Raw genomic sequence first — 56,355 nt, 5'->3', positions numbered from 1 at the left:
CGCCGTGTGGGCGCCCAACGCGGTCGGCGTGCGGCTGGTCGGTGACTTCAACGGCTGGAACGGCTGCTGCTACCCGATGCGCTCGCTGGGCTCCTCCGGCGTCTGGGAGCTGTTCGTTCCGCAACTGGCCGAGGGCACCCGCTACAAGTACGAGATCCGCACCCGGGACGGCCGGCTGATCCAGAAGGCCGACCCGCTGGCCCGGTCCGCCGAGTGCCCGCCGGGCACCGCGTCGGTGGTGCACACCTCCGCGTACACCTGGCAGGACGGCGAGTGGATGGCGGCGCGGGCCGCCGAGCAGCCGCACCGGGAGCCGATGTCGGTGTACGAGGTGCACCTGCCGTCCTGGCGGCCGGGGCTCTCCTACCGGGAGCTGGCCGAGGTGCTGCCGGAGTACGTCACCGACCTGGGCTTCACCCATGTGGAGTTCCTGCCGGTGATGGAGCACCCCTTCGGCGGCTCCTGGGGCTACCAGGTGTCCGGCTACTTCGCGCCCACCGCCCGGATGGGCGGCCCGGACGACTTCAAGTACCTGGTGGACGCGCTGCACCGGGCCGGGGTCGGCGTGCTGGTCGACTGGGTGCCGGCCCACTTCCCCAAGGACGACTTCGCGCTGGCCCGCTTCGACGGCGAGCCGCTGTACGAGCCGGCCGACCCGCAGCGGGCCGAGCACCCCGACTGGGGCACCCTGGAGTTCGACTACGGCCGCACCGAGGTCCGCAACTTCCTGGTCGCCAACGCGGTGTTCTGGTGCGAGGAGTACCACGTGGACGGGCTGCGGGTGGACGCCGTGGCCTCGATGCTCTACCTGGACTACTCCCGGGAGTACGGCTCCTGGACGCCCAACGCGTACGGCGGCCGGGAGAACCTGGACGCGGTCGCCTTCCTCCAGGAGATGAACGCCACCCTCTACCGGCGCTGCCCCGGCGCGGTCACCATCGCCGAGGAGTCCACCGCCTGGGACGGCGTCACCCGCCCCACCCACCTGGACGGCCCCACCGGCATCGGCGGGCTGGGCTTCGGCCTGAAGTGGAACATGGGCTGGATGCACGACTCGCTGGTGTACATGGCCAAGGACCCGGTGCACCGCAAGTACCACCACAACGACATGACCTTCTCCATGGTGTACGCCTACTCGGAGAACTACGTGCTGCCGATCTCGCACGACGAGGTGGTGCACGGCAAGGGCTCGCTGGTCTCCAAGATGCCCGGCGACTGGTGGCAGCAGCGGGCCAACCTGCGGGCGTACCTGGCGTTCATGTGGTCGCACCCGGGCAAGCAGCTGCTCTTCATGGGCCAGGAGTTCGCCCAGGGCGCGGAGTTCGACCACGACACCGGGCCGCAGTGGTGGGTGCTGGAGCCGGACTGGCCGGCGGCGGGCGACCACCGGGGCGTACAGGACCTGGTACGCGAGCTCAACCGGACCTACCGGGCCACCCCGGCGCTCTGGGAGCTGGACACCGACCCGGCCGGCTTCTCCTGGCTGGACGGCGGCGCGGCCGAGGACAACGTCTTCTCCTTCGTCCGCTACGACACGGCCGGGCATCCGCTGGTGGTGGTGAGCAACTTCTCCCCCGTGGTCCGGGAGGGGTACCGGGTGGGGCTGCCGCACGCCCCGGCCGGGTCGCACGGGCTGTGGACGGAGGCGCTCAACACCGACGCGGTGGCGTACGGGGGCGGCGGGGTCGGCAACCCGGACCCGATCAAGGCCGAGCCCGAGAGCCACCACGGCCGCGACCTCAGCGCCGAACTCGTCCTGCCGCCCCTCGCCACCCTCTGGCTCCGGCCGTCCTGACCCACCCCGTCCGGGGCGCTGGGGTCGGCCGTGCAGCGCGAGGGAGCCTACGGCGACCGGCCATGCAGCGGCTCCGGGGCGCGGGGTTGCTGGTTCGTTCCAGGGCTCGGGGGGTGCGGGGTTGTTCGCGCAGTTCCCCGCGCCCCTGGGGGGTGCCGGGTTGCTGGTCCGTTCCAGGGCTCGGGGGGTGCCGGGTCGTTCGCGCAGTTCCCCGCGCCCCTGGGGGGTGCCGGGCTGCTGGTCCGTTCCAGGGCTCGGGGGGGTGCCGGGCTGTTCGCGCAGTTCCCCGCGCCCCTGGGGGGTGCCGGGCTGCTGGTCCGTTCCAGGGCTCGGGGGGTGCCGGGCTGTTCGCGCAGTTCCCCGCGCCCCTGGGGGGTGCCGGGCTGCTGGTCCGTTCCAGGGCTCGGGGGGTGCCGGGTCGTTCGCGCAGTTCCCCGCGCCCCTGGGGAGGGGCCGGGCTGCTGGTCCGTTCCAGGGCTCGGGGAGTGCCGGGTCGTTCGCGCAGTTCCCCGCGCCCCTGGGGAGGGGCCGGGCTGTTCCTGGGGGGCTCGCGGGGGTGGGTTGGGGGCGCGGGTATGGTCGGGAGGTGTCCGGTGCCGCGCGAGCGAGGAGGCACGGCAGCCCACGGAACGGAGAAGAGCGCGTGGCGCGCAGTGTGTACGTGACCGGGATCGGCCGGGGGGACGGCCGGCAGGTGGTGGAGCTGGGGGTCATGGAGCTGCTGACCCGCCACGCCGACCGGGTCGGTGTCTTCCGTCCGCTGGTGCACGCGGCGACCCCCGGCGGCCCCGGCACCGACCATGTGGTGGAGCTGCTGCGCGGCCGCTACCGGCTCGACGTGCCGCCGGAGGACTGCTACGGCCTCACGTACGAGGAGGCCACCGCCCTCCAGGCGGAGCGCGGGGTGGACGAGCTGGTGTCGGTGCTGGTGGACCGCTTCCGCCGGGTGGAGCGCGACTGTCCGGCGATGCTGGTGCTCGGCACCGACTTCGCCGACACCAGCATCCCGGACGAGCTGGCGTTCAACGCCCGGCTGGCCAATGAGTTCGGCGCCTGGGTGCTGCCGGTGGTCGGCGGGCACCGGGAGGGCGCCGACGCGGTGGTGGCCGAGGTGCGCAACGCGTACCGGGCCTACAGCGACCTGGGCTGTGCCGTACTGGCAATGATCGCCAACCGGGTGGCCCCCTCCGACAAGCAGCAGATCGTACGGCGGCTGGCGGACCGCCCACCGGTGCCGGTGCACGTACTGCCGGAGGAACCGGCGCTGGCCGCGCCCACCGTGGCGCAGGTCGTCCAGGCCACCGACGCCGAGGTGCTGCTCGGGGACGCCACCGGCCTGGCCCGCGATGTGCGGGGGTTCGTCTTCGGCGGTGCCACGCTGCCGACCTTCCTGGCCGCGCTGACCGAGGGCGCCGTGGTGGTCACCCCCGGGGACCGCGCCGACCTGGTGATCGGCACCCTGGCCGCGCACGCCGCCGGCGCCCCGCCGGTGGCTGGCGTGCTGCTCACCCTGGGCATCCGCCCCGACCCCGATGTGCTGGCGCTGGCCGGGCGGCTGGCCCCGGGCACCCCGGTGGCGGTCGCCCCGGAGGGCAGCTGGCTCACCGCCGCCTCGCTCTCCGGCCTGGAGGGCCGGCTGACCGCCGCCAGCCCGCGCAAGGCCGAGACCGCGCTCGGACTCTTCGAGCTGCATGTGGACACCGCCGAGCTGATCGACCGGATAGAGCTGAGCCGCTCCGAGCGGGTCACCCCGATGATGTTCGAGCACGAGCTGCTGGAGCGGGCCCGCGCCGAGCGCCGCCATGTGGTGCTACCGGAGGGCACCGAGGAGCGGGTGCTGCGCGCCGCCGAAGTGCTGCTGCGCCGCAATGTCTGCGATCTGACGCTGCTCGGCGCCCCGGACGCGATCCGCCGCCGGGCCGCCGACCTCGGTGTCGACCTGGGCCTGGACCGGGAGCCCACCGGCGCCGCCGCCCGGATCGTCGACCCGGTCTCCTCCCCGCTGCGGGACGGCTTCGCGGAGCTGTACGCCAAGCTGCGCGCGCACCGGGGCGTCACCGTGGAGCAGGCGTATGACGTGGTCGGGGACGTCAGCTACTTCGGCACCCTGATGGTCCAGGAGGGCCTGGCCGACGGGATGGTCTCCGGTGCGGTGCACTCCACCGCCGCCACCATCCGGCCGGCCTTCGAGGTGATCAAGACCGCACCCGGGGCGGCCATCGTCTCGTCGGTCTTCTTCATGTGCCTGGCCGACCGGGTGCTGGTGTACGGCGACTGCGCGGTCAACCCGGACCCGGACGCCCGGCAGCTGGCCGACATCGCGATCCAGTCCGCCGACACGGCCGCCCAGTTCGGGGTGGAGCCCCGGGTCGCCATGCTCTCGTACTCCACCGGGACGTCCGGCTCCGGCGCGGACGTGGACAAGGTCCGCGAGGCCACCGCGCTGGTCCGCGAGCAGCGGCCGGACCTGCTGGTGGAGGGCCCGATCCAGTACGACGCGGCGGTGGACCCGGGGGTGGCGGCCACCAAGCTGCCCGGCTCCCGGGTGGCCGGCAACGCCACCGTACTGGTCTTCCCCGACCTGAACACCGGCAACAACACCTACAAGGCCGTGCAGCGCTCGGCCGGCGCCGTCGCGGTGGGCCCGGTGCTCCAGGGCCTGCGCAAGCCGGTGAACGACCTGTCGCGCGGCGCGCTGGTGCAGGACATCGTCAACACGGTCGCCATCACCGCGATCCAGGCCCAGGGCCGGAGCGGGCGGTGACCGCCGGCCGACCGGTGGCCGGGTCGTCGCAAGCCAAGGAGTCAGCCGCTGTGAGCGGAGCCACCCGGGTCCTCGTCCTCAACTCCGGCTCGTCGTCGGTGAAATACCAGCTGGTCGACATGGCCGACGGGCGGCGGCTGGCCGCCGGGCTGGTGGAGCGGATCGGTGAGCACTCCGGCCGCCTGGTGCACACCCCGGTCCGGGGGGAGCGGCGGGAGCGGAACACCGCCTTCCCCGACCACGCGGCCGCGCTGAAGGCGGTCAGCGAGGAGCTGGCGGCGGACGGCACCGGCCTGGACTCCCGGGAGCTGGCCGCCGTGGGCCACCGGGTGGTGCACGGCGGCACCCGGTTCACCGAGCCGACGCTGATCACCGACGAGGTACTGGACGAGGTCCGCGCGCTGGTCCCGCTGGCGCCACTGCACAACCCGGCCAATGTGACCGGCATCGAGGTCGCCCGGACGCTGCGGCCCGACCTGCCGCAGGTGGCCGTCTTCGACACCGCCTTCCACGCCACCCTGCCGGAGTACGCCGCCCGCTACGCGCTGGAGCGCACCACCGCCGACCGCTACGCGGTGCGCCGCTACGGCTTCCACGGCACCTCGCACCAGTACGTCTCACGGGCCACCGCCGCGCTGCTGTGCCGCAGACCGGCCGAGGTCAATGTCATCGTGCTGCACCTGGGCAACGGCGCCTCCGCGTCGGCGGTGGCCGGCGGGGTCTGCGTGGAGACGTCGATGGGCCTGACGCCGCTGGAGGGCCTGGTGATGGGCACCCGCACCGGTGATCTGGACCCGGCGGTGATCCTGCATCTGCACCGGGTGGGCGGCCTGTCCGTCGACGAGATCGACGACCTGCTCAACCGCCGCAGCGGAGTGCTGGGGCTGTGCGGGGACAACGACATGCGGGAGGTCGTCCGCCGCCGGGCCGGGGGCGACCCCGACGCCGTACTCGCCTTCGAGGTGTACATCCACCGGCTGCGCAAGTACCTGGGCGCGTACTGCGCCGTGCTCGGCCGGGTCGACGCCGTGGCCTTCACGGCCGGGGTCGGTGAGAACTCCGCCGCGGTGCGCGCCGCGGCGACCACGGGCCTGGAGGGGCTCGGCATCTCGGTCGACGCGGCGCTCAACGAGCTGCCGACGTCCGGTCCCCGGCTGATCTCCCCGGCGTACTCCCGGGTGGCGGTCGCCGTGGTGCCGACCGACGAGGAGCTGGAGATCGCCCGCCAGACCTTCGCCCTGGTGCGCAGGTCGGCGTGAACAGAATTGGCCGATCGTCCCACGGACTGTCCCGCATTCCGAGACTGTTCGCAGACGATCACAACCAGATCCGACCGGAATGCACCTATAACATGAACGGATAGAATGATCCATATGCGCCGAGCGAAAATTGTCTGCACCCTGGGTCCGGCGACGGACAGCTACGAACAGCTGAAGGCCGTCGTCGAGGCCGGGATGAACGTGGCCCGCCTCAACATGAGCCACGGCTCCCACGCCGAGCACGAGGGCCGGTACCGCCGGATCCGCCAGGTCTCCGAGGACACCGGCCGCGCCATCGGCGTGCTGGCCGACCTCCAGGGCCCCAAGATCCGCCTCGCCACCTTCGCCGAGGGCCCGGTCACCGTGGAGAGCGGCGACGAGTTCACCATCACCACCGAGGACGTCCCCGGCGACCAGCACGTCTGCGGGACCACCTACAAGGGCCTGCCCGGCGATGTCGCCAAGGGCGACCCCATCCTGATCAACGATGGCGCCGTCGCGCTGGAGGTCGTCAGCGTCGACGGCCCGCGTGTGAAGACCGTCGTGGTCGAGGGCGGCGTCCTGTCCAACAACAAGGGCATCAACCTCCCCGGGGCGGCCGTCAATGTGCCCGCCCTCTCGGAGAAGGACATCGAGGACCTGCGCTTCGCGCTGTCCCTCGGCGTCGACATGGTGGCCCTCTCCTTCGTCCGCAACGCCGCGGACATCGAGCGGGTGCACGCGGTGATGGACGAGGAGGGCCGCCGGGTCCCCGTCATCGCCAAGATCGAGAAGCCGCAGGCCGTCGAGGCGATGAAGGAGATCGTCCTCGCCTTCGACGCCGTCATGGTCGCCCGTGGCGACCTGGCCGTGGAGTACCCGCTGGAGAAGGTGCCGCTGGTCCAGAAGCAGCTGATCACCCTCTGCCGGCAGAACGCCAAGCCGGTCATCGTCGCCACCCAGATGATGGAGTCGATGATCCACGCCTCCCGGCCGACCCGCGCCGAGGCCTCCGACGTGGCCAACGCCATCCTGGACGGCACCGACGCGGTGATGCTCTCCGCCGAGAGCAGCGTCGGCAAGTACCCGATCGAGACGGTCCGGACCATGAGCCGGATCATCGAGGCGGCCGAGGAGGAATTGCTCTCCCGGGGCCTCCAGCCGCTCAACCCGGGCCGCAAGCCCCGCACCCAGGGCGGCTCCATCGCCCGCGCCGCCTGCGAGCTGGGCGACTTCCTCTCCGCCGAGGCGCTGGTGGCGTTCACCAAGTCCGGTGACACCGCCCGCCGACTCTCCCGCTACCGCTCCCCGATCCCGGTGATCGCGTACACCCCGGACGCCGGCACCCGCAACCAGCTGGCGCTCAGCTGGGGCGTGGAGACCTATGTCTCGGCGCAGGTGGAGACCACCGACGCGATGGTCGACCAGGTCGACGACTCGCTGCTGGCGCTGGGCCGCCTCAAGACCGGTGACACCGTGATCGTCACCGCCGGCTCGCCGCCCGGCATCCCCGGCACCACCAACATGGTGCGGGTGCACCACCTGGGCGAGACCACCGGCGCCTGACCGGTCGTCACCCGATGTGCGGCGCGGGGCGCCTCCCCCTGGCGGGGAGGCGCCCCGCGCCGTGTGCGCGGCCGGTCGGGGCCGCGCGGCTCAGCCGTCGTAGGGCTCGTCGTCGGTGTACAGGTGCATGCCGGGGATGGTCAGGGTGCCGCCGAACTGGCCCGCCTGGACGGCCTTGACGCCGGTCAGCTCCAGATCCAGCGGGACCGGCACCGAGCCGACCAGGTCGTATAGGAACTTCGGCAGGGTGTCCGGGGTCAGGGTGACCGGGCCGAGGTCGGGCAGCGGCAGCCCCACCGCCTTGGAGAGGTGGCCGGTCAGTGACTCGGTGTACATCACGATCGGGCCGTTCGTCATGGTGGACGTACTGCCGGGGCGGCTCTTGACGTGGGTGGTCTTCCCGTTGGCCTCGATGGTCGACATGTCCAGGTCGCCGATGTCGATGCTGCTGACGGTGAACTTCAGCACCCGCTTGCCGACGCCCGACCTGGTGGTGATCTCGACCACGCCACCGAAGACCGCGCCGTGCAGGGCCAGCCGGCTGGACTTCAGGGTCCAGGACTGGGCGGGGACGGTGCCCACGGCCGCCTCGGCGCGGGCGCGCAGGCCGGAGGCGTCGGTGGCGCAGAGGGCGTCCTGGCCGGTGGCGGCGGGGGCGGAGGCGGGGCTGCTGGGGGTGGCTGCCGGGGGGGCGGGGGTTTCGGGCGCGGTGGGGGTTTCGGGCGCGGTGGGGGTTTCGGGCGCGGTGGGGGTTTCGGGCGCGGTGGGGGTTTCGGGGGTCGAGGCGGCCTGGGGTGTGGGGGGCGCTGCGGGCTGGGGGTCGGTGTTGTGCTCGGCGCGGTGGCGGGCGGGCTTGTGGGGGGCGGGCCTGTGACTCGGCTTCCTTGTGCTGTGGTCGGTCCCGGCGGGTGCCGTGGGGATGGGGTCGACCGGGGTGGTGGCGGGCGACGGGGGTCCGGGCGGGACGGGGTTGGGCGGGACGGGGTCGGCGGGTACGGTGGCGGGCTGGCCGCCGCCCAGCAGGCCGGACACGCCGCCGAGCAGGTCACCGAGCGGCCCGTGGTGGGCCCGGCCGCCGCGCACCGGGGTGGCGGAGGCGGCGGCGGTCGTGGTGGCGGGCGCGGCCGGGGTGACGGCCACCCGGACGGACCGGGTGACGGTCCGCTCGGCCACCGGCGCCTCGGTGGTGGCGGCCACAGCGGGCGCGGCCGCCACCGGGGCGGTCGTGGCGGGGGCGGTGGTCACGGCGGGAGCGGTGGTCACGGCGGGGGCGGTGGTCACGGCGGGCTTCGGCGGCGGCGTGGTACGGCTCACCGGCTTCCCGCCGCCGTCCGCACCACCACCGGCCGCACCACCGCCGGCCGTACCACCACCGGCCTTCGCAACCGACGGCGTGGCCACGGCCGCCGGGACGTCCGCCGCCGTGGCGCAGGGCTGCACGGTGTCCCGGGCCGGGGAGTCGTCGGCCAGGGCCAGCGTCGGCGTGTACCCGGCGCCCATCAGCAGCGCCGTGGGCACCGCCGCCATCGCCAGCACCTTGCCCGCCGGGAACCTGCCGCGCCGCTGTCTGCGCGGCGCGGCGTGGCGCGGCCCGCGGCCGGGCGTCGCCGCCCCGTCGCCGCTGCTGCCGTCGTCCGTCATCGGCCCTCCTCGACGCCACCCGGCTCACCGGACTCGGCAGCCGTGCCCGCGATCCCGTCCGGCAGCGCGGGCGGCTCAGCGGTCGCAGGCCCGGACGGAACCGGAGCGGCCGGCAGCGCATCGGTCTCGCCGAGCGGTGCCCAGGCGACCATCAGCCCGCCGCCGACGAGGCCGGGGAGCAGGCCCATGCCGAAGCCGCCGAGGTTGGACACCGGGATGGAGACCAGCGCCAGCAGGATGGTCGCCACACCGGCGAAGACCCGGGAGGCCGGCTGGAACCAGGCACTGATGCCCAGCACCATCACCAGGATGCCGATGATCAGTGAACCGGCGCCGCCCGTGGTGGACATGGCCAGGGACAGGCCGCCAAAGCTGAGGTGCGCATAGGGGAAGTACAGGATGGGCAGTCCGGCGATGACCGCCAGCAGTCCGCCCCAGAAGGGTCGGCGGTGGCGCCAGTCCCGGAACCCGAGCCGGACTCGGGTGAAGGTGCCGGCGTCATCGGGCCGCACGTCGGCGGTCGCGCTGGTCACGATGCAGCTCCCTGGGGGTAGCAGATGCGGTGCGAGGAGCGGGGAGGGGCCTCAGCGGCCCCTCCCCGCCGCTGGACGTCGGGGCGGGACGGCCGCCCGGCTCAGTGGCGCAGCCGGGCACCGCTCGGACGCGGCTCGGTGGCTAGAGGTCCGGGCACGGGTTGCTGCCCTTGTTCACAGCCATGTGCAGCCCGTTGAGCGTGAAGGTGCCCGCCGTGGTGACCCAGGCGGTCTGGCTGACCCTGTCCAGCTCGGCGCGGTCCGCCTCCTGCGCGAAGGAGGTGGGCGCCCCCAGCCGGACCTGGTCCTCGACATTGCCCTTGCTCACCGATCCGGCGGCGACGCCGATGTTGATGCCGGTGAACTTGGCGTCCGCCTTGAGGTCGTCGAGGCCGATGACCAGGTTCTCGGCGGTGACCGGCTTCTTGTCGTTGTCACCGGCGTTGATGTTCAGCGTCACATCGCCGATGAACGGCGCCTTGATGACCACCGACTGGCACAGCTTGTTGATGGTGGCCGTCTTGAAGGTCGAGACCGCGACCGCGTGGGCCTTCTTCAGATTGCCCTCGCTGGTGTCACTCGGGCTGAAGCCCGTCTCGGTGACGACGGAGCCGTACTGGGCGAAGCCGTAGCCGTCCAGGTGCTTCGCGGTCACCTTGAACTGCTGACCGGAGACGCTGAACGACGCGGCGAGCGCACCCTGTGCGAGGCTGACGCCGATCGCGGCGGTGGCCGCGATGCTGGGCACCATAACGACGGCGAACCGCTTCCAGCGCGTTTTGCCGTGAGTCTGGGACATGCGTGTCCTCCTTCTCGGACGTACATCTCCGGCCTCGCCCCGCATGGGCCCTGGCCTGGGATGGGGAGAAGAGCTACGTCCTCGGGAGGGAGATCGCCGTCGGCTGGCGTCGGCGGCACGGTCGTCCGGGCGACGTCATCGGCGTTCACCCCCGAGCGACAACCTGCGGCCGCGCGGGGTGCACGGCCGGTGCGGGCAGGCTCCGCCGGGAACGGCGAAGACCCCCCTGTCCGCAAGGCGCCGGCCGGGGCCGGAACCTGCCCGGTGGGGACCCTCCGCTCGCCGCCCTTCCGGCCGGCTGCCGGGACGGGGGAGCGATGGACCGAGCGTGGCCGATCGTGGTCCAAAGCCCGGTCGAGCACAAGAGCCCCATTACTGACGAGTAATGCAACAGTGCCGACACCCGTTCGACCGTCGAGGACCTTGGATACGACCGGTCAGGATACGAAGGTTTCGGGCGGATTGATAGACCATCAAAGGCGGACAAAGAGCCCCGGGGTGATCACCATGCGTGACCGTCCCGGGGCTCCGTCAAGATTTGGTAAAGCTGTTTCAATGTCGCCAAATCACCGTGGCACCGCAAGTCGTCGCCGGTGCCTCACCGGACGGCTCAGAACAGCACCCTGGCCAGCGCCGTCCTGGCCTTGGCCACCCGGGGGTCCTCGGCACCGATCACCTCGAAGAGGGCCAGCAGGTGCAGCCGGGCCCGGTCGCGGTCCTCCCCCGCCGTACGGCCCACGGTGCTGACCAGTCGACCGAAGGCGTCCTCGACATGGCCGCCGACCAGGTCCAGGTCGGCCGCGTCCAACTGCGCCGGTACGTCCGCCGGGTCGGCGGCCGCCGCCGCACGCACCGCCTGCGGGTCCTTGCCCTGCACCCGCTGGAGCAGCTCGGCCTGGGCCAGGCCGAGCCTGGCCTCCTCGTTGCCCGGCTGGTCGGACAGGACGTTGCGGTACGCCTGGACCGCGCCGCCCAGGTCGCCCCGGTCCAGCGCGTCATGGGCGGCGGCCAGCGTCGGGTCCTCCGGCGCGGCGGGGGCCGCGGCCCCGGGCTCGCGCGCGGCGCCGCCCGCCCCGCCGACGATGCCGAACCGCTGCTCGGCCACCAGGATCAGCTGGTCCAGGTACTGCCGGGCCTGGGCCTCGTTCACCGCACCCTGGAAGAGCGGCACCAGCTGACCGGCCACCACCGCCATCACGGACGGGATGGATTGGATGCCGAACTGCCCCGCCAGCAGCTGGTTGGCGTCGACGTCGATCTTCACCAGGACGAACCGGCCGGCGTACTCGTCGGCCAGCCGCTCCAGGAGCGGGCTCAGCTGTTTGCACGGCCCGCACCACTCGGCCCAGAAGTCGACGACGACCGGGACCTCGGCCGAACGCTGGACGACCTCGGCTTCGAAGGTCTCCTCGGTGACGTCGACGACCAGCGCTGCCGGCGGAGCGCCGCCGGCACCGCCCTGGCGGGCCCGCTCGGCCCGCGCCTGCTCGGCTTTCTGGGCGGCGTCTCCGGCCGCCTTCACCGCGGCGAGGTCGACCACGCCGCGCATGGACATGTTCCGTGGCTGCATGGCTCTATCCTCCCCTGTCCGGAGGGGTGCGGACGCCATCCCCCGAAAGGATGCCGCACCCGGAGTGTCGTGGCCGGCCGAAAGCCCGGCCGCCGGAGCCCGCCGGCGGTCGCGCCGCACCGGGCCCGACCGGCCCCGCCGGCTGCGGGGGGCGGACCGCTGCGCACACCGTGGCGCCCGGTTCCCGGCCTGCCGGCCGGGTGATCGGCACGGGTCCCCACCCGCGCCATGGCTGTCGCTCTTTTCGCTACGAGCCGTAGCGTATCTGCCGGACACCCCGCCGGAACACACCACCCGGACCCCGAACCGCGTGAGACAGCTCACTCCCCGGACCGCCCCGCCCCGGGCACCGGGGTACCCTCGCCGCCACCCCCTCACCCAGGAGAGCCCTCGTGGCCGTACCCCCGGAAGCCCCCGCCCGGACCAGGGGCCGACCGCGCAACGCCGCGACCGACCGGGCCATCCTGGACGCCACCCGCGCGGCCCTGGCCGAACTCGGCTGGGGCGGCCTGGCCATGGGCGACGTCGCGGCCCGTGCCGGGATCGCCAAGACCACCCTCTACCGCCGCTGGCCGTCCCGGAACGAGCTGGCGGTGGACGCCGTCGCGGACCTCTTCGACGGCCTGGAGACGGCGGACCTCGGCAGCCTGCGGGCCGACATCGAGGCCGTGGTGCACCGGTTCGCCGCCCTGCTGTCCCGCCCGGAGACCCAGGCCGCGCTGCCGGCCCTCTTCGCGGAGGGCACCCGCGACCCGGCCCTGCGCCGCCGGATCAGGGCGGCCATCGTGGAGCCGCAGAAGCGGCTGGTCCACCAGGGCCGGGCCAACGCCCAGGCGCGCGGCGAGCTCCCGCCGGACGCGGACGCCGCCGCCGCGCAGGCCGAGGTGGACATCATCTTCGACACCATCGCGGGCACCGTGGAGCACCGCGTCCTGGTCAGCGGCGAGCCCGCCTCCCCGGAGTGGGTCAGCCGCTTCACCACCCTGCTGCTCGGCCCGCTGCTCGGCCTGCGGACCGGCTGAGCAGCTGACCGGCTGACCGGACGGCGGGGGCCACCCCTCCCGCCGCCCGGTCAGCCGGGGCTCAGAAGCCGGGCGGCTCGGTGTAGACGCCCCACTCCGCCCGCAGCGCGTCGCAGATCTCACCCAGCGTGGCCTCCGCCCGCACCGCGTCCAGCATCGGCGGCACCATGTTGGCGCCCGACCGCGCGGCGTCCAGCATGGCCGCGATGCCGGCCCGTACGGCGGCCTCGTCGCGGGCCGCGCGCCGCGCGCCCAGCAGCTTCACCTGCTCGGTCTCCACCTCGTGGCTGACCCGCAGGATCTCCAGGTCCGAGGTGACCGTGGAGGTGTGGCAGTTGACCCCGACGACCCGCTTCTCGCCCTTCTCCAGCGCCCGCTGGTAGCGGAACGCCGACTCCGCGATCTCGCCCACGAACCAGCCGTCCTCGATGCCGCGCAGGATGCCCGCCGTCATCGGACCGGCCGCCCGCTCGGCGCCGCCGGCCCGCTCGCCCATCTGCCGGATGCGCTCGAAGATCGCCTCGGCCTCGGCCTCGATCCGGTCGGTGAGGGCCTCCACGTACCAGGAGCCGCCCAGCGGGTCCGCGACATTGGCCACCCCGGTCTCCTCCATCAGCACCTGCTGGGTGCGCAGCGCGATCTCGGCCGCCTGCTCGGAGGGGAGCGCCAGGGTCTCGTCCAGGGCGTTGGTGTGCAGCGAGTTGGTGCCGCCGAGGACGGCGGAGAGCGCCTCCACGGCGGTGCGCACCACGTTGTTGTACGGCTGCTGCGCGGTGAGGGAGACCCCGGCGGTCTGGGTGTGGAAGCGCAGCCACTGCGCCTTGTCGGTCTTGGCGCCGTACACGTCGCGCATCCAGCGGGCCCAGATGCGGCGGGCGGCGCGGAACTTGGCTATCTCCTCGAAGAAGTCCAGGTGGGCGTCGAAGAAGAAGGAGAGGCCGGAGGCGAAGGCGTCCACGTCCAGGCCCCGGGAGAGGCCGAGCTCCACATAGCCGAAGCCGTCGGCCAGGGTGAAGGCCAGCTCCTGCGCGGCGGTGGAGCCGGCCTCGCGGATGTGGTAGCCGGAGACCGACAGCGGCTTGTAGGCAGGGATGCCAGCCGCGCAGTACTCCATCAGGTCACCGATCAGCCGCAAATGCGGCTCGGGGGCGAACAGCCACTCCTTCTGGGCGATGTACTCCTTGAAGATGTCGGTCTGCAGAGTGCCGTTGAGCAGCCCGGGGTCGACGCCCTGCCGCTCGGCGGCCACCAGGTACATGCAGAAGACCGGGACGGCCGGGCCCGAGATGGTCATCGAGGTGGTGACCTCACCGAGCGGGATGCCCTCGAAGAGGACGTCCATGTCGGCGGCCGAGTCGATGGCGACCCCGCAGTGGCCCACCTCGCCCAGCGAGCGCGGGTCGTCGGAGTCGCGGCCCATCAGGGTCGGCATGTCGAAGGCGACCGAGAGGCCGCCGCCGCCGGCCGCCAGGATCATGCGGTAGCGCTCATTGGTCTGTCGGGCGTTGCCGAAGCCGGCGAACTGCCGGATGGTCCAGGCCCGGCCCCGGTATCCGGTGGGGTGCAGCCCCCGGGTGAAGGGGTACTCGCCGGGCCAGCCGATCCGCTCGAAGCCCTCGTGGGGCTGACCGGGCGCGGGCCCGTAGACGGGGTCGACCGCGTCCCCGGAGAGGGTGGTGAAGTCCGCATCACGCCTGCGCGCGCCGTCGTACCGCTGCTGCCAGCGGCTCCGGCCCGCTTCGATCTCCTCGGCATCCATGCCGCGAACCCCGCTCCTGTGCGGCCACCGCGGCGGATCGCGCGCGCGGCGGCGGATTACTGGGTGTGGGAACCAATTTACTCGGACGTCCTAGTAATTGTCGACGGCAGCGGCCCCGGGCAGACGCGACGGGGCGGCCGCTCCCCATCGGGAGGGCCGCCCCGCAGGACCGCTCGGGCGTGCCGGTCAGGCGTTCACCGGCTCCGGGGCCGGCTGCTGCGGCGCGGCGTCGCGGACCACCCGGCGCTCCGCGAAGAACGAGCAGAGCGGGACGGTGCCGGCGATCAGCACCAGCACCAGCTTGCCGAGCGGCCACTTGAGCTTCATGCCCAGCGAGAAGGCCACCACGAAGTAGGCCATGTAGAGGTAGCCGTGCACCTGCGCCATCAGCAGGGTGGCGTCCTTGCCGCTGTCGAAGCCGTACTTGGCGACCATGAAGCCGCACAGCAGCAGCAGCGCGCAACCGGTCGCATACGCCAGCACCCGGTACCAGGCCAGCAGGGGGTTCGACTTCACCGCGTTCGCCTCACATTGCCAGGGGTCGGGGCGGTACGTCCGGACTCGGCACCGCCGCTCCGAGGGTAACCCCGTGCTCCGACCGCCCCGCGCACACCCCCGCCCGCCGCCCGCCGCCCGCCGGCCCCGGTGCGGCGGCCGCGTGCGCCGCGGGGCCGTCAATGCCAGGGAGGCTGCGGAGCTGCTACCCGCCGACCCGCTCGGGTCGGCCCCCGGATTCGGCGGCGGGCTGCTGCTCGGGCTCGGGCTCGGTGAAGTCGCCGGCGGCGATGCGCAGCGGGCGCAGCAGCTCGAAGACCTCCTGGCACTGCTCGGCGTCGTACGCCTCCAGGCCGAACTCCATGGCCACCAGGTCGCGGGTGGCGGACTCCACCACCCGGCGGCCCCGGTCGGTGATGGCGGCGAGCACGCCGCGGCCGTCGAGCGGGTTGGGGCGGCGGGAGACCAGGCCGGCCCGCTCCAGGCGGTCCACGGTGTTGGTGACGCTGGTCGGGTGCACCATCAGACGCTCACCGATCTTGGACAGCGACAGCTCCCCGGTGCGACTGAAGGTGAGCAGCACCAGCGCCTCATAGCGGGCGAAGGTCAGCCCGTACGGTTTGACGACCGCGTCGACCCGGCCGAGCAGGATCTGCTGGGCGCGCATGATCGAGGTGATCGCGGCCATCGAGGGGACCGCTCCCCAGCGTCGGGCCCAGAGGTCGTCGGCGCGGGCGATCGGGTCGAAGGTGAGGCTCAGGGGCTTGGACACGCCCTCCACCGTACCGGCGACCGAACGGGCGGCCGACGGGCGTCCACCGGGCGGGCGGTGGCGGGGCACCGCCGTCCCGGTGGACCGTTTCGGAACCCGGCGCCGGACGATCGGTCAGGGCCGGAGATTGTCCGGCGATCACCGTGATATGCCGAAGATTGACTGTTTGACAGGTCCCAGCCGCGCAATGAACGGCTGCCGATCACCCCATATACCCGGTTCGACCCCAGTCTGACCCTCCGGCTGGTGGCACGGGGGCGGCGCAGGCATGGCGAAACTCCGCCAATCAATGAACAGGACCTGTCATTTAAGCAACTGAATTGTCATGCTTCTGGCTAGCTCCCGCACGGCGACCGCGCCCACCCATCGCGTCCGCCGCGCCGCAGGGAGCCGCACCTCCGCGCCCGATTCCGCCCTCGCAGGCGTACACCCCGACGCCCCGGAACGACGCGCAACCGCGTACCCCGCGGTAGTACCGAAAGGGAACACAAGTGAAGCGAAAGCTGACCGCCGGCGCCCTCCTCGCGGCCTCGGCCATGCTCGTCGCGGGCATACAGGCGGGCACCGGTACGGCCGCCGCCCTCCCCTCGGCCCATCCGGCGGCCCTCACCGCCGCGCAGCGCGCCCAGCTGGTCGACCAGGCCGGCGCCCAGGCGGCCGGGCTGGCCAGGACGCTGTCCCTCGGCGGCCAGGAGAAGCTGGTCGTCAAGGACGTGGTGGTGGACGCGGACGGCACCCGCCACCTGCGCTACGACCGCACCTACGCCGGTCTGCCGGTGATCGGCGGCGACCTGGTGGTGCACGAGAGCGCGGCCGGTGCGGTGAAGTCCGTGGACCGCGCCACCGGCAAGCAGCTGGCACTGGCGAGCCTCACCCCCGCGCTGGCCCCCGCCAAGGCGGCGACCAAGGCGGCCTCCACCGTACGGGCCCTGGTCGGGGACGCCTCCGACCGGGACGAGTCGCCGCTGACGTCGGTCGGCGCCGCGGCCACCCCCGACCTGGTGGTCTGGGCCGCCTCGGGCACCCCCCGGCTGGCGTACCGGACCGTGGTGACCGGCACCCGGGCCGACGGCACGCCGAGCGAGCAGCAGGTGGTGACCGACGCCGCCACCGGCGCCGTGCTCTCCCGCCACGAGGCGATCCAGACCGCCTCGGCCGGCACCGGCAAGGGCGTCTTCGTGGGCTCCGTACCGCTGACCACCGAACTGTCCGGCAGCAGCTACCAGCTGAAGGACACCACCCGGGGCAGCCAGTACACCACCGACCTGGCCGGCAAGACCTCCGGCACCGGCACCCTCTACACCGACGCCGACAACGCCTGGGGCACCGGCGCCGCCTCCAACGGCCAGTCCGCCGCCGTGGACGCCCAGTACGGCGCCGCCGTCACCTGGGACTTCTACAAGAACACCTTCGGCCGCAACGGCATCGCCAACAACGGCAAGGGCGCATACAGCCGGGTTCACTACGGCAAGAACTACGTCAACGCCTTCTGGGACGACTCCTGCTTCTGCATGACGTACGGCGACGGCTCGGGCAACACCCACCCGCTGACCGAACTCGACGTCTCCGGCCATGAGATGAGCCACGGGGTGACCAGCCGCACCGCCGGGCTCAACTACTCCGGCGAGTCCGGCGGCATCAACGAGGCGACCTCGGACATCTTCGGCACCATGGTGGAGTTCTACGCCAACCTGCCCACCGACACCCCGGACTACCTGATCGGCGAGCTGATCAACATCAACGGGAACGGCACCCCGCTGCGCTACATGGACAAGCCGTCCAAGGACGGCGCCTCCGCCGACTACTGGTCCTCCAGCGTGAAAAACCTGGACGTGCACTACTCCTCGGGGGTGGCCAACCACTTCTTCTACCTGCTGGCCGAGGGCAGCGGCGCCAAGACCGTCAACGGCGTCAGCTACAACAGCCCCACCTACAGCGGCACCGCGGTCACCGGCATCGGCCGCGACAAGGCCGCCGCCATCTGGTACCGGGCGCTGACCGTCTACATGACCTCCAGCACCAACTACAAGTCCGCCCGGACGGCCACCCTCAACGCCGCCAAGGACCTGTACGGCAGCGGCAGCGCCGAGTACAACGCGGTTGCCGCCGCCTGGACCGGCGTCAACGTCAGCTGACCCCCGCCGCATGACGCGGGGCCCTGGGCCACCGGCCCAGGGCCCCGCGCTCGGTGTGCTCACTCCCCCGCGAGGTACCGCTCCACGGTGTCGACCTTGGCGGTCAGGCCGTCCACCACCCCCGGCCGGATGTCCGCCTTGAGCACCACGCTGACCCGGGGCGCCCTGGCGGCCACCGCGTCGACCGCCCGCCTGACCACGGCCATCACCTCGTCCCAGTCGCCCTCGACCGAGGTGAACATGGCATCGGTGCGGTTGGGCAGGCCGGACTCCCGGACCACCCGGACCGCCTCCGCGACATACGCTCCGACGTCCTCACCCACGCCCAGCGGGGTGACCGAGAAGGCGACGATCATCAGGCCGCGGCCTTCTCGGCGGCGCCGCCGGCCGGGGCGTAGCCCTCCTGCTCCTCACGGGCGAGCATCCGCTCGGCGAAGAAGCCGCCGGTCGGCAGCACCGAGAGCACGAACATCAGCACCCCCCGCCTGGCGTCCCAGCGCTGCTTCTTCCAGGCGTCGGCGAGGAAGAGCAGGTACAGCACGAACAGCACGCCGTGCACCATGCCCATCACCGGCACCGCGTTGAAGTCGGTGGTGCGCTTCAGGACCGAGCAGAGAAGCAGGACGAGGAAGGAGACGGCCTCGGGGGCGGAGACAAGGCGCAGGCGGTGGACGGCGCTGCTCTTCACGGCGGATGACCTCACTCAGTGCGGGGTGCTTGTGAACGGACGCACAAGCTGCCACCCATTATCACCGCGCTCCCCCGCCCCCGCGCCGCCGGGTGGGCCGGTGCGGGCGACGTCACAGCCAGGCCACAGAACCGGTCGTGCGTCGGCCCGGCGGCACCGGCCGCCCCTTATCCTCGGCGCGTGCGGGCACGATCCCCGGCCCGCACCCGAACGGGGAGCGATCGACCATGAAGCTGGGCTCCACCCTCAAGCTCGACTCCACCCTCAAGCTCGACTGGGACCGCCGGACCTGCGCCCGGCGCGGCCACATCACCTACGCGCCCGCCGAACCGGAGCTGCGGCAGCGGCTGCACACCGCGACGGCGCTCGGTGACGCCTGGCGCTGCCTGCGCTGCGGCGACTTCGCGCTGGGCGAGCCGCGCGGCTCCGGGCCGGCCGAGGACGCACCGCTGGTGCCGCGCGGCAAGGCGCTGCGCGACCTGTTCATCCTGCGCTTCCTGGCGGTGGAGCGGGCGCTGCGCGGGGTGTTCATCGTGCTGGCGGCCTGGGCGGTGTGGCGGTTCTCCAACAGCCAGGACGCGGTGCGCCGCCTCTTCGACGAGAACCTGACCGTCTTCCGCCCGGTGGCGGACCACTTCCACTACGACGTGGACCACTCCCCGATCGTGGACACCATCCGCAGGACCTTCGACTACCGGCACTCCACGCTGGAGATCGTGGCGGTGGCCCTGCTGGTCTACGCGCTGATCGAGATCGTGGAGGGGGTCGGCCTCTGGCTGGCCCGGCGCTGGGCGGAGTATCTGACGGTGGTCGCCACGGCGGCCTTCCTGCCGCTGGAGGTCTACGAGCTGACCGAGAAGGTCAGCTGGCTGAAGATCGCCACCCTGGCGATCAATGTGGTGGCGGTGCTCTGGATCGCCCTCTCCAAGCGGCTGTTCGGGCTGCGCGGCGGCCGGGCGGCGTTCGAGGCGGAGCGGCACTCGGCGTCGCTGCTGGAGGTGACGGAGTCGGCCGGCGGCGACCGGGTCGCGGCGGTGGCCGCCGCCGAACGGCCCTGATGTGTCCCGGTACCGTACCGGTCCGGTGCGTGCCCTCCCCCGGGCGCTCGTCACCCGGCTACCGTGAAGCGCGTGGCACAGTTTCGACTACAGGGGTCCAGGGTGCTCGCCGTCGACCTGGCGGGCGACGCCGTCAAGGCCCGCAACGGGTCCATGGTCGCGTACAGCGGCCAGATGTCCTTCAAGAAGCTCACCGGCGGCGGTGACGGCCTGCGCGGCATGGTCACCCGCCGGCTGACCGGTGAGCAGATGGCGGTGATGGAGGTCAAGGGTCAGGGGACCTGCTACTTCGCGGACCGCGCCACCGAGGTGAACCTGGTACGGCTGAACGGCGAGACCCTCTACGTCGAGGCCGACAACCTGCTCTGCACCGAGGCGACGCTGCGCACCGGCACCTCGTTCACCGGGCTGCACGGGGCGGCCTCCGGCAACGGCCTGTTCACCACCAAGGTGGAGGGCCAGGGCTGGGCGGCGGTGATGTCCAACGGTCCGGCGATCGTGCTGCGGGTCGCCCAGGGGATGCCGCTGCGGGTGGACCCGGGCGCGTACATCGCGCACACCGGCCGGCTGGACCGCAGCTTCAAGTCGGGGGCGGGCTTCAGCACCTTCATCGGGGAGGGCGGCGGCGAGGCCGTGCAGATCGAGTTCACCGGCGACGGCCTGGTGTACGTCCAGCCGTCCGAGCGGTCGACCGTCGGCGGTGATGTCTGATGCCGTTCACCAGGATCAACGGCAAGATGGTCGAGGCGCAGATCTCCCCCGGGCAGCGGGTCTACAGCCAGCGCGGCGCGATGCTCGCCTACAGCGGGCAGGTGACCTTCACCCCCGACCTGATGGGCGGTCAGGGCGGTGTGATGTCGATGCTCGGCCGCCGGGTGGCGGGCGAGAGCACTCCGCTGATGACGGTCGAGGGCCAGGGCCGGGTGATGTTCGGGCACGGCGGCCACCATGTGCATGTGATCGACCTCGGCGGTGGCACCCCCGCTGGTGACACCCTCTATGTGGAGGCCGACCGGCTGCTCGCCTTCGACGGCTCGCTGCGGCAGTCCACCATGTTCATGGGGTCGCAGGGCGGGGTGATGGGCCTGGTGCGCGGGCAGGTGACCGGCCAGGGGCTGTTCACCACCCAGCTCAGCGGCAAGGGCTCGGTGGCGGTGATGGCGCACGGCGGGGTCATCGAGCTGCCGATCAACCCGCAGCAGCCGATCCACGTCGATCCGCAGGCGTATGTCGCGCACCGGGGCGACGTCCGCAACCGGCTGTCCACGGCGCTGGGCTGGCGGGAGATGATCGGGCGCGGCTCGGGCGAGGCGTTCCAGTTGGAGCTGTCGGGCCACGGGATGGTGTACGTGCAGGCCAGTGAGGAGAAGCTCTGATGTCCTACCCGCCCCAGCCCGGTGGCCCGCAGGCGCCGCTGCCGCGGACGGCCGACGGCGGACCGGTGGTGTACGACGCCTGGTCGCTGCCGGCCAACGACAACGTCAACTCGTACGCCTTCTCGGTGGACCTCGACGGCCAGTACTTCCTGCAGAAGGGGAAGATGGTCGCCTACTACGGCGACATCCGGTTCCACGGCATCGGCCACGGCCCGCTGGACGCGCTGATCGGGCGCAGCTTCCACTCACCGCTGCACGCGGCGGACTGGGTGGTGGCGGAGGGCCGGGGCAAGATGGTGCTGGCCGACCGGGCGTTCGACCTGAACTCCTATGACCTGGAGGAGGGCAATCTGACGGTCCGTTCGGGGAATCTGCTGGCCTTCGACCCGTCGCTGTCGCTGAAGCAGTCGATCATCCCGGGGTTCCTGACCCTGATCGGCACCGGGAAGTTCGTGGCGGCCTCCAACGGGCCGGTGCACTTCGTGGAGCCGCCGATCCGGGTCGATCCGCAGGCGCTGGTGGGCTGGGCCGACTGCCCGTCGCCGTGCCACCACTACGACCACGCCTATCTGCGGGGCGTGCTGGGCGGGGTGCGGCAGTTCACCGGGCTGGGCGGGGTGTCCGGCGAAGAGCACCAGTTCGAGTTCATCGGGGCCGGGCAGGTGCTGCTCCAGTCGTCCGAGCAGCTGATGGCCGATCTCGACATCGGCCGGGTGCCCCATGAGGCCGGGGTGCCGGGCGCGGGCGGGCCGTCCCGGGCGGGCCAGCAGCAGGGCGGTCAGCAACTGCCCAACATTCCCGGACTCGGCAGTCTCGGGCGGCGACTGGGGGGATGATGCCAGGGGTCGCCGCAGGTGGCGCTCCTTACTTTTTGTCCAAAGTTCAACATTAGCCGTTACCATGGCTTCATGGACAGCCCCAGCGCATCCCCGGCAGTCGGCCCCGGAGCCGACGAGGAGACTCCCTGGCTCACCGCCCAGGAGCAGCGGCTCTGGCGTGCCCACCTCGATGTGAGCAGGCTGCTGGAGTACCAGTTGGGGCGCGAGCTGCAACCGTACGGCCTGGCGATGAACGACTACGAGATCCTGGTCGTGCTCTCCGAGGAGCCCAAGCGCCGGATGCGGATGACCGACCTGGCGACGGCCACCCTCCAGTCCAAGAGCCGGCTGTCGCACCAGGTCACCCGGATGGAGAAGGCCGGCCTGCTGGTCCGCGAGGGCTGTCCCGGCGACCGGCGCGGGCTGTACGCGGTCCTCACCGACGCGGGGTGGGAGACGCTGCGCAAGGTCGCCCCGGCGCATGTGCGCAGCGTCCGCCACCACTTCGTCGACCGCTTCGACGCCGACCAGGTCTCCGCGCTGTACGAGGCGCTGGCCCCGGTCGCCGAGCATCTGCGCGCGCTGCGCGGCCGGGGCTGAGCCGGGCGCTCAGGCGCCGGCGGGCCCGGTGCTCGCGGTGACCCCCTCGACCAGCTCGTCGGCGGCGGCGTACGGGTCCAGGGTGCCGGCGGCCACCCGCGCGGCCAGTGCGTCCAACCGCCGGTCGCCGTGCAGGTCACCGATCCGGGCCCGCAGCGCCGCCACCGCGATGGCCTCGACCTCGGCGGCGGCCCGGCGGCGGCGGCGCTCGGCCAGTTCGCCGCCCGCCTCGGCCCAGGCGCGGTGCTTCTCCAGCACCTCGACCAGCTCGTCCACCCCCTGGCCGCGCGCGGCCACGGTCTTCACGATCGGCGGCCGCCAGTCGCCGGGCCGCCGGGCCTCGCCCAGCGCCAGCATGTGGCCCAGCTCGCGGGCGGTGGCGTCGGCGCCGTCCCGGTCGGCCTTGTTGACCACGAAGACGTCACCGATCTCCAGGATGCCCGCCTTGGCCGCCTGGATGCCGTCGCCCATCCCCGGGGCCAGCAGCACCACGGTGGTGTCGGCCTGCGCGGCCACCTCCACCTCGGACTGCCCCACGCCGACGGTCTCCACCAGGATCACGTCGCAGCCCGCCGCGTCCAGCACCCGCAGTGCCTGCGGCGCCGCCCAGGAGAGCCCGCCCAGGTGGCCCCGGGTGGCCATGGAGCGGATGTAGACCTCCGGGTCGGTGGCGTGGTCCTGCATCCGCACCCGGTCGCCGAGCAGCGCCCCGCCGGAGAACGGCGAGGACGGGTCGACGGCCAGCACCCCCACCCGGCGGCCGCGCGCGCGGAACGCGCTGACCAGCGCGGCGGTGGTGGTGGACTTGCCGACGCCGGGCGAGCCGGTCAGCCCGACCGTGTAGGCGCGCCCGGTGTACGGGGCGAGCGCGGCCATGGCCTCCCGCAGCTGCGGGGCGGCGTTCTCCACCAGTGAGATCAGCCGGGCCACCGCCCGGGGCCCGCCGCCGCGCGCCTGCTCCACCAGTGCCGGTACATCGATCATGTACGTCGTCTTCTCCAGGGCGAGGGGGTCTCTCCGGGGCGAGGGGTACGCCGGTCGGGGTACGCCGGGTCGGGGTGCACCGCGGCGGCGCACCCCGACCGTACGTCGCGGCCGGTCAGGCCCGGGGCACCCGGACGATCAGGGCGTCGCCCTGGCCGCCGCCGCCGCAGAGCGCGGCTGCGCCGACGCCGCCGCCCCGGCGCTTCAGCTCCAGCGCCAGGTGCAGCACCAGGCGGGCGCCGGACATGCCGATCGGGTGGCCGAGCGCGATGGCGCCGCCGTTGACGTTGACCTTGTCGGCGCCGACGCCCAGGTCCTTCATGGACTGCACGGCGACGGCGGCGAACGCCTCGTTGATCTCGATCAGGTCGAGGTCGTCGACGGTCAGGCCCTCCTTGCCCAGCGCGTGGGCGATGGCGTTGGACGGCTGGGACTGCAGCGAGTTGTCGGGGCCGGCCACATTGCCGTGCGCGCCGATCTCGGCCAGCCACTCCAGGCCCAGCTCCTCGGCCTTGGCGCGGCTCATCACGACCACGGCGGCGGCGCCGTCGGAGATCTGCGAGGAGCTGCCGGCGGTGATGGTGCCGTCCTTGGCGAAGGCGGGGCGCAGCCGCCCGAGCGACTCCACGGTGGTCTCGGCGCGGATGCCCTCGTCCTGGCTGAAGACCACCGGGTCGCCCTTGCGCTGCGGGATCTCCACCGGGGTGATCTCGGCGTCGAAGAGGCCGTTCTTCTGGGCGGCGGCGGCCCGCTGGTGGGAGCGCGCGGCGATCTCGTCCTGCTCGGCCCGTCCGATGCCCAGCCGGGTGTTGTGCTGCTCGGTGGACTCGCCCATGGCGATGTTCTCGAAGGCGTCGGTGAGGCCGTCGTACGCCATGGCGTCCAGCAGCTGCACCGCGCCGTACTTGTAGCCCTCGCGGGACTTCGGCAGCAGGTGCGGCGCGTTGGTCATCGACTCCTGGCCGCCGGCCACCACGATGTCGAACTCGCCGGCCCGGATCAGCTGGTCGGCCAGCGCGATGGCGTCCAGCCCGGAGAGGCAGACCTTGTTGACGGTCAGCGCCGGGACGCTCATCGGGATGCCGGCCTTGACGGCGGCCTGGCGGGCCGGGATCTGGCCGGCGCCGGCCTGGAGCACCTGGCCCATGATCACGTACTGCACCTGCTCGCCGCCGATGCCGGCCCGGTCCAGCGCCGCCTTGATGGCGAAGCCGCCGAGGTCGGCACCGGAGAAGCCCTTGAGCGAGCCGAGCAGGCGGCCCATCGGGGTGCGCGCACCCGCGACGATGACGGAGGTGGTGCCGGCGGATCGAGTCATGGAACGAGCCCCTTCGCACGTCATGGCTGTGGGCCCCGGCGCGCACCGGTTCGAGCCGGCGGCCCGGTCGTTCCGGCGGGTCGGGCGGCGGCAACCGGACGCGGGCAGGGCCCGGGTGAGGGTTTCCGCCCAATGTACTGAGCCGTAACCCTGCCGTCATCGCGGCGGGGATGTGATCAGGGGCACGTCTCCGGCCGGTTTTCGGCCTGGCCGGGCCGGCCGGTCGCGCACCCGTCAATCCAGTATGGGTCCACTCGGGTGAATCCGGGCGTACGGACTGTGAGCAGACTCGCAAGCCGTCCCACTGGCCGCCGCGCCGTCGGATGCGCTGGACTGGACACCGACTCGTTCCCCGACCATCGGAGACCGCCGTGCTGACCCGAATCGACCACATCGGCATCGCCTGCTTCGATCTGGACAAGACCGTGGAGTTCTACCGGGCCACCTACGGCTTCGAGGTGTTCCACACCGAGGTGAACGAGGAGCAGGGCGTGCGCGAGGCCATGCTGCGGATCAACGGCACCGACGACGGCGGCGCCTCCTACCTGCAACTGCTGGAGCCGGTCCGGGAGGACTCCACCGTCGCCAAGTGGCTGGCCAAGAACGGCGAGGGGGTGCACCACATCGCCTTCGGCACGGCGGACGTGGACGCCGAGGCCGCCGCCGTCCGGGACAAGGGGGTGCGGGTGCTGTACGACGAGCCGCGCACCGGGTCGATGGGCTCGCGGATCACCTTCCTGCACCCCAAGGACTGCGGCGGGGTGCTCACCGAGCTGGTCACCGCCGCCCCGCCGACGCCCGGGGAGCACTGAGCCCGGCCATCCTTCACCATTTCCCCACTCCTTCATCGTTTCCACACAAGGAGTGGTCCTTCCGGGGCCGCACACCCCGGCGGACCCCCGCCGACCGGCCGGTAACCAGCGAAAAAGCCGCAGGGGGACGGTGCGGTCCGCCTCCGCCCGACTACAATGCCCGGGTGCGCCGAAGTCCGTCGGGAACGGGCCGTTGGGGCGCAGGCCGGCAGGCGCGCGGACGTAAGGGGACGAGCAAGGCAGCAGCGTGCGGGCGGCGGACGGTGTCCGGCGGCGGAAGCGCCACCGGGGAGCCGCACCGGGGAGGACGACCGACGGGCCGACGTGCGGCCCGCGAGGTCACGCGGTCGGCAGTCGGAAGCTGAAGGCCGCACGGGAATCTGTCACCATTCTCCGGAAGGCAAACAGTTCGTCGCGGAGTTCACCCGGTCGGCGGAGCGGCAGCAGGACAGCCGCCTCCCGGTCAGGACGCTCCGACCGTGGCGGAGGGCCCCTCATGATCCGGGGGTGCCGTCCACCGGCCGCGGGTGCAAGGGCCCGCCGGGGCCGATCCCAGTCAAGGCAAGGGAATCGGAACACCGCGCGGGTCGAGGACGCGACCAGGAGATGGATGGGACCGCGGAGTGCGGGGCTACGACCGCTACGAGGTTGACGATCACCTCTCCAAGTTCGAGGCCGAGATGGATCGGCTTCGTACGGAGCGGGACAAGGCCGTCGAGCATGCCGAGGACCTCGGCTACCAGGTGGAGGTCCTCCGGGCCAAGCTGCACGAGTGCCGTCGGCAGCTGGCCCAGCCGCGCGCCTTCGACTCCGTGGCGGGGCAGGCCGAACAGCTGCTGCGCAACGCCGAGATGCAGGCCCAGCAGCTGCGCGCGGACGCCGAACGGCAGCTGCGCGAATCCCAGGCGGCCACCCAGCGGCTGATGGCGGAGGCCGCCGAGCGCAGCGCCCGCCTCGAAGCCGAGATGCAGGCCGAGGCCCAGGCCCGCCGGCAGCGGCTGGAGGAGGAGCTGGCCGAGCTGCGGCGCAACGCCGAACGGCACGTCAGCGAGAACGTCAACTGGGCGGAGCAGGCCCGCGCCGGCACCGAGCAGGAGGCCCAGCGGCTGCTCCAGGAGTCCCGGCTGGAGGCCGAGCGGCTGCTCGCCGCCGCCCGCGCCGAGGCCGCCGCCGTCTCCGACCAGGCCCGCGCGCAGACCGCCGCCGACGTGGAGTCCACCCGCGCCGACGCCGAGCGGGTGCTGCAACGCGCCCAGCACCAGGCCGAGCGGCTGCTCAAGGCCGCCGCCGACCAGGCCCAGGAGGCCGCCTCGCAGGCCGAGCGGCTGCGCGGCAGCGCCGCCGACGAGGCGGAGAGCCGGCTCGCCGCCGCCCAGGGCGAGATCGAGCGGCTCACCCAGGAGGCCGCCGCCGCCAAGGCCCAGGCCGAACAGGCCCTGGCCCAGGCCCGCGCCGAGCTGGAGCAGCAGCGCGCCGAGGCCGAGCGGCTGCGCGCCGAGGCCACCACCGAGGCCGAGCGGGCCCGCCGCGAGGCGGCCGAGCTGCGCGCCGAGGCCGAGCGGGCCGCCGAGCAGCTCCAGGCCGACGCCGAGGCGGCGGCCGAGCGCCGGGTCGCCGACACCGAGGCGGCGGGCGAGCAGCGCACGCTGACCGCCAAGGCAGAGATCGCCCGGATGGTGGCCACCGCCACCAAGGAGGCCGAGCGGATCAAGGCCGAGGCCGCCGCCGCCCGCACCGCCGCCGCCGAGGAGGCCGAGCGGCTGCGCGCCGAGGCCGAGGCCACCGCCGAGACGCTGCGCGCCGAGGCCTTGGAGCAGGGCCGCAGCGAGGGCGCCAAGGACGCCACCGTGCACCTGGCCAAGGCCGCCCGCACCGCCGAGGACGTCGTCGCCCGAGCCGGCGCCGAGGCCGAGGCCACCCGTGCGGAGGCCGCCGCCGAGGCCGAGCGCATCCGCGCCGAGGCCAAGACGGAGGTCGAGCGGCTGCGCGCCGAGGCGCAGGCCGCCGCCGAGCAGACCCAGAGCGCCGCGCTGGACGAGACCGCGGACATCCGCGCCCGTATCCAGGAGCACCAGGACGAGGCGGCCCGGCTGCGCGCCGAGGCCGAGCAGCTGCGGGCGGACGCGGCCGCCGAGGCCGAGCGGGCCCGCAGCGAGGCCCGCCGCCAGGCCGTGGTGCAGATCGAGGAGGCCGCGCACAGCGCGGAGGAGCTGCTGACCCGCGCCAAGACGGACGCCGATGAGTTGCGGTCCGGCGCCGCCGCCGAGGTGGAGCGGCTGCGCGAGCAGGCCAAGGAGCGGGCCGCCGAGATGCAGTCCCGGGCCGAGCAGGTGCTCGCCCGAGCCCGTACCGAGTCCGAGAAGATCACCGCCGAGGCGGAGCAGGCACGCGGGCAGGTGGTGGCCGCCGCCGAGCAGGAGGCCGCCGAGCTGGCCCGGCAGGCCGCCGAGCAGACGGCGGCGCTGCGCCGGGAGGCCGAGGAGTTCGCGGCCCGGGTGCGGGCCGAGGCCGACAGCGCGGCGCAGGCGCACCGCGGCGAGGCCGAGGCGTATGCGCAGGGGCTGCGCGAGGAGTCCCGGCAGGAGCGGGAGGAGGCCGCCGCCGGTCTGGTGCGCGAGCGCACCGAGGCCGAGCAGCTGCGGGCCGCCGCCGCGCTGGCCGCCGAGGAGGCCGAGCGGGCCGCCGCCGCACTGGCCGAGCAGTCGGCGCGGGAGGCCGCGCGGACCAGGGCCGAGGCCGCCGCCGAGGCGGACGAGCTGCGGAACCGGGTCGCCGCCGAGGTCGCCGCCGCCCGGGTCGGCGCGGAGAGCGAGGCCGTCCGGCTGCGCGCCGAGGCGCAGGCCGAGGCCGAGCGGCTGCGTACCGAGGCCGAGGCGGAGACCGCCCGGCTGCGCGAGGAGGGCCGCCAGGCGCAGGAGACCGGCGAGCAGTTGGCCGCCGAGCTGCTGGCCGAGGCGGAGGCCCGCGCTGCGGCGCTGGCCGCCGAGGCCGAGCAGGACCGCACCGCCGCCCGCGCGGAGGCCGCCAGGCTGACCGCCGAGGCGGCCGAGCAGCTGGAGCAGGCCCGCGCGGAGTCCGGGCGCACCCTGGGCGAGGCCGAGCGGCGCGGCGCGGCGCTGGTCGCCGCCGCCGAGGACGAGGCCGCCGAGGTGCGGCAGTCGGTGGCGGGGCTGTACGAGTCGGCCGAGAAGCAGACCAGGCAGCTGCGGGCCGACGCCGAGCGGGAGTCCGCCGAGCTGCGGGCCGTGGCGGCCCGGGAGACCGGGGAGCTGCGCGAGGCCGCCGACCGGGAGACCGCCGAGCTGCGGGAGCGGGCCGCCGCCGAGATCGCCCGGCTGCGTGAGGAGGCCGCCGAGGCCGCCGCGCGGCTGCGGGCCGAGGCGGACGGCTACGCCGCGCGGGTGCGGGCCGAGGCCGAGGCGGAGCGGGAGTCGGCCGACGGGTACGGCCGCGAGCAGCGCGCGGCGGCCGACGCGGACGCCGTCCGGCTGCTGGCCGAGGCCGAGGAGCTGGCCGCCGTGGCCAGGGCCGAGGCGGAGGAGTACGCGGTCGCCACCAGGACCGCCGCCACCCGGACGCTCTCCGAGGCGGAGGAGCGGGCGGCGGCGCTGGTCCGGCAGGCGCGGGCGGACGCGGAGGCGCTGGGCCAGGAGGCGCAGACGGCGGCGCTGGCCACCACCGCCGCCGCCGAGGAGCAGGCGGACGCCATGGTGGCCGCCGCCCGCAAGGAGGCGGACCGGCTGGTCGCCGAGGGCACCGCCGAGGGCCGGGCCGCCGTGGAGCGGGCGCGGGCCGACGCGGACGCGCTGCTGGCGGAGGTCCGCCGGGACTCCACCGCGATCCGGGAGCGCGCCGAGGAGCTGCGCGACCGTACCGACGCGGAGGTCGAGGCGCTGCACGAGCGGGCCCGCAAGGAGGCCGCCGAGGCGTTGAAGTCGGCGGGCGAGCGGGTCGACAAGCTGGTGGCCGCCGCGCAGGAGCAGCTCACCGAGGCGGAGGAGCAGGCGGTGGAGACCGTGGCGGAGGCCGAGGAGCGGGCCGCCGCGCTGGTCGCCGCCGCCGAGGAGCGGGCGTCCGAGCTGGCCTCGGAGGCGTCGGCCGAGGCCAGCAAGGTGCGGATCGCCGCGGTGCGCAAGGCCGAGGGCCTGCTCAAGGAGGCCGAGCAGAAGCTCGCCGACTCCGCGGCGGAGGCCGAGCGCCGGCGGACCGAGGCCGACCAGCAGCTGACGGCCGCCCAGGAGGAGGCCGAGGAGCGGTTGGACAAGGCGTCGGCCGAGGTGGAGAAGCGGCTCCGGGAGGCGGCCGAGCAGGCCGCCGAGGAGCTTCGTCTCTCGCGCGAGGAGGCGGAGCAGATCGTCGCGGACGCCCGGGTGGAGGCCCAGCGCGCCACCGAGACGGGCCGCCGGGAGCTGGACGAGCTGGTCCGGCGGCGCAAGGACATCAACACCGAGATCGCGCGCGTCCAGGACGTGCTGTCGGCGCTGGAGGCTTTCGAAGCCCCGTCAGCCGCTGGTCAGCGCAACGGGGGAGGCAGTACGAGCAAGGCTGGCGGCGGCGCCGGAGGCCGCGACGGGGGCGCCAGAGCGGGAGCCGGGGCGGGCTCCGCCCGGTCGGGTGGGAAGCGGGCTGACGGCTCGCCACCCGATTGAGCGGACATTCTCCATCAACCGTCGGCTTCTGCTCGATGACACTCCGGTTTCGTGCCAGGATTCCCCCTATCACCTCACCGGTCTTACGACAGGAACCCCATCCCCATGAGCGACACTCACTCTCCGCACGGATTTGACCTCGTGCGCCGCGGGTACGAGCGCGCCCAGGTCGACGAGCGCATCACCAAGCTGGTCAGCGACCGGGACAGTGCCCTCTCCCGTATCTCGGCGCTGGAGAAGCGCATCGAGGAGCTGCACCTCGAGACGCAGAACGCGCAGGCCGCCGTCACCGACGCCGAGCCCTCCTACGCCGGCCTGGGCGCCCGCGTGGAGAAGATCCTGCGGCTCGCCGAGGAGGAGGCCAAGGATCAGCGCGACGAGGCGCAGCGGGCCGCCGAGCAGCACCGCGAGCTGGCCGAGGCCGCGGCGCAGCAGGTGCGCTCCGAGGCCGAGACGTACGCCAAGGACCGCAAGGCCAAGGCGGAGGACGAGGGCCAGCGCATCGTCGAGAAGGCGAACAGCGATGCCGCCCAGCTGCGCGCCGAGGCCACCAAGGACGCGCAGAACAAGCGCGAGGAGGCCGACGCCCTCTTCGAGGAGACCCGCGCCAAGGCCGCGCAGGCCGCCGCCGACTTCGAGACCAACCTGGCCAAGCGCCGCGAGCAGTCCGAGCGCGACCTGGCCGCCCGTCAGGCCAAGGCCGAGAAGCGGCTGGCCGAGATCGAGCACCGGGCGGAGCAGCTGCGCCTGGAGGCGGAGAAGCTGCGCACCGACGCCGAGCGCCGGGCCCGCCAGACGGTGGAGACCGCGCAGCGCCAGGCCGAGGACATCGTGGCGGACGCCAACGCCAAGGCCGACCGGGCCCGCAGCGAGTCCGAGCGGGAGCTGGCGGCGCTGACCAACCGCCGCGACAGCATCAACGCGCAGCTGACCAACGTCCGGGAGATGCTGGCCACGCTGACCGGCGCGGCGGTGGCCGCGGCCGGTTCGTCCGACGACGACCTGGGTCGCAGCCTGCCCGCGCAGCAGAGCCGCTGACCGCCTGTGCCGTTCCTGGCGACCTCCCCGGCCCGTGGTGCGCGGCCGGGGAGGTCGGCGTTCCGGTGTACGGCCCGGACGGGCCGGTCCCGGGGGCGTTCCGCCACACCGCCGATCGGATCGGCGGGCCGGTGGCCTAGCCTGTCTCCGGGGGCTGGGCCCGGCCACCGACGCCGCCAGGAAGCGAGCACCGATGATCGAGTTGCATGAGCTGACCAAGCGCTATGGGAGCAAGCTGGCCGTGGACCGGCTCAGCTTCGCCATCCCGCCCGGAGTGGTGACCGGCTTCCTGGGCCCGAACGGCGCGGGGAAGTCCACCACCATGCGGATGATCCTCGACCTGGACCGGCCGACGTCCGGGCGGGTCACCATCGACGGCAAGCGCTATGCGCAGCTGCGCGAGCCGGTGAAGTACATAGGGGCGCTGCTGGAGGCCAAGGCGGTCCACCCCGGCCGTACGGCGTACAACCACCTGCTGTGGCTGGCGCAGAGCAACGGCATCCCGACCCGCCGGGTCGACGAGGTGCTGGGCCTGGTCGGGCTGCACGATGTGGCGCGCAAGCGGTCCGGTGGGTTCTCGCTGGGCATGGGGCAGCGGCTGGGCATCGCGGCGGCGCTGCTGGGCGACCCGCAGATCCTGATGTTCGACGAGCCGGTCAACGGGCTGGACCCCGAGGGCATCCTGTGGGTCCGCAACCTGATGAAGCGGCTGGCCTCCGAGGGCCGTACGGTCTTCGTCTCCAGCCACCTGATGAGCGAGATGGCGCTGACCGCCGACCACCTGGTGGTGATCGGCCGGGGCAAGCTGCTGGCCGACCTGCCGATGACGGAGTTCATCGACCGGAACTCGCGCTCGGTGGTGCGGGTGCGCACCCCGCAGCCGGAGCAGCTGCTGGATGCGCTCGCCGAGCAGGACATCGTGCCGGAGCGGGCCGAGGACGGCTCGCTGGAGGTGGTGGGCGGCGACGCGGCGCGGATCGGCGAGCTGGCCGCGGCCGCCGGTGTCACGCTGCATGAGCTGAGCCCGCAGCGGGCGTCGCTGGAGCAGGCGTTCATGCAGATGACCGCGGAGTCGGTGGAGTACCAGGCCGGCGGCGAGGGCGGCGGCGCGACCGAGCCGACGACCGGGCCGCCGGCGGCGTGGGGTGCGGACTGGCAGCAGCCGTGGGGCGCCAAGAAGAAGCAGAAGGAGTCCTGACATGGCGGTTTCCCCCGCGGTCCTGCTCTCCGAGTGGACCAAGATCCGTACCGTGCGCTCCACCGCCGTGACGCTGATCGCCGCCTTTGTGGTGACGGTCGGGCTGAGCGCCCTGATCTGCGCCGTCGCCAACAGCAACTTCGACTCCTTCGCGGACAGCTCCACGCCGTTCGACGCCGCCTCCACCAGCTTCGCCGGGATGGTGCTGGGACAGCTCGCGGTGATCGTCTTCGGGGTGCTGGTGGTCGGCAACGAGTACAGCTCCGGCATGATCCGGGTCTCGCTGGCCGCCGTGCCCAAGCGCGGCACGCTGCTGGCGAGCAAGAGCCTGGTGGTGCTCGGCCTGGTGCTGGTGGTCGGCCTGCTGACCAGCTTCGTCTCCTTCCTGCTCGGCCAGGCGCTGCTGGGTTCGCACAGCACCACGCTGGGCGCGCCGCATGTGCTGCGGGCGGTGATCGGGGCCGCGCTCTACATGGCGCTGCTCTGCCTCTTCTCGCTGGGCGTCACCGCGATGCTGCACCACCAGACGCTGTCGCTGGGCATCCTGATGCCGTTCTTCTTCCTGATCTCGCCGATCCTCTCCAGCGTGCCCAAGGTGAAGACGGTGGCCCGGTACTTCCCGGACCAGGCCGGTTCGCGGATCACCTCGGTCTACCAGCCGGCCGACGCGCCGTACGGGCCGTGGGCGGGCCTGGGTATCTGCGCGCTCTGGGTGGTCGCCGCGCTGGTCGGCGGCTGGCTGGTGCTGCGCCGCCGGGACGCGTAGGCATGTACGAATCCTGTTACAGCTGCGGCTGACGGGGCCTCGGGGATCGCGGGGGAGGACGGATGCGTGATGGGGTGAGAGCCCTGTCGCCCTCCCCCGCGAGACCCCCCGTGAGGACCCTGCATGATCGAGGCACACGGCCTCACCAAACGCTACGGCCACAAGACCGCGGTCGAGCAGCTCTCCTTCCAGGTGCGGCCCGGCATCGTCACCGGCTTCCTGGGGCCCAACGGCTCCGGCAAGTCGACCACGATGCGGATGATCCTGGGCCTTGACGCCCCCACCTCGGGCAGCGTCACCATCGGCGGCCTCCCCTACCGGCAGCTGCCCAACGCGGCCCGGACGGTCGGCGCGCTGCTCGACGCCAAGGCCGTGCACGGCGGTCGCAGCGCCCGCAACCATCTGCTGTCGCTGGCCCGGCTGTCCGGCGTCCGCCGGCAGCGGGTGGACGAGGTGCTGGCCATCGTCGGTCTGGCGGAGGTGGCCGGCCGCCGCTCCCGGGGCTTCTCGCTGGGCATGGGGCAGCGGCTGGGCATCGCGGCGGCGCTGCTGGGCGACCCGCAGGTGCTGATGTTCGACGAGCCGGTCAACGGGCTCGACCCGGAGGGCATCCACTGGGTGCGCAACCTGATGCGGCGGCTCGCCGCCGAGGGCCGCACCGTCTTCGTCTCCTCGCACCTGATGAGCGAGATGGCGCTGACCGCCGACCACCTGGTGGTGATCGGGCAGGGCCGGCTGCTGGCCGACCTGAGCGTCAAGGAGTTCATCGACCGGCACTCCACCGGCTTCGCCCGGGTGCGCACCCCCGACGGCGCCGGGGAGCAGCGGGACCGGCTGGCCAAGGTGCTGGCCGACGCCGGGGCCCGTACCGAACCCGAGCAGGACGGCGCGCTGAAGGTCGTCGGGCTGCCGCTGCCGCAGGTCAGCGACCTGGCGTATGAGCACGGCATCCGGCTGCACGAGCTGTCGCCGCACCAGGCGTCGCTGGAGGAGGCGTACATGCGCCTCACCCAGGGCGCGGTGGAGTACCGCTCGGGGATGCCAGCGGTCGCCGGGCCGCCCCCGGGCCCGTACGGCGGGGTACCGGCCCCGCCGCCCGCGCCCGACCCGGACGCGGGCGCCACCCCCTGTGCCGCCGCCCCCGGCCGTGAGAGCGAGGACTGAGCCATGACGTCCGGGACCCTCCCCCCGCCGCCGCTCGCGACCGTGCCCAGGGCGCACCTGGGCCATGCCATCGCCTCCGAGTGGACCAAGATCCGCAGCGTGCAGTCGACCGTCTGGACGCTGCTGCTGATGATCGTCTTCATCGTCGGCATCGGCGGCTTCGCGGTCCTCTACTCCGACGACGGCACGGTCCGCCCCGGCGACGACATCATCTCGCTGGGCTTCGGCGGCTTTCTGATCGGCCAGATCGCGATCATCGCGCTGGGTGTGCTCACCATCAGCTCCGAGTACGGCACCGGCATGATCCGCACCACGCTGACCAACTGCCCGCAGCGGGCCCGGGTGCTCACCGCGAAGGCGCTGGTCTTCTTCGGCCTGGTGTTCGCGCTGGGTACGGCCGCGATCGGCGTCTTCACCGTGCTGGCGCTCGCGGTGCTCGGGAACCAGGCCGGCGGGCAGCCGACGGCGACGCTGCTGCGGACCGTGCTCGGCGGCGGGCTGTACCTGGCCGTGATCGGCCTGATGTCGCTCGCCGTCGGCGCGCTGCTGCGGCACAGCGCCGGCGCCATCACCGCGATGTTGGGCTTCGTCCTGCTGCCGCTGATCCTGGGACTCTTCACCGGCGAGCGGATCGGCGGGCTGCTGATCAAGTACTCCCCGGTGAGCATCTCCGCCGCGCTGTTCGGCGAGGGGCTGGACGAGACCGCCAACGGCTGGCATCTGCTCGGCTGGCTGAGCGGCCTCACGGCGGTGCTGCTGGCGCTGGCCTATGCGATGGTCGCCAAGCGGGATGTCTGACCGCCGGGGGGCGCGCGGCCGGTGCCCCGCGCCCCCGGCGGTCAGTAGCGCGGGGCGCCGCGCCCGCGCAGGATGTTGGAGGCGCGCCGCTCACGGGCGTTCCAGCAGGCCCGGTGCCAGTGCCGCCGGTCCTCCACACCCGCGCCGTACATCGGCCAGGCCACCACATGGCCCACCCCCGGCGGGATCTCCTGGTCGCAGCCGGGGCAGCGGTAGAAGCGGCCGCCGGCGCCGGTGACGGCCCGTACCACCCAGTCCTCGCCCCGGTAGCTCTCGGTGCGCTGCACCAGGGAACCGCCGGCCGGGGCGGTCGGCTCGTCGGGACCGTCGGCGGACCCTCGGGGGCGGTTGCGGCGCGGCGACACGGCAGATTCCCTTCCGGACGGGGGCAGGGGGTTGGGGCGGTTCGGGGCGGTGCTCCGACCTCCAAGCGTAGGGGGTCCGCACAGACCGCATCCGGGGTCCCGCATAGCACGGCCGGTGGCTGAATGTCAGGGAATCCGCCGATTTACATCCGATCCCCTGGCAGATCCGCCATTCCCCGTGCCATTGGCACATGACATGGGTTACTCACGAGGTGACGAGGCGGGGCCGCGGACCCTGCACAACCGAGGGAGACCCGATGACCGACACCCGAGCCGCGACCGCCGTCACCGCGCAGACCGCGGCCGGCGCACCGGTGGACACCATCCGCACCGGGCTGTTCCTGCTGTCCGCGCAGTTCCCCGGACAGCGGCAGACCGAGGCGCTGGAGCGCACGGTGAGCGCGGCGCTGGCGGCCGAGCGGGTCGGCCTGGACAGCGTCTGGCTGGCCGAGCACCACTTCGTGCCGTACGGCGTCTGCCCGGACGCCGCGACCCTGGCCGCGCTGCTGCTCGGCCGCACCCGGCGGATCGGGATCGGCACGGCGGTCAGCGTGCTCTCCACCGCCCACCCGGTGGCACTGGGCGAGCGGGCGGCGCTGCTGCACCTGGTCTCGGGTGGCCGGTTCACGCTGGGGGTCGGGCGCGGCGGCCCCTGGATCGACCTCAGCGTCTTCGGCACCGGGCTGGCCGCGTACGAGGAGGGCCTCCCGGAGCGGCTGGATCTGCTGCTCCGCTGGCTGCGCGGCTCCCGGGTCGGCGCGGACGGCCCGGCGTTCTCCTTCCCGGAGGTGGCGGTGGTGCCCCGGGCCACCGAGCCGCCGATCAGCGGGCCGTGCCCGTCGGCGCACGGCCACCGGCAGCGGCAGCCGCCCGCCCGGTCGGCCTTCCCCCGGCAGCGCTCCGACTCGGTGCGCCCGGACTCCGTACGCCCCGATGCCGTACGTTCGGAAGCCGTCCGTTCTGACGCCGTACGCCCCGATGCCGTACGTTCTGAGGCCGTACGCTCGGAAGCCGTCCGGGCCGAGGCCATGCGTGCCGAGGCCCCCGGACGGGCGGCGGTGCGGCCGGTTCCCGGCACGGGCGGTGGGCCGCCGATGGTGCTGGCCTGCACCTCGCGGGCCTCGGTGCGGCTGGCCGCCGAGCGCGGCCTGCCGATGCTGCTGGGGATGCACTCCGGCGACGACGACAAGCGGGAGATGGTGGCCGCCTACCGCGAGGAGGCCCGCGCCGCCGGGCGCAGCGGCGAGCAGATCGCCCGCGCCGAGGCCGAGCATGTGGCGGCCGGGGTGGCCCAGGTCGCGGACAGCACCGCCGAGGCGCGCGGCATGCTGCTCGCCACCATGCCGGAGTGGTTCCGGCACGGGCTCGGCGCGCACCGTACGGTGGACGGCCGCGAGCGCCGGATGCGCGACCCCCGCGACTACACCGAACTCCTCTGCGACCTGCACGCGGTGGGCACCCCGCAGCTCTGCGCCGACCGGCTGCGGACCACCGCCGAGCGCACCGGCATCCGCCGGTTCGCCCTGCTGGTGGAGGGCTCCGGCGACCGCGCGGCGACGCTGCACAACGTCGCCCGGCTGGGCTCGGAGGTGCTTCCGCTCCTGCGGTGAGGCGGCGCTGCCACGCCGGGGCCGCGGCCGCCTCACCGCAGGAGCGGACCGCTCAGCAGTCGCGAAGCTCGGGGGACTGGTTGAGCAGCTGCGCCCTTACGGAGGTGAAGCGCTCGTAGCGCGCCTCGTTCTCCTCGACAGGGGCGAACACCGCGACCCGGTGGCAGTTCTGGAAGGCGAGCCGGACGCCGAAGTGCCGCTGGAGGGCACCGCGGATGGCGTCGCTCGCCAGGGCGCGCAGCAGCTGGCCGCGCGCCTGCTCGGACGGCGGCGGCACCTGGTTGTCGGCGAAGTCGGCGCCGTCCACCTGGAGCTGGGCGACCAGCGAGCTGATCAGGTCCCAGGCGTAGGGCAGCGAGGTACGGACGCAGTCGACGAATTCCCTCTCGTCGACCTCGCCTCGCTCGGCCTTTTCAAGCAGGGCCGGTGAGACGTCGAGCGACATGGATGCTCCTCTCGCCGTCCCCGGGCGGTCCCGGGGGCGGTGCGGTCTGCGGAATGGTGCCGTGTCGTGCTCAGCCGGTGCCGGATGCGGCCGGTAGCGGACCGCGCCGGCTTGTGCGCCGACCTCACCGGCAGGCTTTCAGGGGACGGTCGATGGCGGGGCCGAATCCTCCGACTCACGCCGAAACGAGGCGCCGGGGCGAGAAGTTGGCGTGAACAGATCGAAAGTCTCGTCCATCACGGTCGCACCCCTCTCACCGGCTCCGTGACACACCGTAAGCCACTGAGCACACAAGTCACCAGGGATCAGCGGCGAGATCCGGACAGCGGGACTCCGCCCCCGCCGGGTGCACGGCTACTGCCAGGGTCGGACCGGACCGGGCGCCATGGGCGGTACTTCCCGCGAATCGCACCGAATGGCCCTGGCGGACCGGGCTCACCGACCGTGCGTCTCGCCACCGCCCGGCCGCGTCACCGAGTACATCGGGCTCCGCCGCGCCCCGTAGGCTGGCACCCATGCGTCTCGTCATCGCCCAGTGCACCGTGGACTACGTCGGCCGGCTGTCCGCGCACCTGCCCTCAGCCAAGCGCCTGCTGATCGTGAAGGCCGACGGGTCGGTCTCCGTCCATGCCGACGACCGTGCGTACAAGCCGCTCAACTGGATGTCCCCGCCGTGCACCGTCAAGCAGGGCGACGGCCTGTGGACGGTGGTCAACAAGGCCGGCGAGAAGCTGATCATCACCCTGGAGGAGGTGCTGCACGACTCCTCGCACGAGCTGGGCGTGGACCCGGGCCTGATCAAGGACGGCGTGGAGGCGCACCTCCAGGAGCTGCTGGCCGACCGGATGGAGGTGCTGGGCGCGGGCTGGACGCTGATCCGCCGCGAATACCCCACCGCCATCGGGCCGGTGGACATCCTGGGCCGGGACGCCTCCGGCGGCACCGTCGCCGTGGAGATCAAGCGGCGCGGCGAGATCGACGGCGTGGAGCAGCTCACCCGCTACCTGGAGCTGCTCAACCGGGACCCGCTGCTGGCACCGGTCAAGGGCGTCTTCGCGGCGCAGGAGATCAAGCCGCAGGCGCGGGTGCTGGCCACTGACCGGGGCATCGGCTGCGTGGTGCTGGACTACGACGGGCTGCGCGGCATCGAGGACGACAAGCTCAAGCTGTTCTGACCCCGGCGGGCGGGCGGTCAGGCGGGTGGGCCGCCGTCCTGCCCCTCGCCGCCGTCCCCGGTGGGCGGGTCCGAGGGAGGCGTCTCCGGCGGGGACGACGGGCTGTCCGGCGGCGGCGTGGTCTTCGGCGGCGTGGTCTTCGGCGGCGGCGAGTCCGGGCTGCTGGTCGCCGGAGGCTTGGTCACCGGAGGCTTGGACGTCGGCTTGGCCGACTTCGTGGGCTTGCCGGTGGCCATGGTCGGGGGCGGGGTGGACGGCGTACCGCTGTGGCTCGCCACGGGGCCGTCCGAGGCGGTCGGGGTGGCGCTCGTGCTCTGCGACGCCGTTGCCGAGGCCGACGCCGAGGTGGTCGGGGTGGCGCCGGGCGAGGCGGTGCCGCTCGGCAGGGAGGTGCCCTCCACGGTGGCACCGAGCGAGGCGCCGAGCGACGGCCGGGTGCTCGCGTCGAGGTCGACGCCGTTCACCGGCGGCCCGGCGCCGTCCACCCGGCCGGGCGCGGTGCTGGTCGGCGCGTCCGGGGCCGGTGAGTCGTCGTGGCCGGTGACCAGCCCCACGACCGTACCCACGACCGCCAGGACGACGACGCCCGCACCCGCCACCGCCATGGCCCGCAGCCGCACGGTGCGCCGGTCGAGGCTCGCGGAGCGGCTGCGCCGCCACGGCAGCTGGCCCGCCCGCCCCGGGAGCGCCCGGGGGGCGGCGCCGCCGAGTTCCGGCGTGGCATTCCCGGCGAGCAGCGCCAGCATCCGCCGGGTGGCGCCGCCGCCCCGGGCGGCGCCCAGCGCGCCGCGCAGCGCCAGCGAGGCGTCGAACTCGGCCCGCGCCTGGTCCTCCGCGCCCATCGCCAGTGCCAGTACGCCCAGTTCATGGCGGAACCACGCCTCGTCCGCGACCGCGCCGACCGCCCGCGCGGCCTCCAGGCCCAGCCGCAGCGTCTGCTCCCACGCCCCCCAGCGCAGCCCCAGCGCGAAGGCGGGCGCGGCGGCGCGGGCCAGCAGCGCCACCGCGCTGTGCCGGCCGGCCTCCCGGTCCGCGAACATGGCGGCGATCAGCACCTCCGCCTCGGCGGCGACCTGACCGGGCGTCACCGAGGAGTGGCCCACCCACCAGGCGAAGTGCTGGGCGATACCGGTCAGCGGCTCCTCGCCCCGCCACTGCGCGGCAAGCGGCGCGCGGACGTCCTGGGCGAGCCGGTGGTGGGCGCCGGCCGGTACGACGAGGCCGCACTCGACCAGCTCGGCCAGCGCCGCCTCGCCCTGGCCGACGTCGAGCAGCGCGGGCAGGTGCGGGGCGGTGGGGCACTCGCCGCCGAGCGCGACGGCGAGCCGCAGCACGGCCCGCGCGGGGTCGGACAGGCCCGTCGACAGCCGGGCGGCGGGGGCGGCGCTCTCCGCGACCGAGGGCAGCGGCAGGGCCCGGCGCAGCGCCTCCTCCCGAACGGCGGGGTCGACGCCCGGCTCGCCGAGGCCGCCGTCCGCGCCGCCGAAGAGGTGCTGCTGCTCCTCGCGGGCGACCGCCAGCGCGTCCGCGGCCGCGTCCCGGTGCCGCAGTACCGCGCCGGCCTGGACGAACCGCAGCGGCAGCCCCTCGGACTCGAACCAGAGGTCCACCGCCCAGACCCGCTCGGTGTCGTCCAGCGGCCGGCCGGCCAGGTCCGCCAGCAGTTCCAGGCAGACGTCCCGGGAGAGGCCGCCGAGCGGGCTCTCGACCAGCCGGCCGCCGGTGCCGGAGGCGGCGATCCCCGGTTCGACGTCCGGCAGGGTGGTGATCAGAAAGGCGCATTCCGGCGCGCTGTCCAGGAGTTCGTCCAGCGCGGCGCCGCCGAACTCCAGGTCGTCCACGACCACCACGGCGCCCACGGCGGCCAGCAGCTCCCGCAGCCGGTCGCGGTCCGGCCGGTGGCCGGGGTCGCGGTGGGTGGCCGCGTACAGGTCCTGCAACAGGTCGGCGGGGGTGCGCCGGTAGCCGGTGAGCCGGATCACGCCGTCGGGGGCGACCCCGGCACTGGCGGCGGCGACCGCGTCCAGCAGCGCGCTGCGGCCGGACCCGGCGATCCCGGTGACGCGTATCGAGCGGCCCTGGGCCAGCAGCCCGCGCAGCCGCTCGACCTCGGCGGCCCGCTCCCGCAGTGCGGCACGGCGGCCGGGCGCGGCGGGCCGGTCGGCGGCGGCCGCGCGCCTCGGCTCGGGCAGCCGGTCGGGCGGGCATAGGCGGGCCTCGGAGCCGTCGGGGCCGCCGACGGTGAGCAGGTACCGGCCGGCCACGATCTCGCCGGTGCTGCGCCGGGCCACCGTCTCGACCGGCTCGGGGAGGACGAAGGCGGGGGTGCCCTCGGCGGCGCGGGCGGCCACCGTGCCGGGGGCCGCGCTGCGGTGAACCGGGCTGTGATGAACCGGGCTGTGATGAACCGGGCTGTGGTGAGCCGGGCTGTGGTGAGCCGGGCTGTCTGGGACCGCCGGGAGGGCGGGCAGCCGGTTCGCGGGGAGGGCGGGCAGATTGCGCCCGTCGGGCTGGGAGTGCCCGGGTGGTGGCTTCATCGTCGTCGCTCCGCAGCTGATCAACCGTGACCGGACCGGTCCGCCGCCCGAGCCGGCAGCGATCTGCGAGTGCGCGGCCGGGCCTCTCGATGGCCGAACCCTAGACCTTTTCGCGCACGCTTCACCAACCCGGGTCGTACACGGGGGGCTGTCGGGGTCGGGCGGTGCGGCCCGGCGGGGGTGCGGCCCGGCGGGGGTGCGCTCAGGCGGGGGTGCGCTCAGGCGCTGGCGGCGGCGGGCGCGGGCAGCGGCGCGGTGGCGGCGGCACCGGCGGCGGGCAGGGTGGCCCCGCCGGGCTCCCAGACCGCGCCCTCGATGGCCAGGATGCGGTGCAGCCGGGTGGCCACCAGCAGCCGCTGGAGCTGGCCGGGGACCGCGCGCAGCACCAGGCGGCGGCCGAGTCGGCCCGCCCGGCGGTGGGTTCCCATGATCACGCCGAGGCCGGTGGCGTCCCAGGAGTCCAACCGGCCGAGGTCCAGCACCAGATCCCCGTGGCCGCCGTCCACCGCCTCGTGCAGTACGGCTCGGGCGTCCGCGGCGGTGCGCACGTCGAGACGCCCCTCGACGGCCAGCTCGGCGTGGTCGCCCGTGATGCGCATGCCCCTTCTCCTCCGCTTTCCTCCCGCACGCCCCCGCGCGGCCGATGGTGAGGCCGCAGGTGTCCGTTCCGGTACTTCTCTGATCTGACGCAGGACCAGGTGTGCAGGTTCTGGCTCCCGGCGAAATCTGAAGCGAATTCACTCGTCCGGGGGAATATGAGCAGTTCCCTCACCGGCTCTTGCTCGATTACAGCCCATCCGACGCCGGATTAACCCCATCGTGGCTCAGGCGTGAGCAAGTTCACCCCGCAGGTGCGCGGCGGCGGGCGCCCGGCGGCACCGGGCGCCCGCCGCCGTCGGTCACTTCTTCTCGTACGGGTAGAAACCGCGCCCGCTCTTGCGCCCGAGGTCCCCTGCGGTCACCATTCGGGCCATGATCTCCGGCGGCGCGAATTTCTCGTCCTGGGTCTCGGTGTAGATGTTGCGGGTCGCGTTCAGCAGGATGTCCACCCCGGTGAGGTCAGCGGTGGCGAGCGGGCCCATCACATGCCCGAAGCCGAGTCGGCAGGCCGTGTCGATGTCCTCGGCGGACGCCACCCCGGACTCGTACAGCTTGACCGCCTCCATCACCAGCGCGGTGATCAGCCGGGTGGTGACGAACCCCGCCACGTCGCGGTTGACCACCACCACGGTCTTGCCGACGCCCTCGGCGAAGGCGCGCGCGGCGGCCAGCGTCTCGTCACTGGTCTTGTAGCCGCGTACCAGCTCGCAGAGCTGCATCATCGGCACCGGCGAGAAGAAGTGGGTGCCCACCACGCTCTCCGGCCGCTCGGTGACGGCGGCGATCCGGGTGATCGGGATGGCGGAGGTGTTGGTGGCCAGCACCGTGCCCTCACCGGCGATGCGGTCGAGGGCCCGGAAGACCTCCTGCTTGACCTCCAGCTGCTCGAAGACCGCCTCCACGATCAGATCGGCCCCGGCCACCGCGTCCAGGTCGGTGGTGGTGGTGATCCGGCCCAGCGCCGCCTCGGCGTCCTCGGCGGCCAGCTTGCCCTTGGCGACGAACCGCTCGTACGAGGCCCGGATGCCGCTCAGGCCACGGGCCAGGGCCTCCTCGGTGACATCCCGCAGTACCACCTCGTACCCGGCCTGCGCCGAGACCTGGGCGATACCGGAACCCATCAGGCCCGCGCCGACGACGGCGATCCTCTTGCTCACGCTGCTCCTCCCGGAACCGGTCCGGCCTGCGGCCCGGGGCAGGGGTCACCTCCCGAGCCGCGCCGCTCTGGCCGGACTCTAACGCCGTGCGCGGCGCTGTGGTGACAATGGAAGGTGTGATCTCCGTCCGGTTCTCCCGCCGGACGGGCGGCCGCCGGGCGCGGGAGGTGGGAAGCCGGTGAACAGCCTCGGCCCATTCCTCGGGCTGCTGGTGGCGATGGCCGTGGTGGGGGTGCTGGTCCTGCTGCTCCGCTGGACCTTCGGCACCGGGAAGTCGCTGGTCTCCCGGGCGCCGCGTACGGGCGCCCCCGGCGAGTACGGCCTGCTGGTGAGCGTGGCCGCGCCGCACACCGCCGAGGAGGCCCAGCGGCTGACCCGGCTGCTGGACGCCGCCGGCATCCGCAGCACCCTGGTCCACACCACCCAGGGCCCCCGCGTCATGGTCTGGCCCGACGACGCCCCCCGCGCCCGCACCGTCCTCGCCCCCTGAACGACCCCGCCCACCCAGGGGCGCGAACAACCCCACCCCCACTTACCCAGGGGCGCGAGGAACTGCGCGAACAACCCCCACCCACCCACACGCAACACCCCGACCTCAAGCCCTCACCCACCCGCACCCAACACCCGCCCCCACCCGACCACCCCCTCACTCCCCCGGCACCAACCCCAGATCCTGCGCCAGAATCGCCGCCTGCACCCGACTCCCCAACCCCAGCTTGGCCAGAATCCGGCTGACATGCGTCTTCGCCGTCGCCTCCGCCATCGACAGCCGCGCAGCGATCCCCGCATTGGACAGCCCCTGCCCGACCCAGCCCAACACCTCCCGCTCCCGTGGCGTCAACTGCTCCAGCGCCCCCCGCCGCACCCCCGGCTCCACACCCCCGCCCCGCCGGGCGAACGCCCCGATCAGCCGCCGCGTGACGGACGGCGCCAGCATGCCGTCCCCCCGGGCCACCGTACGCACCCCCTCGACCAGGGTCTCCGCCTCCAGGTCCTTGAGCAGAAAGCCCGCCGCCCCCGCCCGCAGCGCCCCGAAGACGTACTCGTCCAGGTCGAAGGTGGTCAGCACCAGCACCTGCCCCGCCCCGGCCGCCACCACCCGGCGGGTCGCCGCCACCCCGTCCAGCCGGGGCATCTGAATGTCCATCAGCACCACGTCCGGCCGCAGTTCGAGCGCCAGCCGCACCGCCTCCTCCCCGTCCCCGGCCTCACCGACCACCAGCAGGTCCGGCTCCGCCCGCAGGATCATCACCAGTGCCGCCCGCACCGTGCTCTGGTCCTCCGCGACCAGCACCCGGATCGTCGTCATGCCTCGTCCAGCCCCTCTCCCGGGTCCATCGGCAGCACCGCCCGGACCACCCACCGGCTGCCCTCCGGCCCGGCCGTGAAGCGGCCGCCGAGCAGCGCCGCCCGCTCCGCCATACCCACCAGCCCGGCCCCGGCGCCCGGCAGCTCCCGGCCGCCACCCGGTTCGTACGCGCTCTCCACCAGCACCGTCACGGCCTCCGGCCGGTAGTCGAGCCGCAGCCGCACCTCGCCGGGCGCGGCGTGCTTGAGCGCGTTGGTGAGCGACTCCTGGACGATCCGGTACGCCGCCAGCTCCACCGGCGCGGGCAGCCCCTCGCGCGCCCCCTGCTCCACCGCGCTGAAGGTGAGCCGGTCACCGCGCCCGGCCGACCGGGCATGCTCCAGCAGCGCGCCCAGCGCCTCCAGCCGGGGCGTGGCCCAGGAGTCGTCCGCCTCGCCGCCGCCCGAGGAGCGCAGCAGCCCGATCACCCGCCGCATCTCGGCCAGGCCCTGGACGCTGCTCTCCCGGATCATGCCGAGCGCCTGGAGCACCGGATCGCCGTCCCCGCCGTACGCCTGCCCCCGCCGCACCAGGGACTGCGCACCGGTGGCGTGGATGGCGATGGCGGAGAGGTGGTTGGCGACCATGTCGTGCAGCTCGCGGGCCATCCGGGCCCGCTCCGCGACCACCGCCTCCCGCCGGTCCATCTCGGCCAGCAGCGCCGTCTGCTCGGCCCGCAGCCGCTCGGCCACCGCCGTCTCGCGGTGCCGGCGGACGATGTCGCCGGTCCACACCGGCGCGATCAGCACCAGGCCGCACAGCACGGCCACCAGCAGGGCCCCGGTCGCGGTGGTGCGCAGAAAGGCGAGGAGGGTCAGCACCAGCGTGGCGGCGCCGCCGGCCAGGTGCAGCACGGCGGACGTCCGGCGGTCGCGGTAGACCACGGCCGCGTACAGCACATCGGTGTACATCACCACGGTGGCCAGCACCGAGCCGGCCAGGACGTCTCCGATCAGCGCCACCGCGCCGACGCTCACCGCCCACACCGGGCGGCTGCTGCGCATCAGCTCGGCCCCGGCCATCGCCAGCAGCGGCAGCACCGCGACCCAGCGCGGCGCGGCGCCCGCGCCGACCGTGCCCGCCGCGACCAGCAGCAGCCCCACGCACAGCCCGAGGGCGGCGATCAGCGCATCCCGCGTCCGGGGCGCGACGCTCGGCAGACGCTTCAGCACTCCGCCATCCCCCACTCCCACCCACCTCCCAGGCCCTTCCCGGCAGGTACGGCCGGGCGTACCCGCCCTGCGCCGTACGGGTGACCCGGCCCGGCTGGGCTCGTTGTCCCTTTACGCTGCGGGTGATGTGCTGGTGAGCACCGGGACCCCTCTCCGCAAGCAACGACCGAGGAGCACGCCATGGCCACCAACGGAAGCCTCGCAGCGTTCTTCGACACCTACGACTTTCCGGAAGAGGTTCGCGTGGAGTTCATCGACGGCGAGATCATCATGCAGGCCCATCCCATGGCACTGCACGACTATGTGGGTCGCGTCTTCGTCCGTACGGTCCCCGAGCCCTTCGAGGCGTGGAACGAGCGCGGCATCGAGTTGGGCAAGGAGGACAAGCCCAAGCCCGATGTGGTGATCATCCGCTCGGGCGACTGGTCCGATGAGATGCGCGAGTTCCCCGCCTCGATCCTGCTGGCGGTGGTGGAAACGGTCTCCACCGGCCGGGTCGCCATCCGGCGCGACTACGAGGACAAGCGGCTCAAGTACCAGGAGGCGGGTATTCCGGTGTACGCCCTGGTCGATCCCAACACCGGCGAGTGGACCGTCCTGGCCCTGGGGACCGACGGTGTGTACGCCGAACACAGCCGGGGCGTCTTCGGTGAGCCCATCCGACTGCCGGCGCCGCTGGACTTCACGATCCCGACCACCGGGTTCCACCGCTACCCGGCGAAGTAACCCGCTCAGCGGTTCTCCCCCGGGACCCAGAGGACGTCGCCGCGCTCCTTGTTGGCGACCCGGGCCAGGATGAACAGCAGGTCGGAGAGGCGGTTGAGGTACTTGGCAGTCAGCGGGTTGACGCTGTCGCCGTGCAGCTCGATCGCCGCCCAGGTGGACCGCTCGGCGCGGCGGACGACGGTGCAGGCCAGGTGGAGGTGGGCGGCGCCGGGGGTGCCGCCGGGGAGGATGAAGCTGCGCAGCTTCTCCAACTGCTCCAGATAGTCGTCGCAGTCCTGCTCCAGCCGGTCGACGTACGACTGGAGCACCCGCAGCGGCGGGTACTTCGGCTCGGCCACGACCGGGGTGGCCAGATCGGCGCCGACGTCGAAGAGGTCGTTCTGCACCCGGGTGAGCACGGCGGACACGCCCTCGGAGAGGCCGCCCACCGCCAGCGCCACCCCGATCGCCGCATTGGCCTCGTTGCTGTCGGCGTAGGCGATCAGCCGGGGGTCGGTCTTGGTGGTGCGGCTCATGTCGCCCAGCGCGGTGGTGCCGTCGTCGCCGGTACGGGTGTAGATCCGGGTGAGGTTGACCATGGCCGCAGCGTACCCAGCGGCAGCACGGCTGTCAGGCGACGTTGACCCGCTGGCCGGGCGGGGCGGCCTCCAGCCAGGCGAGGAAGCCGGTCAGCGCGTCCTCGCTCATGGCCAGCTCCAGCGGGGCGCCCCGGTGCAGGCAGCGCAGCACCACCGAGCCGGAGAGCAGCGCCAGCTCCTCCTGCCCGGCGGGGTAGCGGCGGCCCAGCACCTCGATCTCGGCCCGCGGCAGCACCCGGCGCGGGCGCGGCGCGTAGGAGAAGACCCGGAACCACTCGATGCTGTCGCCGCTGTAGCGGGAGATACCGAAAACCCACCCCTTGCCGTCGACCGGGGAGGTCGGGGCGGGGGCGGGCTCGTCGTCGGAGAGGGGCGGCGCTACGGCCGCATGGACCGGCATCTTGAGTCGAAGGCTGCAGTCGAAGGTGCCGCCGACCCGCTGGATCAACCGGCGTCGCAGCGCGAAGACGACCAGGCCGACCACGCCGACCGCGACGACGACCGCACACACCACAAGGGCGAGGACCATGCCCACCAACCTCCTCGCCTAGCGCTTCCCCGGGGTGACGCCGGTGCAAAGGTCCTGCGCACCCGCTACCCATATCAACCGATGCGGCGGTCCCGGGGTCACTGTCGAAGCGTCCCCGGGACCGCCGGTCAAGCTCTGTTCCTCGCCACGTACGCGCGCGGCCTCAGGCGGCCTTGCGCGACGCGGCCACCAGCCGTACCTCGGCGCGGCGCTCGGCGTGGGCGTCGGTCTCGGTCCGCGCCCGGTCCAGCGCGCGCTCGGCGCGGGCGACATCGATCTCGTCCGCCAGCTCCGCGATCTCCGCGAGCAGGGACAGCTTGTTGTCCGCGAACGAGATGAAGCCCCCGTGCACGGCGGCGATGACGGCGCCGCCGTCCGCCTGGCGGATGGTGACCGGGCCGGACTCCAGCACGCTCAGCACCGGGGTGTGGCCCGGCTGGATGCCGATGTCACCGGACGCGGTCCGGGCGACGACGATGGTGGCCGCACCGGACCACACCTTGCGGTCGGCCGCGACCAGCTCGACGTGCAGCTCAGCCAACGTTGGCTCCTCGGATCGTGGAACCGCCCGATGGACGGGTGGTCCCGGTAAGAATAACGGCCCGCTCCTCCCCGGCCGAAACCGGAGGGGTGGGGATGGCCGGAAGCCGGCCTGCTGCGGCGGTGGTGCGCGGAGAGGGGCGGTCCCCGGTCCCCCAGGGCCCGCCCCTCTCCACTGTCACTGCCGCGACCTGCCCGCTGCCTACTTCTTCAGCAGCTCGGCTGCGTTGCGCTCCAGGTCGTCGATGCCGCCGCACATGAAGAACGCCTGCTCCGGGACGTGGTCGTACGTGCCGTCCGCGATCGCGTTGAAGGCCTCGATGGTCTCCGACAGCGGCACGGTCGAACCGTCGACACCGGTGAACTGCTTCGCCACGTAGGTGTTCTGCGAGAGGAAGCGCTCGATCCGGCGGGCACGCTGGACGGTGAGCTTGTCCTCCTCGCCCAGCTCGTCCATGCCGAGGATGGCGATGATGTCCTGGAGGTCCTTGTACTTCTGCAGGATGCCCTTGACCCGCAGCGCGGTGTCGTAGTGGTCCTGCGCGATGTAGCGCGGGTCCAGGATGCGGGACGAGGAGTCCAGCGGGTCGACCGCGGGGTAGATGCCCTTCTCCGAGATCGGCCGCGAAAGCACGGTCGTCGCGTCGAGGTGGGCGAAGGTGGTGGCCGGGGCCGGGTCGGTCAGGTCGTCCGCAGGGACGTAGATCGCCTGCATGGAGGTGATCGAGTGACCCCGGGTCGAGGTGATGCGCTCCTGGAGGAGGCCCATCTCGTCGGCCAGGTTCGGCTGGTAGCCCACCGCGGAGGGCATCCGGCCGAGCAGGGTCGACACCTCGGAACCGGCCTGGGTGAACCGGAAGATGTTGTCGATGAAGAGCAGCACGTCCTGCTGCTGCACATCGCGGAAGTACTCGGCCATGGTGAGCGCCGAGAGCGCGACGCGCAGCCGGGTGCCCGGCGGCTCGTCCATCTGGCCGAAGACCAGCGCGGTCTTGTCCAGCACGCCCGAGTCCACCATCTCGTGGATCAGGTCGTTGCCCTCACGGGTGCGCTCGCCCACACCGGCGAAGACCGACACACCGCCGAAGTTCTCGGCGACGCGGTAGATCATCTCCTGGATGAGCACGGTCTTGCCGACGCCGGCGCCGCCGAACAGGCCGATCTTGCCACCCGTGACATACGGGGTGAGCAGGTCAATGACCTTGATGCCGGTCTCGAACATCTCGGTCTTCGACTCGAGCTGGTCGAAGTTGGGCGCCTTGCGGTGGATCGGCCAGCGGGTCTCGACCTGGGCCTCGAACTCCGCGCGGTCGGTGTTCAGCACCTCACCGAGGGCGTTGAAGACCTTGCCCTTGGTGATGTCGCCGACCGGGACGGAGATCGCCGCACCGGTGTCGGTGACACCGGCGCCGCGGACCAGGCCGTCGGTGGGCTGCATGGAGATGGCGCGGACCAGGCCGTCGCCCAGGTGCTGGGCGACCTCGAGGGTCAGCGTCTTGCGGCCGGTGCCGTCGGGCGCGTCGATCTCGACGTGCAGCGCGTTGAACATCTCCGGCATCGCGTCGACGGGGAACTCCACGTCGACGACCGGGCCGATGACCCGCGCGACGCGGCCCGTCGCCGTGGCCGTCTCAACAGTGGCGGTCATATTGTCAGTCACTCCCCGCGCTAGCGTCGGCCAGGGCGTTCGCGCCACCGACGATCTCGCTGATTTCCTGGGTGATCTCGGCCTGGCGGGCCGAGTTGGCAAGCCGCGTGAGCGACTTGATGAGCTCCTCCGCGTTGTCCGTCGCGGACTTCATCGCACGCCGCCGGGCGGCGTGCTCCGAAGCTGCCGACTGGAGCAGCGCGTTGTAGATCCGGCTCTCGACGTACCGGGGCAGCAGCGCGTCCAGCACGCCCTCCGCCGACGGCTCGAAGTCGTAGAGCGGGAAGACCTCCGTGCGGGAGGTCTCCTCGCCGCCACCCACCTCGTCGAGGTGCAGCGGCAGCAGCCGGGCGTCCACCGCGTTCTGCGTCAGCATGGACACGAACTCGGTCGACACGATGTGGAGCTCGTCCACTCCGCCGTCCGCCGTCTCCGTGGTGAACGCCTTGATCAGCGCGCTCGCGACGGCCTTGGCGTCCCCGTACGTCGGCTTGTCCGAGAAGCCGGTCCACGACTGCGCGACCTCACGGCCCCGGAAGTTGTAGTACGCGACGCCCTTGCGGCCGACGATGTACGACACCACCTCCTTGCCCTCCGCCCGGAGGCGCTCGGTGAGCACCGCCGCGGTCTTGAGGGCGTTGGAGGAGTAACCGCCGGCCAGGCCGCGGTCCGCAGTGACCACCAGCACCGCGGCGCGCACGGCGTCGGGGTTCTCGGTGGTCAGCGGGTGCTTGGCGTTGGACCGGGTCGCGACCGCGGTCACCGCGCGGGTGAGCTCACTCGCGTACGGGGTGGAGGCGGCCACCGCGCGCTGCGCCTTGACGATGCGCGACGCGGAGATCATCTCCATCGCCTTGGTGATCTTCTTGGTCGCGGAGACGGAGCGGATCCGGCGCTTGTAGACCCGAAGCTGGGCTCCCATGGGTCGTTACGTCCTTTCCGTCCGGCTTCAGGCCGACTCGCCGAGCAGCTTGCCCTCGGAGGTCTCGAAGCCCTGCTTGAAGGAGGTGATCGCGGCGGTCAGCGCGTCCGTGGTGCCGTCCTCGAGCTTGCCGGTCTCCACGATGGCGGAGAGCAGTTCCTTGTGCTCCACCCGAAGGCTGCTGAGGAACTCGCGCTCGAAGCGGCGGATGTCCGCCACCGGGACGTCGTCCAGCCTGCCGCTGGTACCGGCCCAGATGGAGACGACCTGCTCCTCGACCGGGAACGGCGCGTACTGGGCCTGCTTCAGCAGCTCGACCATGCGCGCACCGCGCTCCAGCTGGGCCTTGGAGGCCGCGTCCAGGTCGGAGCCGAAGGCGGCGAACGCCTCCAGCTCACGGAACTGGGCCAGGTCCAGGCGAAGGCGGCCGGCGACCGACTTCATGGCCTTGATCTGGGCGGAGCCACCGACTCGGGAGACCGAGATACCGACGTTCACGGCCGGGCGGACGCCGGCGTTGAACAGGTCGGACTCCAGGAAGCACTGGCCGTCGGTGATCGAGATGACGTTGGTCGGGATGTACGCCGAGACGTCGTTGGCCTTGGTCTCGATGATCGGCAGACCGGTCATCGAGCCGGCACCCAGCTCGTCGGAGAGCTTGGCGCAGCGCTCCAGCAGGCGGGAGTGCAGGTAGAAGACGTCACCCGGGTACGCCTCGCGGCCCGGCGGGCGGCGCAGCAGCAGGGAGACGGAGCGGTAGGCCTCGGCCTGCTTCGACAGGTCGTCGAAGACGATCAGGACGTGCTTGCCGTCGTACATCCACTCCTGGCCGATGGCGGAGCCGGTGTAGGGGGCCAGGTACTTGAAGCCCGCCGGGTCCGACGCCGGGGCGGCGACGATGGTGGTGTACTCCAGCGCGCCGGCCTCCTCCAGGGCGCCGCGCACGGACGCGATGGTGGAGCCCTTCTGGCCGATGGCGACGTAGACGCAGCGGACCTGCTTCTTCGGGTCGCCGGAGCGCCAGTTGTCACGCTGGTTGATGATCGTGTCGATCGCCACCGCGGTCTTGCCGGTCTGGCGGTCGCCGATGATCAGCTGGCGCTGACCACGGCCGATCGGGGTCATCGCGTCGATGGCCTTGATGCCGGTCTGCAGCGGCTCGTGGACCGACTTGCGGGCCATCACGCCGGGGGCCTGGAGCTCCAGGGCGCGGCGGCCGGTGGACTCGATCGCGCCGAGGCCGTCGATCGGGTTGCCCAGCGGGTCGACCACGCGGCCGAGGTAGCCCTCGCCGACCGGTACGGACAGCACCTCGCCGGTGCGGCGGACCGTCTGGCCCTCCTCGATGCCGCTGAAGTCGCCGAGGACGACGACGCCGATCTCGCGGTCCTCAAGGTTCAGCGCGAGGCCGAGGGTGCCGTCCTCGAACTTCAGCAGCTCGCTGGCCATGGCCGAGGGAAGGCCCTGGACCTTGGCGATGCCGTCCATCGCCTCGCTGACCGTGCCGACCTCTTCGCGCGAGGCGGCGTCCGGCTGGTACGACTGGACGAAGTCCGCCAGCGCGTCCCGGATCTCCTCCGGCCGGATCGTGAGCTCCGCCATCTGGGTTCCCTGCTCTCCTAGGTTGCGATCCTCGGCCCGCCCTTGGAGGGCCGCAAACATAGCTTGCCGTCTTCGGGGGGCGCTCTCCGGACCGTCTGCCGCCGGGAGGCGGCGGCTGGTCCGAGGGCGTCCCCCGGGGGGCACGGCTTCGATCCTCGGCCGGTGGTGTGCAAGACCGGCCGTACGTTGTCCCGACCGAGGGTCGGATGTGGGCCTGAGGGGCGGTCAGCCCTCCAGGCCCTGCCGGGCACCTTCCAGCCGGCTGGCCACGGTGCCGTCGATGATCTCGTCACCGATCTCCACCCGGACGCCGCCCAGGACCTCGGGGTCGATGTCGATGTTCAGGTGGACCTGGCGGCCGTAGATCCTGGCCAGCGCGCCGGCGAGCCGACCGCGCTGCCCCTCGGACATCGGCACGGCGGTGGTCACCAGGGCCACCACCCGGCCGCGCCGGGAGGCTGCGAGCTTGGAGTACGTCTCCAGCCCCTGCTCCAGGCTACGTCCACGCGGGTGCGAGACCAGGGCGACGACCAGCCGCACGGTGGCCGGGTTGGCACGGCCGCCCAGCAGCGACCGCACCAGCTCGGCCTTGGCGGCGGGGCCGGCCTTGGGCTCGCTGAGTGCGGCGCGCAGCTCGGCGGAGCCGGCGACGACGCGGCCGAACCGGAACAGCTCGTCCTCGACGTCGTCCAGCGCACCGGACTTGTCGGCCGCGATGACTTCCGCGTACGAGGCCAGCTGCTCGGTGGCGTCCGCCAGGTCGCGAGGGCTGGACCAGCGGGAGCGGACCAGGCCGGAGACCAGGTCCACCGTCTCGCCGGAGACCTGGCCGGTCAGCAGCGAGCCGACCAGCGTGGCCTTGTCCTGCCCGGACCGCGCCGGGTCGGTGAGGACCCGGCGCAGCGACACCTCGCGGTCGAGCAGCGTGGTGACGGCCGAGAGCTCCTCACCGAGCCTGACGGCGTCCACCGAGGTGGAGTCGGTCAGGCTTTCGAGGTTCTCCCGGGCCGCGGCGAGCGCCTCGCGGCTGGCGCCGATCACTTGACCGCGCCTTCCGCGACGGTGGCCTTGGCCTCGAGCTCGTCCAGGAAGCGGTCGATGATCCCGCTCTGCCGGGCGGAGTCCTGGAGGGACTCGCCGACGATGCGGGAGGCCAGCTCGGTGGCGAGCGCGCCGACGTCGTGCCGGAGCACGGCGGTGGCCTGCTTGCGGTCGGCCTCGATCTGGGCGTGGCCGGCGGTGACGATGGCTTCCCGCTGGCGCTGGCCCTCCTCGCGCATCTCGGTGATCAGCACGGCGCCCTGCTCGCGGGCGTGCTCGGTGATCCGAGCGGCCTCGTGGCGCGCGTCGGCGAGCTCGGCGCGGTACTGCTCCAGGGTGCGCTGGGCCTCGGCCTGCGCCTCCTCGGCCCGCTCGAGGCCGCCCTCGATCGCGTCCCGGCGCTCCGACAGCACCTTCTCGATGCTGGGGAGGAGCTTCTTGCCGAGGAACCCGAAGACGATGAAGAAGCAGATCAGGCCGATGATGAGCTCCGGCCACGCGGGAAGGAGAGGGTTCTCCGCCTCCGCGGCTTCAGCCAGGAAGTTCATATCTGGACCTTTCGTCTGAAGGGGGCTGCCGGGCGCCTGATTACTTGGGGCCCTGGCCGAAGACGAACGGCATGACGATGCCGATCAGGGCCAGCGCCTCGGTGAGCGCGAAGCCGATGAACATGTTGGAGCGGATGAGACCGGCGGCCTCGGGCTGGCGGGCCATCGCCTGGACGCCGTTGCCGAAGATCAGACCGACGCCGATGCCGGGGCCGATGGCCGCGAGGCCGTAACCGATGGAGGCGACGGAGCCGTAAACGCCAACGGCGGCGAGGATGCTCATTTCAGCTGTCCTTTGCGGATAGTGAGCCGGTGGTGGTTGGCCACCGGACGACTGCGGGGAGGGGAGGAAGGTCTGCGGGTCTCAGTGCGCTTCTTCGAGCGCGCCGGAGATGTAGCTGCTGGCAAGCATCACGAAGATGTAAGCCTGGAGGAACTGGATCAGCAGCTCGAACGCGGTGAGCCCGAGGGTCACCACGAAGGAGGCGCCGGCGTACAGCGCGCCCACGCTGGGGGTGAGCAGGTACCAGGAGGCGATCGAGAACATCACGATCAGCAGGTGACCGGCGAACATGTTGGCGAAGAGCCGGACCGCCAGCGTGAAGGGCCGGACGAAGATGTTCGAGAAGAACTCGATCGGCACCAGGAGGAACATGACCCAGCCGGGGATGCCCGAGGGCCAGCAGAGGTTCTTCAGACCGCCGACGAAGCCGTGCTTCTTGAAGGTCAGCGTCATGTAGGTGATCCAGACGACGGCCGCGAGGCCGGCCGGGAAAGCGATCTTCGACGTCACCGGGAACTGGGCGAACGGGATGATCGACATCACGTTCATGATCCAGACGAAGAAGAACAGCGACACCATCATCGGGACGTACTTCTGTCCCTTCTTGCCGATGGAGTCCAGCACGATGGAGCGCTTGACGAAGTCGTAACCGATCTCGCCGACGAGCTGCATCTTCCCCGGGACCAGCTTCGGCCGGGCGAAGGCCGCCCAGAAGAAGCCGATCACGGCCAGCATGGCGATGACCGACAGCAGCATCGGCTTGTTGACCTCGACGCTGCCCACCGTGAAGAGCGGCTCGAAGTTGAACGTGTGCAGACCGGGGGCCGGGAAGCCACAAGAGTTCAGGTGGCAGTCGGCCTCAGAGGCGAGCTGCGTGAGTGCACTACTCACCACGGACTCCTTCGTCGTGACGCATGGAAACGGCAACCTCGGTGTGTCGGCGTGACCTTGGGCCACGGGGCGGCACTGGGACTAGTCGGTGAAATCGCGGGTCGTGCGAGAGCCCGGAAACGAGTTCGGGGGGCGATCCGTCCGCTGAACGTGGACACGTTGAGCGGAGAGACCAGGCCGCATCCCGTACCCGGTGTCGTCCCGGACGATAGCAGTCCGGCCGGGGGGCCTGAACACCGCCCCCCTCCCTCGGGAGAGGGACGTCCGGTGTCATGAGCGGCGTTCCGACTCGGCCTCTCGCGGGCGTTCGGAAGGAGCCTCGGGCACCACGTACAGCAGCTTGGCCTTCAGCGCGGCACGGACCTGGCCTGCGGTCCAGATGAGCGCGCAGCCCAGCAGGGTGAAGGCGAAGACCCTGGTCTCGAAGAGGGTGGTGTTCTTGAAGACGGCCAGCACGATACCCACCAGCAGAATCTGGGTGGTATAGACCATGAGGCCGGCGGCCATGAAGATCTGCGGGTTGTTCCGCGTGAGGCGGTCCAGCGCGACCTGGCCGAAGCTGAAGAAACCCACCACCAGCAGCACGGCGAAGAGCGCACCCAGCAGACCCTTGCCACCGGCGACCGCAGCGGCGATCGCGATGGCGACGATTCCGGCGGCCGCGGTGGGGACCGCGGCGGCACGCAGAATCCGGGCGTCGTGGGACGGCATGTCGGCAACTCCGGCGGCATGTCGGGAGAACGGGGGGACGTGCAGTGGTGAAGACATGATCAAAGACCGGGGTGAAGGCGCCACTTGGAGCCGAGCAGGCCCCTCATGAGGACTATTCGGCTTGCTCCCGGTACTCGTGAACGGTATCACAAACTATTTGATGAGAGCTTTACCAACTTGGTGTGCTACCTGTCACACTGTCCGACCAGCGGTGACTCCGAACGGGTGACTCCGTTCGGCGTACCGGGACTCACCCGTTCGCGCCGCCGCGCGGGCCCGACCGGGGGCCGGAGGCGCTGGCGCCGGAGCCCAGCTGGTGGAGCAGCGCCTCGTCCTCGACGCGGAGTGCGGCGGCAGCGGTGGCGGGGCCCTCGGCGGCAGCGGTGGCGGCGGCCTCCGCCGGCTCCTCGGCGTCCCGGTAGCGGGGCGGCACCAGCGACTGGACGGCCCTGGGCGCCCGGGGCCGGAAGCGCGGCAGCAGCAGCACCACGATGCCCAGCAGGCAGAGCCCGGCGCCGATCAGCACCACCAGCCGGCCGGTCTCGGTGACCGAGAAGGCGACCGTGCTGAA

Annotated in this window: 52 protein-coding genes (2 of these 52 only partly in view); 22 read left to right on the top strand and 30 right to left on the bottom strand. The window is 72.9% G+C overall.

Translation table 11 applies throughout. From position 1 onward, the window contains the following. The 4 genes from glgB to pyk all read left to right on the top strand — a co-directional run. A protein-coding gene (gene glgB / locus ACIQGZ_RS07075; RefSeq protein ID WP_402599796.1) for a 1,4-alpha-glucan branching protein GlgB crosses the window boundary here: on the top strand, positions 1-1,795 show its 3' portion. Its footprint begins 779 nt before the window's first position; 1,795 of the gene's 2,574 nt are visible here — the last part of the coding sequence; the start codon falls outside the window, past its left edge; it ends in the stop codon at positions 1,793-1,795. 643 nt (positions 1,796-2,438) lie between these two features. Beyond that, positions 2,439-4,559 carry a phosphate acetyltransferase gene (gene pta, locus ACIQGZ_RS07070; RefSeq protein WP_402599795.1) on the top strand — a complete coding sequence of 707 codons (2,121 nt, stop codon included), beginning with the start codon at positions 2,439-2,441 and terminating at the stop codon, positions 4,557-4,559. Positions 4,560-4,609: 50 nt separating this feature from the next. Beyond that, positions 4,610-5,818, top strand: a complete 1,209-nt coding sequence (locus ACIQGZ_RS07065; protein ID WP_402599794.1) for an acetate kinase — start codon at positions 4,610-4,612, stop codon at positions 5,816-5,818. Between the two features lie 114 nt (positions 5,819-5,932). Further along, a complete protein-coding gene (pyk, locus tag ACIQGZ_RS07060; protein WP_402599793.1) occupies positions 5,933-7,363 on the top strand; it encodes a pyruvate kinase in 1,431 nt (476 codons plus the stop codon). Positions 7,364-7,453: 90 nt separating this feature from the next. Here the strand turns inward: pyk and ACIQGZ_RS07055 are convergent, their stop codons facing one another. From ACIQGZ_RS07055 to ACIQGZ_RS07040, 4 genes are all read right to left on the bottom strand, one after another. Next, positions 7,454-9,004, bottom strand: a complete 1,551-nt coding sequence (locus tag ACIQGZ_RS07055) for a hypothetical protein (protein ID WP_402599792.1) — start codon at positions 9,002-9,004, stop codon at positions 7,454-7,456. Further along, complete coding sequence (locus ACIQGZ_RS07050) at positions 9,001-9,537, bottom strand: DUF6114 domain-containing protein (protein ID WP_402599791.1); 537 nt, start codon at positions 9,535-9,537, stop codon at positions 9,001-9,003. Before ACIQGZ_RS07050 ends, ACIQGZ_RS07055 begins: the two co-directional genes overlap by 4 nt. 142 nt (positions 9,538-9,679) lie before the next feature. After that, positions 9,680-10,336, bottom strand: a complete 657-nt coding sequence (locus tag ACIQGZ_RS07045) for a DUF6230 family protein (RefSeq protein WP_402599790.1) — start codon at positions 10,334-10,336, stop codon at positions 9,680-9,682. Between the two features lie 610 nt (positions 10,337-10,946). Then, on the bottom strand, positions 10,947-11,906 hold the full coding sequence (locus tag ACIQGZ_RS07040) for a tetratricopeptide repeat protein (RefSeq protein WP_402599789.1): 960 nt from the start codon (positions 11,904-11,906) through the stop codon (positions 10,947-10,949). 392 nt (positions 11,907-12,298) lie between these two features. Between ACIQGZ_RS07040 and ACIQGZ_RS07035 the strand changes: the two genes are divergently transcribed. Further along, complete coding sequence (locus tag ACIQGZ_RS07035) at positions 12,299-12,928, top strand: TetR/AcrR family transcriptional regulator (protein ID WP_402599788.1); 630 nt, start codon at positions 12,299-12,301, stop codon at positions 12,926-12,928. A gap of 61 nt (positions 12,929-12,989) precedes the next feature. Here ACIQGZ_RS07035 and ACIQGZ_RS07030 read toward each other — a convergent pair whose 3' ends face one another. From ACIQGZ_RS07030 to ACIQGZ_RS07020, 3 genes are all read right to left on the bottom strand, one after another. Next, positions 12,990-14,687, bottom strand: coding sequence for a methylmalonyl-CoA mutase (locus tag ACIQGZ_RS07030; protein WP_402599787.1), 1,698 nt, complete (start codon positions 14,685-14,687; stop codon positions 12,990-12,992). A 186-nt stretch (positions 14,688-14,873) separates the two neighbouring features. Beyond that, positions 14,874-15,203: a DUF3817 domain-containing protein gene (locus ACIQGZ_RS07025; protein ID WP_402599786.1), complete on the bottom strand. Its 330-nt coding sequence runs from the start codon at positions 15,201-15,203 to the stop codon at positions 14,874-14,876. A gap of 184 nt (positions 15,204-15,387) precedes the next feature. Next, positions 15,388-15,954: a MarR family winged helix-turn-helix transcriptional regulator gene (locus ACIQGZ_RS07020; protein WP_402599785.1), complete on the bottom strand. Its 567-nt coding sequence runs from the start codon at positions 15,952-15,954 to the stop codon at positions 15,388-15,390. Positions 15,955-16,490: 536 nt separating this feature from the next. On the opposite strand from ACIQGZ_RS07020, the gene ACIQGZ_RS07015 reads away from it, so the two are divergent. Further along, positions 16,491-18,089 (top strand): M4 family metallopeptidase, encoded by a 1,599-nt coding sequence (locus tag ACIQGZ_RS07015; protein WP_402600013.1) that lies wholly within the window; start codon positions 16,491-16,493, stop codon positions 18,087-18,089. Between the two features lie 59 nt (positions 18,090-18,148). Here ACIQGZ_RS07015 and ACIQGZ_RS07010 read toward each other — a convergent pair whose 3' ends face one another. Both ACIQGZ_RS07010 and ACIQGZ_RS07005 read right to left on the bottom strand, forming a co-directional pair. Then, on the bottom strand, positions 18,149-18,445 hold the full coding sequence (locus ACIQGZ_RS07010; RefSeq protein WP_402599784.1) for an MTH1187 family thiamine-binding protein: 297 nt from the start codon (positions 18,443-18,445) through the stop codon (positions 18,149-18,151). Continuing rightward, the gene (locus ACIQGZ_RS07005; RefSeq protein WP_402599783.1) at positions 18,445-18,777 is read right to left on the bottom strand and encodes a DUF3817 domain-containing protein; all 333 of its coding nucleotides are present in this window, start codon (positions 18,775-18,777) and stop codon (positions 18,445-18,447) included. Before ACIQGZ_RS07005 ends, ACIQGZ_RS07010 begins: the two co-directional genes overlap by 1 nt. Before the next feature lie 227 nt (positions 18,778-19,004). On the opposite strand from ACIQGZ_RS07005, the gene ACIQGZ_RS07000 reads away from it, so the two are divergent. From ACIQGZ_RS07000 to ACIQGZ_RS06980, 5 genes are all read left to right on the top strand, one after another. Next, on the top strand, positions 19,005-19,835 hold the full coding sequence (locus ACIQGZ_RS07000; protein ID WP_402599782.1) for a DUF2127 domain-containing protein: 831 nt from the start codon (positions 19,005-19,007) through the stop codon (positions 19,833-19,835). Positions 19,836-19,907: 72 nt separating this feature from the next. Continuing rightward, positions 19,908-20,546 carry an AIM24 family protein gene (locus ACIQGZ_RS06995; protein WP_402599781.1) on the top strand — a complete coding sequence of 213 codons (639 nt, stop codon included), beginning with the start codon at positions 19,908-19,910 and terminating at the stop codon, positions 20,544-20,546. Beyond that, positions 20,546-21,211, top strand: coding sequence for an AIM24 family protein (locus ACIQGZ_RS06990; RefSeq protein WP_402599780.1), 666 nt, complete (start codon positions 20,546-20,548; stop codon positions 21,209-21,211). The genes ACIQGZ_RS06995 and ACIQGZ_RS06990 overlap by 1 nt, the downstream gene beginning before the upstream one ends. Continuing rightward, entirely contained in the window at positions 21,211-22,047 is an 837-nt protein-coding gene (locus tag ACIQGZ_RS06985; RefSeq protein WP_402599779.1) for an AIM24 family protein, read from the top strand. Before ACIQGZ_RS06990 ends, ACIQGZ_RS06985 begins: the two co-directional genes overlap by 1 nt. Before the next feature lie 72 nt (positions 22,048-22,119). After that, the gene (locus tag ACIQGZ_RS06980; RefSeq protein WP_402599778.1) at positions 22,120-22,629 is read left to right on the top strand and encodes a MarR family winged helix-turn-helix transcriptional regulator; all 510 of its coding nucleotides are present in this window, start codon (positions 22,120-22,122) and stop codon (positions 22,627-22,629) included. Positions 22,630-22,638: 9 nt separating this feature from the next. Here the strand turns inward: ACIQGZ_RS06980 and meaB are convergent, their stop codons facing one another. Beyond that, positions 22,639-23,613: a methylmalonyl Co-A mutase-associated GTPase MeaB gene (gene meaB / locus ACIQGZ_RS06975; RefSeq protein ID WP_402599777.1), complete on the bottom strand. Its 975-nt coding sequence runs from the start codon at positions 23,611-23,613 to the stop codon at positions 22,639-22,641. A gap of 115 nt (positions 23,614-23,728) precedes the next feature. Further along, entirely contained in the window at positions 23,729-24,931 is a 1,203-nt protein-coding gene (locus ACIQGZ_RS06970; RefSeq protein WP_402599776.1) for an acetyl-CoA C-acetyltransferase, read from the bottom strand. 371 nt (positions 24,932-25,302) lie between these two features. Between ACIQGZ_RS06970 and mce the strand changes: the two genes are divergently transcribed. The 7 genes from mce to ACIQGZ_RS06935 all read left to right on the top strand — a co-directional run bounded on the left by mce (position 25,303) and on the right by ACIQGZ_RS06935 (position 35,356). Further along, on the top strand, positions 25,303-25,743 hold the full coding sequence (mce, locus tag ACIQGZ_RS06965; RefSeq protein WP_402599775.1) for a methylmalonyl-CoA epimerase: 441 nt from the start codon (positions 25,303-25,305) through the stop codon (positions 25,741-25,743). Between the two features lie 623 nt (positions 25,744-26,366). Beyond that, entirely contained in the window at positions 26,367-30,392 is a 4,026-nt protein-coding gene (locus ACIQGZ_RS06960; RefSeq protein WP_402599774.1) for a hypothetical protein, read from the top strand. A gap of 105 nt (positions 30,393-30,497) precedes the next feature. Beyond that, entirely contained in the window at positions 30,498-31,430 is a 933-nt protein-coding gene (locus ACIQGZ_RS06955) for a cellulose-binding protein (protein WP_402599773.1), read from the top strand. A 193-nt stretch (positions 31,431-31,623) separates the two neighbouring features. Beyond that, positions 31,624-32,628 carry an ABC transporter ATP-binding protein gene (locus ACIQGZ_RS06950; RefSeq protein WP_402599772.1) on the top strand — a complete coding sequence of 335 codons (1,005 nt, stop codon included), beginning with the start codon at positions 31,624-31,626 and terminating at the stop codon, positions 32,626-32,628. A gap of 1 nt (position 32,629) precedes the next feature. Continuing rightward, complete coding sequence (locus ACIQGZ_RS06945; RefSeq protein ID WP_402599771.1) at positions 32,630-33,394, top strand: ABC transporter permease; 765 nt, start codon at positions 32,630-32,632, stop codon at positions 33,392-33,394. Positions 33,395-33,517: 123 nt separating this feature from the next. Beyond that, entirely contained in the window at positions 33,518-34,558 is a 1,041-nt protein-coding gene (locus tag ACIQGZ_RS06940; RefSeq protein WP_402599770.1) for an ABC transporter ATP-binding protein, read from the top strand. A gap of 3 nt (positions 34,559-34,561) precedes the next feature. Next, entirely contained in the window at positions 34,562-35,356 is a 795-nt protein-coding gene (locus ACIQGZ_RS06935; protein ID WP_402599769.1) for an ABC transporter permease, read from the top strand. A 41-nt stretch (positions 35,357-35,397) separates the two neighbouring features. Here ACIQGZ_RS06935 and ACIQGZ_RS06930 read toward each other — a convergent pair whose 3' ends face one another. Beyond that, positions 35,398-35,721 (bottom strand): ATP/GTP-binding protein, encoded by a 324-nt coding sequence (locus ACIQGZ_RS06930; protein WP_402599768.1) that lies wholly within the window; start codon positions 35,719-35,721, stop codon positions 35,398-35,400. A 323-nt stretch (positions 35,722-36,044) separates the two neighbouring features. Here ACIQGZ_RS06930 and ACIQGZ_RS06925 point away from each other — a divergent pair, with 323 nt between their 5' ends. Continuing rightward, the gene (locus ACIQGZ_RS06925; protein ID WP_402600012.1) at positions 36,045-37,331 is read left to right on the top strand and encodes an LLM class flavin-dependent oxidoreductase; all 1,287 of its coding nucleotides are present in this window, start codon (positions 36,045-36,047) and stop codon (positions 37,329-37,331) included. Between the two features lie 52 nt (positions 37,332-37,383). Here the strand turns inward: ACIQGZ_RS06925 and ACIQGZ_RS06920 are convergent, their stop codons facing one another. Beyond that, entirely contained in the window at positions 37,384-37,776 is a 393-nt protein-coding gene (locus ACIQGZ_RS06920; RefSeq protein WP_402599767.1) for an SCO5389 family protein, read from the bottom strand. Between the two features lie 515 nt (positions 37,777-38,291). On the opposite strand from ACIQGZ_RS06920, the gene nucS reads away from it, so the two are divergent. Further along, the gene (nucS, locus tag ACIQGZ_RS06915; protein WP_402599766.1) at positions 38,292-38,951 is read left to right on the top strand and encodes an endonuclease NucS; all 660 of its coding nucleotides are present in this window, start codon (positions 38,292-38,294) and stop codon (positions 38,949-38,951) included. A 17-nt stretch (positions 38,952-38,968) separates the two neighbouring features. Here nucS and ACIQGZ_RS06910 read toward each other — a convergent pair whose 3' ends face one another. The 3 genes from ACIQGZ_RS06910 to ACIQGZ_RS06900 form a co-directional block, all read right to left on the bottom strand. After that, complete coding sequence (locus ACIQGZ_RS06910; protein WP_402599765.1) at positions 38,969-41,302, bottom strand: ATP-binding protein; 2,334 nt, start codon at positions 41,300-41,302, stop codon at positions 38,969-38,971. A gap of 404 nt (positions 41,303-41,706) precedes the next feature. Then, positions 41,707-42,087, bottom strand: coding sequence for an STAS domain-containing protein (locus ACIQGZ_RS06905; RefSeq protein ID WP_402599764.1), 381 nt, complete (start codon positions 42,085-42,087; stop codon positions 41,707-41,709). Positions 42,088-42,387: 300 nt separating this feature from the next. Further along, positions 42,388-43,245 carry a 3-hydroxyacyl-CoA dehydrogenase family protein gene (locus tag ACIQGZ_RS06900; RefSeq protein ID WP_402599763.1) on the bottom strand — a complete coding sequence of 286 codons (858 nt, stop codon included), beginning with the start codon at positions 43,243-43,245 and terminating at the stop codon, positions 42,388-42,390. A gap of 178 nt (positions 43,246-43,423) precedes the next feature. Here ACIQGZ_RS06900 and ACIQGZ_RS06895 point away from each other — a divergent pair, with 178 nt between their 5' ends. Further along, positions 43,424-43,735 (top strand): hypothetical protein, encoded by a 312-nt coding sequence (locus tag ACIQGZ_RS06895; protein WP_402599762.1) that lies wholly within the window; start codon positions 43,424-43,426, stop codon positions 43,733-43,735. A 156-nt stretch (positions 43,736-43,891) separates the two neighbouring features. Here ACIQGZ_RS06895 and ACIQGZ_RS06890 read toward each other — a convergent pair whose 3' ends face one another. Together ACIQGZ_RS06890 and ACIQGZ_RS06885 are read right to left on the bottom strand one after the other, a co-directional pair. Beyond that, positions 43,892-44,554, bottom strand: coding sequence for a response regulator (locus tag ACIQGZ_RS06890; RefSeq protein ID WP_402599761.1), 663 nt, complete (start codon positions 44,552-44,554; stop codon positions 43,892-43,894). Next, on the bottom strand, positions 44,551-45,765 hold the full coding sequence (locus ACIQGZ_RS06885; RefSeq protein ID WP_402599760.1) for a sensor histidine kinase: 1,215 nt from the start codon (positions 45,763-45,765) through the stop codon (positions 44,551-44,553). Before ACIQGZ_RS06885 ends, ACIQGZ_RS06890 begins: the two co-directional genes overlap by 4 nt. 180 nt (positions 45,766-45,945) lie before the next feature. On the opposite strand from ACIQGZ_RS06885, the gene ACIQGZ_RS06880 reads away from it, so the two are divergent. Then, positions 45,946-46,491, top strand: coding sequence for a Uma2 family endonuclease (locus ACIQGZ_RS06880; protein ID WP_402599759.1), 546 nt, complete (start codon positions 45,946-45,948; stop codon positions 46,489-46,491). Between the two features lie 5 nt (positions 46,492-46,496). On the opposite strand, the gene ACIQGZ_RS06875 is transcribed toward ACIQGZ_RS06880, so the two are convergent. From ACIQGZ_RS06875 to ACIQGZ_RS06820, 12 genes are all read right to left on the bottom strand, one after another. After that, positions 46,497-47,069, bottom strand: coding sequence for a cob(I)yrinic acid a,c-diamide adenosyltransferase (locus tag ACIQGZ_RS06875; protein WP_402599758.1), 573 nt, complete (start codon positions 47,067-47,069; stop codon positions 46,497-46,499). A 31-nt stretch (positions 47,070-47,100) separates the two neighbouring features. Then, positions 47,101-47,598, bottom strand: coding sequence for a DUF2550 domain-containing protein (locus ACIQGZ_RS06870; RefSeq protein ID WP_402599757.1), 498 nt, complete (start codon positions 47,596-47,598; stop codon positions 47,101-47,103). A gap of 163 nt (positions 47,599-47,761) precedes the next feature. After that, complete coding sequence (locus tag ACIQGZ_RS06865; RefSeq protein ID WP_402599756.1) at positions 47,762-48,139, bottom strand: F0F1 ATP synthase subunit epsilon; 378 nt, start codon at positions 48,137-48,139, stop codon at positions 47,762-47,764. A gap of 201 nt (positions 48,140-48,340) precedes the next feature. Next, positions 48,341-49,786, bottom strand: coding sequence for a F0F1 ATP synthase subunit beta (gene atpD, locus ACIQGZ_RS06860; protein WP_402599755.1), 1,446 nt, complete (start codon positions 49,784-49,786; stop codon positions 48,341-48,343). Between the two features lie 4 nt (positions 49,787-49,790). Continuing rightward, entirely contained in the window at positions 49,791-50,708 is a 918-nt protein-coding gene (locus ACIQGZ_RS06855; protein ID WP_402599754.1) for a F0F1 ATP synthase subunit gamma, read from the bottom strand. Positions 50,709-50,735: 27 nt separating this feature from the next. Continuing rightward, positions 50,736-52,310 carry a F0F1 ATP synthase subunit alpha gene (gene atpA, locus ACIQGZ_RS06850; RefSeq protein WP_402599753.1) on the bottom strand — a complete coding sequence of 525 codons (1,575 nt, stop codon included), beginning with the start codon at positions 52,308-52,310 and terminating at the stop codon, positions 50,736-50,738. Between the two features lie 225 nt (positions 52,311-52,535). Then, a complete protein-coding gene (locus ACIQGZ_RS06845; RefSeq protein ID WP_402599752.1) occupies positions 52,536-53,351 on the bottom strand; it encodes a F0F1 ATP synthase subunit delta in 816 nt (271 codons plus the stop codon). Further along, positions 53,348-53,899: a F0F1 ATP synthase subunit B gene (locus ACIQGZ_RS06840; RefSeq protein WP_402599751.1), complete on the bottom strand. Its 552-nt coding sequence runs from the start codon at positions 53,897-53,899 to the stop codon at positions 53,348-53,350. The genes ACIQGZ_RS06845 and ACIQGZ_RS06840 overlap by 4 nt, the downstream gene beginning before the upstream one ends. A 40-nt stretch (positions 53,900-53,939) precedes the next feature. Further along, a complete protein-coding gene (gene atpE, locus ACIQGZ_RS06835) occupies positions 53,940-54,182 on the bottom strand; it encodes an ATP synthase F0 subunit C (protein WP_402599750.1) in 243 nt (80 codons plus the stop codon). Positions 54,183-54,263: 81 nt separating this feature from the next. Beyond that, complete coding sequence (gene atpB, locus ACIQGZ_RS06830; RefSeq protein WP_402599749.1) at positions 54,264-55,073, bottom strand: F0F1 ATP synthase subunit A; 810 nt, start codon at positions 55,071-55,073, stop codon at positions 54,264-54,266. Between the two features lie 270 nt (positions 55,074-55,343). Then, positions 55,344-55,784, bottom strand: coding sequence for a hypothetical protein (locus ACIQGZ_RS06825; protein WP_402599748.1), 441 nt, complete (start codon positions 55,782-55,784; stop codon positions 55,344-55,346). Positions 55,785-56,034: 250 nt separating this feature from the next. Next, positions 56,035-56,355 carry the end of a glycosyltransferase family 4 protein gene (locus ACIQGZ_RS06820; RefSeq protein ID WP_402599747.1) on the bottom strand. It continues 1,005 nt past the right edge of the window, so only the last 321 of its 1,326 coding nucleotides appear in the window; its start codon lies off the right edge, out of view; the stop codon is at positions 56,035-56,037.

The sequence above is a fragment of the Streptomyces sp. NPDC092296 genome, from assembly GCF_044755465.1.
In the GTDB taxonomy this organism is placed as follows: domain Bacteria; phylum Actinomycetota; class Actinomycetes; order Streptomycetales; family Streptomycetaceae; genus Peterkaempfera.
The sequence above is the reverse complement of the archived record's forward strand: the minus strand, read 5'-3'. Positions and strand labels throughout refer to the sequence as shown.

Excerpts from the sequence above, each read along its gene's own strand:
- pyk (WP_402599793.1), top strand. The coding sequence starts at position 5,933 with ATGCGCCGAGCGAAAATTGTCTGCACCCTGGGTCCGGCGACGGACAGC.
- ACIQGZ_RS07055 (WP_402599792.1), bottom strand. The coding sequence starts at position 9,004 with ATGACGGACGACGGCAGCAGCGGCGACGGGGCGGCGACGCCCGGCCGC.
- ACIQGZ_RS07045 (WP_402599790.1), bottom strand. The coding sequence starts at position 10,336 with ATGTCCCAGACTCACGGCAAAACGCGCTGGAAGCGGTTCGCCGTCGTT.
- ACIQGZ_RS07040 (WP_402599789.1), bottom strand. The coding sequence starts at position 11,906 with ATGCAGCCACGGAACATGTCCATGCGCGGCGTGGTCGACCTCGCCGCG.
- ACIQGZ_RS07030 (WP_402599787.1), bottom strand. The coding sequence starts at position 14,687 with ATGGATGCCGAGGAGATCGAAGCGGGCCGGAGCCGCTGGCAGCAGCGG.
- ACIQGZ_RS07015 (WP_402600013.1), top strand. The coding sequence starts at position 16,491 with ATGCTCGTCGCGGGCATACAGGCGGGCACCGGTACGGCCGCCGCCCTC.
- ACIQGZ_RS07010 (WP_402599784.1), bottom strand. The coding sequence starts at position 18,445 with ATGATCGTCGCCTTCTCGGTCACCCCGCTGGGCGTGGGTGAGGACGTC.
- ACIQGZ_RS07000 (WP_402599782.1), top strand. The coding sequence starts at position 19,005 with ATGAAGCTGGGCTCCACCCTCAAGCTCGACTCCACCCTCAAGCTCGAC.
- ACIQGZ_RS06990 (WP_402599780.1), top strand. The coding sequence starts at position 20,546 with ATGCCGTTCACCAGGATCAACGGCAAGATGGTCGAGGCGCAGATCTCC.
- ACIQGZ_RS06985 (WP_402599779.1), top strand. The coding sequence starts at position 21,211 with ATGTCCTACCCGCCCCAGCCCGGTGGCCCGCAGGCGCCGCTGCCGCGG.
- ACIQGZ_RS06980 (WP_402599778.1), top strand. The coding sequence starts at position 22,120 with ATGGACAGCCCCAGCGCATCCCCGGCAGTCGGCCCCGGAGCCGACGAG.
- meaB (WP_402599777.1), bottom strand. The coding sequence starts at position 23,613 with ATGATCGATGTACCGGCACTGGTGGAGCAGGCGCGCGGCGGCGGGCCC.
- ACIQGZ_RS06970 (WP_402599776.1), bottom strand. The coding sequence starts at position 24,931 with ATGACTCGATCCGCCGGCACCACCTCCGTCATCGTCGCGGGTGCGCGC.
- ACIQGZ_RS06955 (WP_402599773.1), top strand. The coding sequence starts at position 30,498 with ATGAGCGACACTCACTCTCCGCACGGATTTGACCTCGTGCGCCGCGGG.
- ACIQGZ_RS06950 (WP_402599772.1), top strand. The coding sequence starts at position 31,624 with ATGATCGAGTTGCATGAGCTGACCAAGCGCTATGGGAGCAAGCTGGCC.
- ACIQGZ_RS06945 (WP_402599771.1), top strand. The coding sequence starts at position 32,630 with ATGGCGGTTTCCCCCGCGGTCCTGCTCTCCGAGTGGACCAAGATCCGT.
- ACIQGZ_RS06940 (WP_402599770.1), top strand. The coding sequence starts at position 33,518 with ATGATCGAGGCACACGGCCTCACCAAACGCTACGGCCACAAGACCGCG.
- ACIQGZ_RS06935 (WP_402599769.1), top strand. The coding sequence starts at position 34,562 with ATGACGTCCGGGACCCTCCCCCCGCCGCCGCTCGCGACCGTGCCCAGG.
- ACIQGZ_RS06920 (WP_402599767.1), bottom strand. The coding sequence starts at position 37,776 with ATGTCGCTCGACGTCTCACCGGCCCTGCTTGAAAAGGCCGAGCGAGGC.
- nucS (WP_402599766.1), top strand. The coding sequence starts at position 38,292 with ATGCGTCTCGTCATCGCCCAGTGCACCGTGGACTACGTCGGCCGGCTG.
- ACIQGZ_RS06905 (WP_402599764.1), bottom strand. The coding sequence starts at position 42,087 with ATGCGCATCACGGGCGACCACGCCGAGCTGGCCGTCGAGGGGCGTCTC.
- ACIQGZ_RS06890 (WP_402599761.1), bottom strand. The coding sequence starts at position 44,554 with ATGACGACGATCCGGGTGCTGGTCGCGGAGGACCAGAGCACGGTGCGG.
- ACIQGZ_RS06880 (WP_402599759.1), top strand. The coding sequence starts at position 45,946 with ATGGCCACCAACGGAAGCCTCGCAGCGTTCTTCGACACCTACGACTTT.
- ACIQGZ_RS06875 (WP_402599758.1), bottom strand. The coding sequence starts at position 47,069 with ATGGTCAACCTCACCCGGATCTACACCCGTACCGGCGACGACGGCACC.
- ACIQGZ_RS06870 (WP_402599757.1), bottom strand. The coding sequence starts at position 47,598 with ATGGTCCTCGCCCTTGTGGTGTGTGCGGTCGTCGTCGCGGTCGGCGTG.
- atpD (WP_402599755.1), bottom strand. The coding sequence starts at position 49,786 with ATGACCGCCACTGTTGAGACGGCCACGGCGACGGGCCGCGTCGCGCGG.
- ACIQGZ_RS06855 (WP_402599754.1), bottom strand. The coding sequence starts at position 50,708 with ATGGGAGCCCAGCTTCGGGTCTACAAGCGCCGGATCCGCTCCGTCTCC.
- atpA (WP_402599753.1), bottom strand. The coding sequence starts at position 52,310 with ATGGCGGAGCTCACGATCCGGCCGGAGGAGATCCGGGACGCGCTGGCG.
- ACIQGZ_RS06840 (WP_402599751.1), bottom strand. The coding sequence starts at position 53,899 with ATGAACTTCCTGGCTGAAGCCGCGGAGGCGGAGAACCCTCTCCTTCCC.
- atpE (WP_402599750.1), bottom strand. The coding sequence starts at position 54,182 with ATGAGCATCCTCGCCGCCGTTGGCGTTTACGGCTCCGTCGCCTCCATC.
- ACIQGZ_RS06825 (WP_402599748.1), bottom strand. The coding sequence starts at position 55,784 with ATGCCGTCCCACGACGCCCGGATTCTGCGTGCCGCCGCGGTCCCCACC.